Source organism: Allobosea sp. 10N428, from assembly GCF_056394545.1.
Genome location: NZ_JBFTIC010000009.1, coordinates 55,913 through 109,610, shown reverse-complemented (window position 1 = coordinate 109,610; position 53,698 = coordinate 55,913). Strand labels below are relative to the sequence as shown.

Below are 53,698 nucleotides of genomic sequence, written 5' to 3'. Positions count from 1 at the left end.
AACCTTGGCTTCGATATTTTCGTGCGTGACGAAAGGCTGGGCAGCAGGAGGCTTGCGACGATCGAACATGGAGCTTCAAGTATGAGTGACCGGGAGCACGCAACTTAGCTCATGCCGGACGCGCCGTCATCGGGGTACGTGCGAAATTATCGCACGACGATATCCGCGGTTGTAGTGCTTTTTTTCGTGGCATCCCCAGGCTGTGGAGAGCCTGTCATCATGCCTTTTCTGCATGATGTTTTGCGTTTCTGGCTTAAATCTTGATCAGACCCGGCAAAAATGCCGCAGGTCGGCGCCTTGCATTCGCCCGAATCCCGCACAATCTGGAGAACGCTTTAGGGAAGATACGCTCCTGGTCGGCAGTGCGCGCTTCGCGCTGTTCAGGAGATGATAATTGGCTCGTTCGAAACTCGCCGGCGTGAAGGCCGGCACCGGCATGATCCGGCGACTTTGGCCGACGGAACGCGATCTGTTGCGGGAGCATCTGCTACGGCTCGATCCCGTGACACGCCATCAGCGGTTCGGCACCGCGGTCAATGATGCCTTTCTCGAGAACTACGCGGCGACGACCTTCGGCGTGGGCGGACTCGTCTATGCCTATGTCGAAGACGGGATCGTGCGCGGTGCGGCCGAGCTGCGCGGTCTCGACGACATCGTCGCGCAGACCGGCGAGGCGGCTTTCAGCGTCGAGAGCGGCTGGCGCCGACGCGGTATCGGCACGGATCTTTTTCACCGACTGATCACCGCGGCGCGCAATCGCAGCATCCGCACGCTCTACATGACCTGCCTGCCCGGCAACGCGGCGATGCGCCGGCTCGCCGCCAAGTTCGAAGCGGATCTCGTCGGCGGCTACGCGGATGTGGAAGGCGTGATCATGACGGGAGGGCCGACACCCTTCACCATTCTCGACGAGGCGCTGGACAATGCGACCGGCTTTGCGACGCTCGCCCTGTCGATCCAGAAGAATTTCTGGCCGACGACCCTGCTTGCACGCGCGCTCAGACCTTAATTCCTCGTCGGTCGAATGCGGCGAGGGCGGATTGGCATCCTTCCGCCCGCGATCCCGATGCCGGACCGCCGATTACCGGCTGAGCGACAGCCCCGCACCGGACTTGGTCACTGCCCCATCGAGCGAGCTGGGGCCGCCGCGCAGACGGGCCGCAACGGTGCCGCCCTGCTGGTAGAGATAGACCTCGCCGTCGCGATAGTCCCACGCCGTGATCTTCTGGAGATCCCGATTCGCGCAGCCCGACGAGCTGGCGCGATAGAGATCGAGCGTCGGCGTGCTTGACAGCTGAATCCGGCAGGAGCCGCCGGTCGCCTCCCGTGCCGTCCAGCCGCCGACCATGCCGTCGCGGCTTCCGGCCGCGCGCGGCGCGGTGGCGCTTGAGCCGAGCCCCGCGACCTGGTTGCTGCTGCCGCGCAGGCCGGGCGACTGCTCCGGCTGGCCTGTCGGCGGCAAGGGCTGGCCGCCGGGCGGCAGCGGCTGGCCCTGCGGCGCGCCGGCGCCGGGATTGAAGAACGGGTCCTGCGGCGCGGGCAGGCCACCGCCTGCCGACGGGGAAGCGGAGGCCATCGGAGAGCCGGGGGGCGGCGGCAGCGGCTCCGACGTGATCGGTGCCGAGCTGACCGGAGGCGCGGAAGGCAGCACCGGCTGACCGTAGGATGGCGAATTCATCACCGGGCCGGTGAAGCGTTGAGAACCTGCGCAGGCGGTCAGAACCAGCAGAGGCAGAAGGGCGGCCGCGCGGGCGAGGGCGGCAGGCGTGGCAATCTTCGTCGTCGTCATGCGGCGCGGGTTCCGATCTCGGTCAGCCGAACTTTGCGTCATTAACACAGGAACGCAATGAACGCGGCATGAGCATGATCTAGCGCAGGCCGGGCGCGATGCGAACCCGTCACCGATGCTCTGGTTCCAACAGATGTGGGCAGGCATAGTCCGGGCGATTCCCGGAGACCTCGCGATATGAAGCCGCTCAACCCCGCCGCGATTGCGCCGCCCTTCGCCCGTTACAGCCATGGTATGGAATTGCCGGTGGGCAAGCGGCTCGTCTTCTGCTCCGGCCAGCTCGGGATCGCCGCCGATGGGAGCGTACCCGAGGATGTCCGGGCGCAGGCCGACCTGTGCTTTGCCAATATCGCAGCGATTCTGGCCGAGGCCGGGATGACGCTAGCTGACATCGTGCGGGTCAATGCCTATGTCACCGACCGCGCCTACATGAAGGGCTATATGGAATCCCGCGACGGCCATGTCGGCGCGCCGCCGCCGGCTTCGACCCTGATGATCGTCTCGGGCTTCACCCGGCCGGAATTCAAGGTCGAGATCGAAGTGGTGGCGGCTGCCCATTGAGCGCCGCCACCAAAGGCATCAGCCCGCTTTGCGCTTGTTCTGGCGGTTCTCGATAAGGTCGTCGACGACGGCGGGGTCGGCCAGCGTCGAGGTGTCGCCGAGCGCGCCGAATTCGTCCTCGGCGATCTTGCGCAGGATGCGGCGCATGATCTTGCCGGAGCGCGTCTTGGGCAGGCCGGGCGCGAACTGGATCAGGTCCGGCGAGGCGATCGGGCCGATCTCGTTGCGGACATAGGCGACGAGTTCCTTGCGCAGCGTGTCGCTGGGCTGTTCGCCGGCCATCAGGGTGACATAGGCATAGATGCCCTGGCCCTTGATGTCGTGCGGATAGCCGACGACCGCAGCCTCTGAGACCGAGGGATGCGCGACAAGGGCCGATTCGACCTCGGCCGTGCCCATGCGGTGACCGGAGACGTTGATGACGTCGTCGACGCGGCCGGTGATCCAGTAATAGCCGTCGGCGTCGCGCCGGCAGCCGTCGCCGGTGAAGTACTTGTTCGCGTAGGTCGCGAAATAGGTATCCATGAAGCGCTGATGGTCGCCATAGACCGTGCGCATCTGGCCGGGCCAGCTGTCCGCGATGACGAGGTTGCCCTCGCAAGCACCTTCCTGCACCAGGCCGGCAGCATCGACGATCTCGGGCTTGACGCCGAAGAAGGGCCGGGTGGCCGAGCCGGGCTTGAGCTTGGTGGCGCCCGGCAGCGGCGTGATCAGGATGCCGCCGGTCTCGGTCTGCCACCAGGTGTCGACGATCGGGCAGCGGCGGTCGCCGACGACACGGTGATACCACTCCCAGGCTTCCGGATTGATCGGCTCCCCGACCGAGCCGAGCAGGCGCAGCGAGGCGCGGCTGGTCTTCTTCACCGGCTCCTCGCCGGCGCCCATGAGCGAGCGGATCGCGGTCGGCGCGGTGTAGAAGGTGTTGACCTTGTGCTTGTCGATCACCTCCCAGAAGCGGGAGATCGACGGATAGGTCGGGATGCCCTCGAACATCAGCGTCGTCGCGCCATTCGCGAGCGGGCCATAGAGGATGTAGCTGTGGCCGGTCACCCAGCCGACGTCGGCGGTGCACCAATAGACGTCGCCGTCATGGTAGTCGAAGACGTATTGGTGGGTGATGGCGGCGTAGACCAGATAGCCGGCCGTGGTGTGCAGAACGCCCTTCGGCTTGCCGGTCGAGCCCGAGGTGTAGAGCAGGAAGAGCGGGTCCTCCGCATTCATCTCGGCCGCCGGGCAATCGCCGGAAACCTTGGCGGCTTCGTCGTGATACCAGACGTCGCGGCCGTCCTTCATCGCGACATTGCCGCCGGTGCGCTTGACGACGATGACGGTGCCGATGCCGCCCTTCACCTTGTCGTCGGCGAGGTCCACGTTCTTCTTGAGCGGGACCGAGCGGCCGCCGCGCAGGCCTTCATCGGCAGTAATGACGATCTTGGAATCGGAATCCTCGATGCGGCTCGCCAGCGAATCGGGCGAGAAGCCGCCGAAGACCACCGAATGGACAGCGCCGATGCGCGCGCAGGCGAGCATGGCATAGGCCGCCTCGGGGATCATCGGCAGGTAGATGGTGACGCGGTCTCCCTTCGCGACGCCATGTGCCTTGAGCACGTTCGCGAACTTGCAGACCTCGGCATGGAGCTGGCCGTAGGTGATCGTCTTCGACTCGGCAGGGTTGTCGCCTTCCCAGATGATCGCGGTCTGGTCGGCGCGCGTGGCGAGGTGCCGGTCGACGCAGTTATGGGCGACATTGGTGGTGCCGTCCTCGAACCATTTGATCGAGACCTTGCCCGGCTCGTAGCTGGTGTTCTTGACCTTGGTGTAGGGCTTGAACCAGTTGATCCGCTTGCCGTGCTCGCCCCAGAATTTCTCGGGATCCGCGACCGAGGCCGCATACATCTCCTGATAGCGAGCGTTGTCGACCCAGGCCTTCTCGGACCAGCCGGCGGGCACGTCGTAGATCGTATCGGACATTCGGGTGTCTCCCCAGACTTAGGCCGTCTGTGTTGCGTTGGTCCCTCGGCTCTCGCGAGCTGTCGGGGACATCGCTTCCTTTGAATTCCGCGCATCATAGGATGCGAGCACGGCGCGGCAACCCATTGTGCGTCGCACTTTCGTGGCAGGGGCAGGCGCTGGAAGCATGGTTCCGGGCCAAATTGTCCCCGGAGCGTCTCATCACATGGTAGGGTGCGGGGGCAGGAGGGGCTCCATGGCGCGCAATGTCTGCATCTTCTCGGATGGGACGGGGCAGGCCGGAGGCGCGAACCCGATCAACTGGACGAGCATCTATCGCCTGTTCATAGCGACGCGGGAGGTCGATCCCGCCCGCCAGATCTGCTTCTACGACCCCGGCCTTGGCTCCAATCCCGACGAGGGCGAGATTCGCGGGCCGTTTCGGCGCTTCAAGGACCTCCTCGCCCAGGCAACAGGATACGGCATCACCGACAACATCATCGACTGCTACGCCGCGCTGCTCTGCGCCTACAGGCCGGGCGACCGCATCTTCCTGTTCGGCTTCAGCCGCGGCGCCTACACGGTGCGCAGCCTCGGCGGGGTGCTTGCGCTCTGCGGTGTGCCGGGCGGCTTTATCAATGTCCTGCGCTGGGACGGCTTCACCGACGCGATTCAGGCGCGCGAGGTGCGGGCGCTTGCGGCCAGCGCGGTGAAGGATGTCTACATGATCCGCGACCGCGCAGCGCGGATCGAGGCCGCGGCGGCGTTCCGGCAACGCCATGCCACCCAGCCGGCGCCCCCCTTCTTCGTCGGCGTCTGGGATACGGTGCGCGCGCTCGGCCTGCCGGCTATTGGTAGCCTGCCGGGTCGCCACAAATTCCATGACGCGATCCTCAACCGGCAGGTCGCCCATGGCCGCCAGGCGCTCGCCATCGACGAGAACCGGCAGGTCTTCGCGCCCGAGCTCTGGGACGAGACGCAGGCGCCGCCGGGACAAATCAGACAGGTCTGGTTTGCCGGCGTGCATACCGACATCGGCGGCGGCTATGGCCTGCAGATGGGGCTGTCCGACCTGACGCTCGGCTGGATGATCGCGGAAGCGCGAGCGGCCATGCCTCCGCTCATGGTCGAGCCGGGGTTGGTCGCCGAGCTCAGACCGGATGCGCTCGGCCTGCAGCATGACGAGCGCAAGACATCGTGGCTGCCCTGGAGCGAGGGCACGCGGGAGAGTTTCGTGCTGCACGGGTTCCAGCCGCAGCCGGCACGGATGGCGCCGGCCGTCGAGACGCGCCTGCAGGCGCAGGCGGTGCCGATCCTCGATGAGAAGCTGCCCTATAGGCCACGGGCCCTGGCGACCTATCCGCCCTTTGCCGGATACTATCGCGGCTGAGCGGTCAGAGGCCGCCCATCTTGCAGACGATGGCCCATTCCTCGTCCGTCACCGGCTGGACCGAGAGGCGGAAGGAGGTGACAAGCGACATCTTGGCGAGCTTCGGCTCGGCCTTGACCGCTGCAAGCGAAACGGGCTTCGGCAGCGGCTTCACCGCCTTGAAATCGACGAGCACCCAGGGCGGCCCGGCGTCTTCCCAGGGATAGGCTTCACTGATGACCTCGACGATGCCGACGACCTCGAGCCCCTCATTGGAGTGGTAGAAGAAGACCTGATCGCCCTTCTTCATCGCCATCAGGTTGAGTTTGGCGGTGTGGTTCTTCACCCCGTCCCAATGCGTGCCCTTGGCGCCGGCCTTGACCTGGTCGTCCCAGGACCAGACCGAGGGTTCGGATTTGATCAGCCAGTGAGCCATCAGGCCTCGTCCTCCTTGAGCGGCACCGGCGGCTGCGACGCCGCCTCGCCCTGTTCATTCCAGAACCGCACCATCTCGCGCGTCAGTGCGGCGTAATCCTTGGGGTCGAGCTCGACCCGGACCTCGCCCTCGCCGAAGGGCAGGATCAGCACGAAGCGATGCGTGCCCTCGGCCTTGCGCCGGCGATGCTGGAGCACCGGGCCGGCGATCCGCCCGGCCAGCGGCACGGGCTGTCCCTCCGCGACGAGCTCCGAGCCCGTGGTCTTGCGGACTTCGGCGATGCCGCGCGCGACGCGCTTGGTGAGGTCGGACCAGTCGTTTGCCATGTCCCTCTCCCTATCGTTCCGCCCGAATTGGGCGGGCGAGCAGGGCGGCCACGGCCTCCCGCACGCCGATGCGCCCGGCGATGATCTCGGCGACGGCTTCGGCGATCGGCGTCTCGATGCTCCGGGAGCGCGCCATCTCGACCAGAACTGGGGCGGTGAAGGCGCCTTCGGCGAGCCTGCCGCCTGCCGCCTCGGCCGGGCTGCGACCCTGCCCGAGTGCCAGACCATAGGCGAAATTGCGCGATTGCGGGGAGGCGCAGCTCAACACGACGTCGCCGAGGCCCGACAGCCCCATCAGGGTTTCCGCTTCGCCGCCATAGGCCTCGCCGAAGCGACGCAGTTCCGCGAAGCCGCGCGCGACCAGCGCCGCGCGCGCGCTCTCGCCGTAGCCGAGGCCGATGGTGATGCCGGCGGCGATGGCGAGCACGTTCTTGGCAGCGCCGCCGATCTCGACGCCGAGCGGATCGTCGGAATGGTAGATGCGGAAGGCTGGCGAGCTGAGCGCCTCGGCCAGCGCCTGCGCCAGCTCCGGTTCTGCCGCCGCGAGCGTCACCGCCGTCGGCAGGCCGCGCCCGATATCGGCGGCAAAGCTCGGGCCGGACAGGATCGCGGTGCGGGCGCCGGGTAGCACGCTCTCGATGATCTCGGTCGGAAACAGGCCGCTCGCCTGCTCGATGCCCTTGGCGGCGGAGACGATCGGCACGCCCCCCGGCAGATGCCCAGCCAGATTCTGGCAGGCCGAACGCAAATTCTGGGTCGGTACGGCGATGATCAGCGCGGCGCAATCCGCGAGGTCGTCGAGAGAGGCCGTGGCGCGAATCGTTTCGGGCAGCACGACATCGGGCAGGCGCGGCGCCTGGCCGCTGCGCTCGATGGCCGCGACGGTCTCCGGGTCGCGCGCCCAAAGCCGGACCTTGCGCCCGGCGCGGGCTGCGGCGAGCGCCAGCGCCGCGCCGTAGGAGCCGGCGCCGATAACACCGATGGTCGCGTAGGCCGCCGCGCGTTTCATGCGGCGGTCGTAGGCTTGGCCGAGAGCTCGTCGAGCGGCCAGCGCGGGCGGGCGGCAACCGTCATGTCGTCGACAAGGCCGAGGCGGAGCCGCTCGAGCCCGGCCCATGCGATCATCGCGCCATTGTCGCCGCAGAGCGCCTGCGGCGGGGCGACCATCGGCAGGCCGGCTTCGGTGGCGAGGCGCGTCAGCCCGCTACGGATCGCCTGATTGGCTGCGACGCCGCCGGCGACGACGAGCGTCGAGGGCGTGATGCCTGCCTCGCGGCAGGCGCGCAGCCCGGCACGGGTGCGGTCCACCATGACGTCGACAATGGCAGCCTGGAAGGAGGCGCAGAGATCAGCGACGTCATTGTCGGAAAGCGGTGCGATCCGCTCGGCGACGAGGCGCACGGCGGTCTTGAGGCCGGAGAGCGAGAAATCCGGATTGGCGCGGCCTTGCATCGGGCGGGGGAAATCGAAGCGCTCGGGGTCGCCTTTCAACGCCTCGCGCTCGACCGAGGGGCCGCCGGGGTAGGGCAGGGCCAGCATCTTGGCGATCTTGTCGAAAGCCTCGCCGACTGCGTCGTCGATGGTTCCGCCGAGCTTGAGGTAGTCGCCGACGCCGCGCACCGCCAGCAACTGGGTGTGGCCGCCGGAAACCAGCAGAAGGAGATAGGGGAAGGCGAGGTTGTCGGTGAGGCGGGCGGTCAGCGCATGCGCCTCGAGATGGTTGATCGCGATGAAGGGCTTGCCGGTCGCGAGCGCGATCGCCTTGCCGGCGGTCAAGCCCACCATGACACCGCCGACCAGGCCGGGACCGGCCGCCGCCGCAACGGCATCGATCTCACCGGGCTTCATGTCCGCCGTCGCGAAGGCGCGCGCGATGATGCGGTCGATCGCCTCGACATGGGCGCGCGCCGCGATCTCCGGGACGACGCCGCCATAGGCCGCATGGGCGGCGATCTGGCTCAGCACCTCGTTCGACAGGATCTTGCTCTCGCCCGAGCGCTCGACGGAGACGATCGCGGCCGCTGTTTCGTCGCAGGTCGTCTCGATCCCAAGGACACGCATGATCGTTCGATTAACCTCACGGAACGGAAGAACGGGACGAGGGGGCATGTCCGGCAGTTCCTCGCCGGCCATTCCTTCGTATAGTGCGCGGTACGGTGCAAGGCCAAGGGGCGTGGGCCACGACCTTTGCTGCAGAGACAAAAACGGAGACGGCATGCACGGCATCATTGTTCCGCCTCAATGCGGATCGAACGCGGTTCGCTGCATCGTTTGCGCATCGTCCGGTGGTCGTTGCCCTTCTTGTCAGGAGCTGTGAATGCGCGTTTTCGTCTTCCGTCCCCGCCCCGATGCCGAACGGACCGCGCGCGCCATTGCCGATCATGGTTTCGAGCCTGTGCTCGCGCCGCTCTTCGATGTGGTCCGCCTGCCCGGAGCAGCACCGGAGGCTGCTTTCGACGCGATCGTGCTGACGAGCGGCAACGCCATCCCGGCACTCACCGAAGGGCCGGCCGGCTGGCGTGACCTGCCGGTCTTCACCGTCGGTGCGCGAACGGCGGCCAGGGTCCGCGAAGCCGGGCTCGACGATGCGCGCAGCGCGGATGGCGACCGCAACGACCTGATCGAATTGATCAAGCGGACGCTTCCGGCCCCGGCGAAACTGCTGATGATCGTCGGGCGCGATCGCAAGGAGGATGTGCCGGACCGGCTCAAGGAAGCCGGCTACACGGTGACGCTCTGGACCGCCTATGCGGCCGAGCCCGTCACCGTCCTGCCCGAGGATACCCAAGCCGCGCTGCGGCATGGTCAGCCGGGCGACGCGGCTCTCCACTATTCGGCGCGCGGGGCCCGCACCTTCATCGCACTGGCACAGGCCGCCGGTGTCTCGGACGCGGCGCTCGAACTCACCCATGTCGTGCTGTCGGCCGACGTCGCGGCACCGCTGATCGCGGCGGGGGCGAGCACGGTGCTTGTCGCCGAGCACCCGGAGGAGGCGGGGATGCTCGCCGCGCTGGAACAGGTCTCCGCGCGGGCCGGCGCATCCGACCCCGCCCGGCCGGAGCCGCGCGGCAGCCTCAAACGCACCCCGCCGACCATCGAGCTCAAGGCCGAGGCGGAAGCGCCTGCAGCGGCGCCCGATACCGCTCATGCAGACGCCCATCCCCCGGAAGCGATTGCGCCGACGGAGGCCCTGCCCGAAGAGTTCACGCCGCCGCCTGTCGCACCGCCCCGCGAGGCTGTCGAGCGTCCGGGTCCGGCGCGCACGCCGTGGCTCGCTCTTGGATTCGCTCTGATGGCGAGCGGGCTCGCCGGTGGCGTGATCGGCGCTGGCCTCATTTCCCTGGCTCACAACAAGTTAAGCGGCGAGGAGATTGCGGAACTGCGCAACCGGATCGATGCCGTGCAGACCAGCATCGCGCTGGCCGACCGCAAGGCGACCGCCGCGTCGGACGCGGTGACGAAAGCGGGCTCGGAGATGCAAGCGCTCGCCGGCAAGCTGGGGGCCCTCGGCAACGCATCTGCGCCCGATACGAGCGCCTTCGCGGCCCAGGCCCAGCGGGCAGAGGCGGCGACAGCGGCGCTCGGGCAGCGACTCGACCAGATCACGGGTCGCGTCGGCGCGGTCGAGGCGCAGGCGAAGAGCGCGGCCGCGATCGGCCCCGAAGCGACCGCCGCGGCGCGGGTCGTCTTGGCCGAGCGGGTGCAGCGTGCGCTCGCCGACGGACGTCCTTTCGTCGGCGACGTCGCGGCGCTGGCGAAGAGCGGCGTCGCGCAAGCCGATCTGACGGCTCTCGCCGCCGTCGCTTCTTCAGGTGCGCCGACACAACAGGCCATGCTTACGGGCTTCCGCAAGCATGGTGCGATGTTCCAGCGCGAGGTCACGCCGCAATCCGGCAGCTGGTCGGACAAGCTCCTCGGCCTCGCCAGCCGGATCGTCACGGTCCGCCCGGTCGGCGATAATGGTTCCACAGACCCGGCGACGCTGCCCATCCGGCTCGAGGCTGCCATTGCGGCCGGCGACATGCCGAAGGCTGCGGCACTGTGGGGACAGTTGCCCGAGCCGGCGCGCCGTGCCAGTGCGGATTTCGGCGCCGATCTACAGAAACGGGCTGCGGCGGATGCGGCGATCGCCAAGATCGCGCAGGATGCAGTCGCGGCGCTCGGCGCCGCCGGCTGACGGAGGATAGAGGGTCCATGGTTCGCGTTCTCATCTATCTCGCCGTCTTCGCCTGCCTTGCCTTCGGCGCGGTGTGGCTTGCGGATCGTCCGGGCGAGGTCTCGGTGCTCTGGCAGGGCTACCGGATCGAGACCAGCGTCGCGATTGCCGCGGTCGGCGTCGTGGCGCTTGCGTTCATCGTGCTGCTGGTCTGGGCGGTGCTGCGCTTCGTCTTCGGCCTGCCCTCGGCCTTCAGCCTGTCCTCGCGCGCCAGGCGCCGGGCGCGCGGCTTCGAGGCCGTCTCGCGCGGCATGGTCGCGATCGGCGCGGGCGATCCCGTCGCGGCCGGGCGCTATACCAGCGAAGCGCGCCGCTTCGTGCCGAACGAGCCATTGACGCTGCTGCTCGAAGCGCAGACGGCGCAGCTCTCGGGCGATCGCGGCCAAGCGGAGGCTGCCTTCAAGGCCATGCTCGACAAGCCGGAGACGCGCGTGCTCGGCCTGCGCGGCCTTTTCGTCGAGGCCAAGCGCCGCGGCGACATGGCGGCGGCCCGCGCCTTCGCCGATGACGCCGTGCGCCGCTCTCCTTCGCTCGCCTGGGCCAATGATGCGCTGCTCGATTTTCATACCAATGCCGGCGACTGGCAGGCGGCGCGCACGGCCGTCGAGCGCCGCGCCGCGCTGCGGCTTGCCGACAAGGCGGAGGCGCGGCGCCAGCGCGCCGTGCTGCTCGCGGCCGAAGCGCTGCAAGAGCGGGACCGTGAGCCCGAGAAGGCGCTCGCTGCGGCTCTCGAGGCGGTGAAGCTCGCGCCCTCGCTGACGCCCGCCGCGGCGCTTGCCGGACGGATGCTGTCGGAGCGCGGAGATGTCCGCAAGGCGTCCAGGCTGCTGGAAGCCGCCTGGCGCGAAGCACCGCATCCCGATATCGCGGCCGCCTATCTCGACGCGCGGCCGGGTGACAGTGCGCTCGACCGGCTCAACCGTGCGACCACCTTGTCGAAGCTGCGGCCGGCCGATCCGGAGAGCGTGTTGGCGCTGGCCGGCGCCGCGATCCAGGCGCGCGAATTCCAGAAGGCGCGCGAGACCCTGAAGCCGCTGCTAGCCGGCGGCGCCTCGGTGCGCGCCTGCCTGCTGATGGCGGAGCTTGAGGAAGCCGAGCATGGCGCCGCTGGCCGGGTTCGCGAATGGCTGGCGCGGGCGACGCGCGCACCGCATGATGCGGCCTGGGTCGCGGACGGACTGGTCTCCGACCATTGGATGCCGGTTTCACCGATCACCGGCCGCCTCGACGCTTTCGTCTGGACCGTGCCGCCGGCGACGCTGGGGAGCCCGCCTCAGCCACTCGACGACGTGCTGGTCGATCTCGACGATTCGACCAAGCTGATCGAGATCAAGCCGGTCTCGGCGACGACGATCGAGCCCGCGGCGGTTGCGGCCCCGGCTGCGCCCGCGCCGAAGGAAGAACCGAAGCCGGAGGCCGCCGCGGCGGTGGTGCAGCCCCCTCCCAAGGAGGAGCTGAAGCCGGCCGCAGCGGCGAAGCCGGTCGACGTGGTGGTGGAGGCCGCGAAGCCGGCCGAAGCCCGGGCTGCCGAAGTCACGTCGGCCGAGACCATCAAGCCGGCCGCGTCTGCGCGCGAAGCCGCGCCGCCCAAGCCGGTGATCTTCCCGGTCTCGCATGCGCCTGATGATCCGGGGCCGGACGACGAGCCGCCGCCGGAGCCGAAGAAGAGCGGCTTCCGCCTGTTCGGCTGAGCGCCGCCAATCGCACTGGACGAAAAGGCGTGCGGTCCCGCCGCATGCAACGTATAGCGGCGCGATGACATCCGTTCTCGATCCGAATGCCAGCGTGACCCTGCAGGTCGGCCCCGAACAGGCCGGCCAACGCCTCGACAAGGCGCTCGCGCTGCTCGCGGGCGAGATTTCACGTGCGCGGCTGCAGCACGTCATCAAGGAGGGCGGCGTCCGCCTCAACGGCGCCGTCGTCAGCGACGGGAGCCGCAAGGTTGTCGAAGGCGACGAGCTCGCCCTCGTCATGCCCGAGGCCAAGCCGGCCGAGCCGATCGGGCAGGATATCCCGCTCGATGTCGTCTATGAGGACGAACATCTCATCGTCATCGACAAGCCGGCGGGGCTGGTCGTCCATCCGGCGGGGGGCCATGAGGATGGTACGCTCGTCAACGCGCTGATCGCGCATTGCGGCGATAGCCTCTCCGGCATCGGCGGCGTCAGGCGGCCGGGCATCGTGCACCGGCTCGACAAGGATACCAGCGGACTGCTCGTCGTCGCCAAGAACGATCAGGCGCATCAGAAGCTCGCCAAGCAGTTCGCCGATCACGGCCGCACCGGCCCGCTGCAGCGGGCCTATCTCGCCATCGTGTGGGGCGTGCCGCGGTTGCACCAGGGCACGATCGATGCGCCGATCGAGCGATCGAACCGCAATCGCGAGAAGATGATGGTGGTCAAGGAGGGGCGTGGCCGCGAGGCGATCACGCACATAGAATTAATCGAGCGCTACCCGCCCCTGCTCAAGGGGCTCGACGAGACCGAGCCGCTGGCGAGCCTGATAGAGTGCCGGCTGGAGACCGGGCGCACGCATCAGATCCGCGTGCATATGAGCCATATCGGCCACCCGCTGCTCGGCGACCAGCTCTACGGCTCGGGATTCGTCACCAAGGCGGTGCGACTGCCCGCGGACGCGCAGGCGGCGCTCGCCGCGCTGGGGCGCCAGGCACTGCATGCCGCCATCCTGGGCTTTGCGCATCCCGCCACGGGCGAGGAAATGCTGTTCGAGTCCGAGCCGCCCAGGGATTTTGCGAATCTGCAAACCGCGCTCGCGACGCTGTGAGTCAATCTGGCTTCTCTGCCACCTTTCCGCCAGACTGAGTTCGCATATACTGGGGTTGTCGGATGCGGATGGCCAAGGGGGCGCCGCACGCGATCAGTCCAGCCGAACTCCACAGCAGTTGCTGCGTTGGATCTACTCGCATCATCCGAAACCTGCGCGAAGGTTGATCGCGCGGTGGGCCTGCCGCACAGCGGGAGCCTTGATGAGGAGACACGCGCATGGCGAGTGCTTCGCTGCCTGTCCTGTCCGCCGAAGGCGGGCTGTCACGTTATCTCGACGAAATCCGCAAGTTCCCGATGCTGGAACCGAGCGAGGAGTACATGCTGGCCAAGCGCTGGCGCGAGCATGGCGACCGCGACGCGGCGCACAAGCTCGTTACCTCGCATCTTCGCCTCGTCGCCAAGATCGCCATGGGCTATCGCGGCTACGGCCTGCCGATCGGCGAAGTCGTATCCGAAGGCAATGTCGGCCTGATGCAGGCGGTCAAGCGCTTCGAGCCTGACAAGGGGTTCCGCCTCGCCACCTATGCGATGTGGTGGATCAAAGCCTCGATTCAAGAGTACATCCTGCGCTCCTGGTCGCTGGTGAAGATGGGCACCACGGCCAACCAGAAGAAGCTGTTCTTCAACCTGCGCAAGGCCAAGAGCAAGATCTCGGCGCTGGGCGAGGGCGATCTGCGCCCCGATCAGGTCAAGCAGATCGCGACCAAGCTCGGCGTCAACGAGCAGGATGTGGTCGAGATGAACCGCCGCCTCGGCGGCGACGCTTCGCTCAACACACCATTGCGCGAGGATGGCGAGGGCGAATGGCAGGACTGGCTGGTCGATGATTCCGAGAGCCAGGAGCGCCGCCTCGCCGATTCGCAGGAGAGCAGCAACCGTCATACGGCTCTGCACGAGGCGCTCGCGGTGCTGAACCCGCGCGAGCGCCGGATCTTCGAGGCGCGTCGTCTCGCCGAGGATCCGATCACGCTGGAGCAGCTCTCCGAGGAGTTCGGCGTTTCGCGCGAGCGCGTCCGCCAGATCGAAGTGCGCGCCTTCGAGAAGGTGCAGGAGGCGGTCAAGAAGGCCATCACCCGCATCGAGGCGCCGCGCGCGGCCCTGCCGGCCGCCTGAGCCGGCGCCGCATCACAGAACGAGCAAGGGGCGCCTCGGCGCCCCTTTTTTGTGCTCAGTAGAGCGGCGGCAGCGGCTGGAGCGGCAGCCGGAAGGGCCCGATGAAGACCCGGCCCTCGCGCAGCGACACCGGCGGCAGCGGGGTGAGGCCGGGTGCCGCCGATTTCTCCGCGCCGCGGCCGCCGAGAAGGCCGCCGAGCCCGCCGAGCAGGTTGCCGATGCGCATCCCGCCGATCTGCTCGATGCCTGCTGCGGCCAGCCGGAGGTCGCCGGAGACGCGACGCATCGGATCGAGCTGCAACACGCCGCTGCCGTCGACGCGGGCCTTGCCCTTGGTCGAGACGAGGCGGGTCAGCTCTAAGGCCCCGTTGGCGCCGCGCCAGCTTTCCAGGGCATCGGGGTTGAAGCCTTTGCGGAAGGCCTCGGCCTGGGTCAGCGTCGCATCCAGGGCGATCTCGCCGGTATCGGTGTTGCCGAGCAGCGCGTCGATCGGCGGCAGGACCGTCCCCTTGGCCGTGAGGGCGATGTCAACGGCCTGGTCGGTAGCTGGCCGAGATGGATTGCGGCGCAGATGGGTCTCCAGGGATTTGCTGCTCCAGGTCTCCGGATTCAGGCCGGGCGCCGTCTGAACGGCCGTCAGGTCGCTGGCGACGAGAGCGAAGCGCTCGGGATTGCGCCAGGCGAGGCTGGCATCGAGATTGCTCCAGGTGAGCGCGAGCGAGCGGCCTTCCGGCAGGGTGACCTTGGCGGGGCTGGTGAGCTCGAAAATCACGAGGCTGGGCGAATAGATCTGGCCGACGGCGACGGCGGGACCGGTCTCGACGCGGACGGCGTCTCCCCAGCGCGTCGAGGTCAGCGCGAGCGCGTTGCAGCGCAGCTCGATTCTGAATGGATAGCCGCCGATCGTGCGATCGGTGCAGGTCCAGGTGCGGCCGCGCTCGGCCTCGCGCGCCAGGGCGGCATCGATCTCGGCCGTGGCGCGGCCCCGCGCGTAGAACCAGAAGGCGGACCAGGCGGCGGCCAGGATGACGAGCAGAAGCGTGGGACCGTAGAGCCAGAAGCGGCTGTGACGGCGCGTCGGAAGGGGATCGGTCATGCGGCAGGCGTTCCTTGCGCGGAGGCGGGCGGCGCGCGATATCGCCGGGGCGAAGACGGCCCTGGCGATATCGCTCTTCAATGTGGCATCGTTTTCGTCCGAAAACCGAGTTTCACTTTTCGGTCCGATGCCTTAGCTCGCCGCAGGAACCGGCGCCAGAGCGGGGAGGGCCTTGCTGGACGGCGGGGCCCAGCAAGCAGGCTGGCGCGGCTAAATTATGGGATGGCGATGACGACCGAATTCGGCGCGACCGATCTCTGGGTCTTCGGCTACGGCTCGCTGATCTGGCGGCCGGGCTTTCCCTTCGAGGAAAGCGTACAGGCGCGGCTGCACGGCTATCACCGCTCGCTCTGCGTCTTCTCGCATGTCCATCGTGGCACGCCCGAGCGGCCGGGCCTAGTGCTGGGGCTCGATCGCGGCGGTGTCTGCCGGGGGCTCGCCTTCCGGGTCGCTGCGGCGCAGGCGAAGGAGACCGTGGACTATCTGAGGGCGCGCGAGCAGGCGACTGCCGTCTATCTCGAGCGCCATGTTCCGCTCCGGCTAGAGGATGGCCGCCAGGCGCGGGGGCTGGTCTATGTGGCCGATCGCAAGCATCTGCAATATGCCGGTAAGCTGCCGCCCGCGCAGTTGCTCAAGCTCGTTCGGGAGGGAAAGGGCCAATCCGGCGAGAACCCGGACTATGTGCTGCGGACGCATGAGCATCTGCGCAAGATGGGGATCTACGACCCGGTCCTGGCCTGCCTCGCGCAGGAGCTGGCGCCCGGCCTGGGCGCCCCGCATCCGCCCTTGGCGCGCGGCTGATCAGCCCTCCGGGCTGGCTTCCGGCATCAGGTCGAGCAGCGCGGCGCGACGGCTCAAGCCATCCTCGGCGAGAAGATGCACATGGATCTCGGCGGCGCCCGCAGCCATGATCGCGCGCTGCCAGCGGCTCAGGGCCGCCTCGACGCCGAAGGGGCCGGAATCGCGCGCCGCGAGGATGCGCCGATCGGGCGAGACTGCGAGCAGCACGGCGTCGGTGAAGCCGAGCGCATGAACATCGTCGATGGAGAACACCGACGCGACATAGCGCCGGCCGGACCGGCCGCGCCAGGCGGTGAAGCGGCGCTCGCCGAGGCCGGCCGTGCTGCGCAGCGGCATCTCGCGCGCCACCAGATCGTCCTGCGTCTCCTCGGGCGCGAAGCGGCAATCCATCTCCTTGTTCGAGCGTCGGATCTCTCCGAAAAGACGATTCCGCTTCTCGGCCCGACGCTCCAGCGGCTCGTCGAAGAGATCGGGGGTGTAGCGATAGGCGAGAGCGGCCATGTCCGTTCCTCCGTGATTGGAACAAAATGGGAACGACATGGGGATAAGTCAAGCGTCGGACCCGGCAGCCTCCGGGACGGCGCCATCTCTGCTGTCAGGGCTTGTCAGGAGCCTGCGTCGCCAGCGGGTCGAGGCCGAGCGCGGCGAGCTCCGCCCGCCCCTGCGCCAGCAGCCTGTCGCAGGCCGTTTCGATCCGTTCCTGCAGCTCACGCTGAAAGGCGAGCTTGCCGAGGCCGGGCATGATCGGTGGCAGGATCTCGATGCGGATCGTGCCGGGGCGGCGCAGGAACTTTCGGCGCGGCCAATAGAGACCGGTGTTGAGTGCGACGGGGACGCAGGGAACGCCGAGTTCGGCGTAGAGATGAGCGGCGCCGAACTTGTAGGCCGGTGGCGCGCCGGGAGGGCGGCGCGTGCCTTCCGGGAAGATCAGCAGCTGACGGCCGTTCTGGCCGAGCTCGACCTTGGCGCGGCGGGTCACATCGGACAGGGCGCGGGCGCGGGCTCCGCGGTTGACCGGAATCATGCGCAGCCGGTTCAGAGCCCAGCCGAAGAGCGGGATCCAGGTCAGCTCGCGCTTCAGGATGAAAACGGGGTCCGGGAATAACGTGATGAGTGTGAAGGTCTCGACGAAGGACTGATGCTTCGCCGCCACCATCAGGCCGCCCTGCGGAATGTTCTCGATGCCGGTGACCTCGTAGCGCGTGCCGGCGACCACGCGCAGCAGCCAGAGCGAGGATCGCGACCAGGCGATCGCCGCGGCCAGCAGGATGCGCTTGGGCAGAAACAGCGCCGGCAGGATGATGAAGATCAGCCAGAGGACGAGATTGGCATAGAACAGCGTGTTGAAGGCGAGGGAGCGCAGAACGAGCATGCTGCGCAATGAGCCTGAGATGCGGCTCCGGTCAAGCGCCTGCGCGGTTTTCGGGGCTCAGCCCTCGTGGCGGAAATGGCCCGGCAGCCGCGACCGCTTCTCGGCCGCCGGCCCGAGAAGCTCCGCCGGCTTCGACGAGACAGGCTTGCGGCCGCCGGTGATCACCGAGAGCCGCGAATTCTCGGGATCGCGTTCGACGAGGCTGCGCAGACGCGCAACGAGATATTTCACATATTCCGGTGCGAGAACCTTGATCGTCGCCCAGCGATACCACCAGCCCGTCGTGTCGAGATGCTCGGTCACGACCGGGTGGGGGATCAGCGCCACGCCCGGCATGGCATGGGCGAATTCCGCGACTGTGCGCGGCATGTGGTAGTTCGAGGTCACGACCAGCAGCGAGCGGAAACCATGCTGACGGACCCAGCGCCGGGTCTCGATGGCGTTTCCGATGGTGTTGCGGGCGCGATAATCGAGGTCGACGCAGCAATTCAGCAGGTCGCGCGAGGCGGGGTTGAGCTTGGCGAGTTCCTCGCGGCTCGTCTTCTCGTTGACGCCGCTGATCAGGAGGCGGGCGCCGCGATCGGCCCCGAGCAGGCCGATGGCGTCGCCGATGCGCTGGGCGCCGCCGGTGACCACGACGATCGCGTCGGTGCGGGGCGTCGCCGTCGGCTCCTGCGCATCGATGCCCGAGGCGAAGCTGACATAGCCGAGGCCGAGCAGCAGCGTGCCGACAGCGGCGAGTGCAGCCACGGCCAGCGCCAAGATACGGCGCAGCGCCGGGCCTGCGGCCGGCGTCGAGCGCCGCGCCGCTGAATCCGGCGGCTCGATCGAGAGATCGCGCTTGGTGCTGCCGATCATGGCCATGATATTGCTGGCATAACCCGGCATTCGGGCATAACGGCGGCGGCAACATGCCGGTTCCCGCCGCAGGAGTGAAGGATCGGTTGACGACCGGCCGCCGCTCCGCGCTCGCTCATGACAGCATCCGCAGATAGTGACGGACGGTGAAGCGCGAGACGAGACCGGCAATCGCGGCGACCACAACCGCGACGAGAAGCACTGCGGCATAGCCGGCCCAGCCGATCTCGAAGGCACCGAACAGAGCCTGCAGCTGCTCGGCTTCCGGCGCCGTGCGCCAGCGCGAGACGACGAAGCCGATGAGGGCGATGGCGAGGATCGCGGCAAGGCCGCCGAATGCGCCACCCTTGAGTCCCAGCCTGATAAAGCGGCTCTGGAATTCGCGCGCGATGAAACCGTCATCGGCGCCGACGAAATGCAGCACTTCGACACTGTCGCGGCTGCCCGCCATCGCGCCGCGTGTGGCGAAGGCGACGGCGAGCGCGGCCGCCGTCAGCACCAGCAGCACGATCGCGAAGCCTGAGGCGACGATGGTACCGGCCATGGCCGAAAGGCGCCGGACCCAGAGCCGGTGATCGTCGAGGATCGCCGTGGGCACCTCGCGGCGCAGCGTCGCCCCGAAACTCGCAAGATCCGGGCTGGCGCCGCCCTTGAGCTTGAGCACGATCAGGCGCGGAATCGGCAGCTCGACGAGGTCGAGGCCCGTGCCGAGCCAGGGTTCGAGCAGCTTGTCCGATTCGGCCTTGGGAACGGCGCGCACGCTGTCGATGCCGTCGAGCGCCTGCGCCATCGCCACGGCGCGCGCGACATCGTCATCGATGCTGCGATGCGAATCAGGCCGGATCTGAATGGTCATCTCATTGGAAATGGCTCCCCGCCACTGATCGGAAGCGCGCGCGGCGAGCACGGCGGCGCCGGCGCTGAGCGCAGCGAGGAAGGTCAGGATCGCGATCACCGCCATCAGCGCGCGGCCGGCAACCGTGTCGACAGGCACGAGTGGCAGGTCGCGCCGCAGATTGGGCGGCAGCGCCCTTTCCACATGTTCCGGTTCGTGATGGCCGGGCTCAGGCATCGACATGCAGTTGCCCGTCGGCCAGCACGAGGCGCGGCGCGTCGTAGATTTCCATCAGGTTGAGATCATGCGTCGCGATGATCACGGCGGTGCCGAGCGATTGCAGCTCCATGAACAGCCGGAGCAGCCGCCGGCCGAGACCGGGATCGACATTGCCGGTGGGCTCGTCGGCGAGCAACAGTTCCGGACGGCCGATCAGGGCGCGGGCGATGGCGGCGCGCTGCTTCTCGCCGCCTGAGAGCACGGGCGGCACGGCATGCATGCGCTCGCCGAGCCCGACCCATCGCAGCAATTCGACGACCTCGGCGCGATAGCTCGCCTCCTCCTTGCCGAGCACGCGCAAGGGCAGCGCGACATTCTCGTAGACGGTGAGATGATCGAGCAGGCGGAAATCCTGGAAGACCACGCCCATGCGGCGGCGAAAGGCGGTGAGCGTGTCGGCATCGAGGCGCGAGACGTCCTGGCCGAACAGGTTCACCAGCCCGCGTGTCGGCTTCAACGCCATCAGGATAAGGCGCATCAACGTCGTCTTGCCGGCACCGGAAGGCCCGGTGAGATACTGGAACGAGCGCGGTGCGATGCTGAAGTTGATGTCCTTCAGCACCTCCGGTCCCATGCCATAACGCAGGCCGACATTTTCGAACCGAACCAAGCGGTCTTCCTCATTCAGCGAAACGCGTATCCGGGCCGATCCTACACCGCAAGCAAGCCGCCCCGGAACCGCACGAGGGCAGCAGTTTGCGCTACAGATTCTTCACGGGGCGTTAACCATAAATCGTGCCAATAGCAGCGGGCATTTCCGTTCGCCGTCATCCGTGCTTCAGCGCCTGTCGTTGCGCCAGGCCCCGAAGAGCGAATCCCGGACCGAAGCGTACCGGAGACACCCGGCCATCGTTGCGAAGAGATTGCCCGAAAGCCCATGCTGATCGTCTGCCCATCCTGCGCCAGCCAGTATGAACTCGACGCGGCCAAACTGGGGCCGGAAGGCCGAAAAGTGCGCTGCGCGAGCTGCAAGACCGCATGGCATGTCGCGCCAGTCGCCGTCTTTCCTGACGCACCCAGCGAGGAGGAGACGAAAGCCCTGCTGGCAGAGGAGATGGAGCGCGCCGCCGCCATCGACGCCGAGATCACGGCGCTTGCCGCCGAAACCAGTGAAAAGGCGGGTGCGGAAGCCGAAATAGCTGCCGCCGACAGCCAGCCTTCCGCGAGACGCGGCAAGCGTGGTTCGGCCAGGCGTGGTTCGGCCAGGGCATCGACGACGAAGGGCTTGCGGGAGCGAGCCGTCGCGTTGCCGGCGGCCGCCGCTGTCGCTGGTCTTGCCCTGCTCGGCTTCGCCGCGTGGCAGCGCAACGCAGTCGTCCGCGCTGCGCCGCAGCTCGCAAGCGTCTTCGAGACGGTCGGGCTGCCGGTGAATGTGCGAGGCCTGAGCCTGGGCGCCATCGAGAGCGGTTTGATCGAAGATGGCTCGAACCGTTTCCTGGTGGTCGAGGGCGATGTCACCAACGTCACCAAGAGCAAGGCGAGGGTGCCGCTGATCGAGGTCGCGGTGAAGGATGCGGCCGGCGCGACGCTCTACAGCTGGACGACGGAGCCACCGCGGGCCAGCCTGGAGCCCGCCGAACTGATCCGTTTCCGGGCCCGGCTGGCTTCTCCCCCGGAAAGCGGGCGGTCCGTGCAGGTGCGCTTCACTTCGGCCGCGACAACCGCCAATATCGCCAGCACGCACTGATGCTGCTAGGACGGGTGCCTGTCGATCGGGCCCATTCGGCCGGACGGCGTTCATGACTCATTGCTGCGGGGCCCGGCGCATCCAGCTTGCGCGGGGCCGGTTGCGGCCGGAAACGACGACGGAGAGACTATGCCCGAACGGCGGATCAGGGTTCTTTACGACGAGGCTGCGATCGCGCGGCGCAACCAGGAGATGGCCGAGGCCATCGCCGCCAGCAATCCCAAGGATCTGCTCGTCGTTGCCGTTCTCAAGGGCAGCTTCATGTTCGCGGCCGACCTGATCCGGGCGATGCATCGCATCGGGCTCGCGCCGCAGGTCGAGTTCATTCATCTGTCGAGCTATCGGACCGGAACGGTTTCTACGGGCCAGGTCGAGATCCTGCGCGATGTGCAGAGCGAGGTGCGCGGGCGCGACGTGCTTCTGGTCGACGACATCCTGGAATCCGGCCGCACGCTGGCTTTCGCCAAGGATCTGCTGGCCGCACGCGGCGCCGCGAAGGTGTCCACCGCGGTCCTGTTGGAAAAGCCGCACAAGCGCGCCGTCAACATCCAGGCTGATTATGTCGGCTTCGAATGCCCGGACTACTTCGTGGTCGGCTACGGCATGGATGTCGCGCATTCCTATCGGCAGCTGCCCTTCGTCGGCGTGATCGAGACGGAAGATCAAGCCGGGCTGCCGGGCATCTAGAATTTTTGTTTTGCCGCATTTTCTTCGCGCGAAGCAGTGTCCACTTCGCCGAAAAATGCTCTAGGGAACTGCGATGTCACGTATTCTGGTCGTCGACGATGAGGAGCCGCTGCGCGTGCTGGTGGCGCGCGGCCTCAGCCTGGACGGCCATAGCTGCCTCACTGCTGCCGATGGCGCCGAGGCGCTCGACATCCTCCTTGCGGAGGAAGGGCGCTTCGACCTGCTGCTGACGGATATCCGCATGCCGCTGATGGACGGGATCGCGCTGGCGCTCGCCGCCAAGCAGCGCTTCCCGGAGCTGACGATCATGCTGATGACCGGCTATGCCGAGCAGCGCGAACGGGCGAAGAGCCTGGAGACGATCGTCGCGGAGGTGATGTCGAAGCCCTTCACCATCGCAGAGCTGCGTGCGACCGTGATGAAGGTGATCGAGCGCTCGATCGGCGGATAATCCTCAGCGGTTGAGCCACCAGATCGAGGCATTGAGCAGGGTCGCGAAGCCGACCCATGCGAAATAGGGCCAGAGCAGATTGGCGGCGAGCCGGTCTAGCGGCCTGAAGGCGGCGATGGTCGCAAGGATCAGGACGAGCAGCGGCAGGATGACGATCAGCCCGGCAAGAGGGCTGTTGGCACCGAAGAAGGCGAAGGACCAGCCGATATTGATAAGCAGCTGCAGGTGATAGACCAGCAGCGCGCGTCGCCGCCCGGGCGCTCCGACAGGAATGCGCAGGATGCGGAAGGCGGCCAGCCCCATCAGCGCATAGAGCGCGGTCCAGACCGGTGCGAAGATCCAGTTCGGCGGATTGAAGGGCGGCTTTGCGAGGCCGGCATACCAGCCGGCAATCTGCGGAACCGTGGCCGCGCTGCCGAGCAGCGACGCCGCAACCACCGGCAGGATCGCGATGATCAGCGCCGCCCAGAGCGGGGAGCGGCGTTGTGAGGGGGACCCGGTAAGCGTGTTCATGCCTCGAAGATGAGGCCGGCGGGATCGGTCGGCAAGGCCGCCGTGCGGCCGCGGGCATGCATCCTGCCCCGCATGGCATGTCTTCCGGTCATGGAACTTTTCCGGAGGAGCCGAGGCTGGCCCGCTTGCAAAATCGGGCGCTAGACCGGTCGCTCAGGGCGGGCCGGCGAGGTGGCGCGCTTCGGCCGGCCGGTTTGCGCCGGCCCGACCACTTCGCGCATGGCGACATAGGTATAGAATGACGAGACGTTCGGGTCGTCGTGGAAAACCTCGCGCGCGAAAGCGGCATAGGCTTCCATGCTCTCGACCTGAAGGTGGAGGACGAAATCGGCGCCTCCCGTCACATAGGAGGCGTGCCGAACTTCCGGGCGCGCGCGCAGCTTGCGTGCGAAGGCATCGGCGAGTTGAGAGCCCCTGTCGATCGACACCAGCACGTGAATCGTGACGGGAACGCCGAGCACGGCCGGGTTCACGATGGAGATGTCGGCCGCGATGACCTTCTCCGCCCGGAGCCGGCGCAGGCGGCGTAGCACCGCGCTCTGAGACAGCCCGACTCGCTCTGCCAGGACGCGGGCCGGCGTCTGGTTGTCGCGCTGCATCTCTTCGAGCAGTGCATGATCGAAATGATCGAGATCGGCGATTTTCAGCATCATGAATTTCCTGGCGACGAAAATAGTCGCTCTGCGGTGAAAAACACCAACTGAAATTTTTGCCGATCGCTAGAGTGCTTCCGACCGATCATGCGAGATCGTGTCGATACAGGCAGCATGACGGTTGGAGAGAACATGAGCAGGAAGAGCTGGAGCCCGCGGAGCCTCGCAGCGCAAGCGATGGGCAAGGTCGACCCGCTGACCAGGGCGGTGGTGCCGCCGATCCACGTCTCGACGACCTTCATCCGCGACGAGGACAACGGGTATTCCTCCGGCTTCATCTATGGCCGGCCCGACAACGAAACCGTGCATGAGGCGCAGGCCGTGCTCGCCATGCTGGAAGAGGCGAAGGCCGGCGCGCTGCTGTTCGGTTCGGGCATGGCGGCGGCGACCTCCGTCTTCCAGGCGCTCTCGCCCGGCGACCATGTCGTCGCCTCCAAGGTGATGTACTGGGCGCTGCGGGCCTGGCTGCTCAACGAAGCCACGCGCTGGGGTCTGAAGGTCGACTTCGTCGAGACCGACGATCTCGCTGCCCTCAAGGCCGCTGTGAAGCCCGGTGCGACCAAGCTCGTCTGGGTCGAGACGCCCTCGAACCCGCTCTGGACCATCACCGACATCGCGGGGGCGGCCGAAATCGCGCACAAGGCCGGCGCCCGGCTCGCGGTCGATTCGACCTGCGCCTCGCCCGTGCATACGCGGCCGCTGACGCTGGGCGCCGACATCGTGATGCATGCGGCGACCAAGGTTCTCAATGGCCATTCCGACGTCGTCGCCGGCGCGCTCTGTGCCAATGCCGACGATGAGTTCTGGAACCGGATCAAGACGGTGCGCAAGGGGCAGGGCGGCATCCTCGGCCCGTTCGAGGCCTATCTGCTGATGCGCGGGATGCGCACGCTCCATCTGCGGCAGGAGCGCCAGTCCGCCTCGGCGATGGAGCTGGCGCAGCGCCTCTCCGCGCATCCGCTGGTCGCGCGCGTGCTCTATCCGGGTCTGCCGCAGCACCCCGGGCACGACATCGCCGCGCGGCAGATGGAGAACGGCTTCGGTTACATGCTGTCGGTCCAGGTTACCGGCGGCGAGGCCGCGGCAGTCAAGGCTGCGGCCCATGTCGGGCTCTACAAGCGTGCGACTTCGCTCGGCGGCGTCGAGAGCTTGATCGAACACCGCGCCTCGATCGAGGGGGCCGGCTCGCCCTGTCCGACCGACCTGCTGCGCCTCTCGACCGGTATCGAGGACGTCGAGGACCTCTATGCCGATCTCGATCAGGCGTTGAAGGCGGGACACGGCTGAGGTTGTTTGCCGTCAGGCTTTGCTTGATCCGACCATCTCATGACCAGAAGGGTGCTGGTTTCCGAGATGCGCGGGTCAAGCCCGGGCAAGACGGCTGGCGTCACACCCAAATCTCCTTCGCCTTCGCGAGATAGCGCGCCCGCTCGGCCAGGCCGTTGCGCCCGCCATTGATGAGCTTCGTTACGCGCTCGATGTCGTCGGCATCGGCGGCCGCGCCGATGCCGCGCTCGCGCCAGTAGGCGAAGGCGATGGAGAGAGCGATCGCGGGTTCCTTCGCGCGCTCGGGCTCGTCTTCGAGATCGACGCCGAGAATCTGGCCGAGGCGGCGATAATTCGCCCGGCCGGTGAGCTGGAAAATGCCGCGGCCATGGTAGCGAATGCCATCGCCCGGCAAGGTGTTGCCAAGATCGCGCCGGCTTTCGTAGCGGGCGAAATAGGCGGGGCCGCCATATTCCTCGAGCGTGCGGAAACCGTCGGTCTCATGCGCGGCCTGTGCGAGAAAATGGCAGATGCGCAGCGCAGTCGTCACGCCATAGCCGGGCGCCAGCCCGTCGAAGCCGCCGGCAATGCCGACGAGGATCGCGGCGTTACCATTGGGCGCGAGCCGACGAAGCTTTGGTTCGGTGACGGCCGAGGGCGCTGGCGCCACGATCGCGGGAGACGCACCCGTCCAGCCAAAAATCGACATCTGCGCGGCTCCCCAGAGGATCGAGCCGGCCAGTATGCCGCCGCCGTCAGAACCGGGGACATGGTTGCTGCTTTGTCCCCGCAGCGTGGCGCGCGAATGTCAGCCGCTGACAGCAGTGTATTCGGTCTCGATCGACGAGGCGTGGACCTCGTGGTCGAAGCCGTAGATGTGGATCGAGATCGCTTCGCCCGGTCCGAAATTGCGCATCCGGTGGATATTCGGGCCCGAGGGCAGCATGCAGGCGACATAGCCCGGCTTTCGCTCCTGCTCCTCGGTGGGCACGGCGCGGGCGGCGTCGATGGCGCGATACCACGTCTCGGTCACGGTGCCGGAGACGACGCCGAAGCAGCATGAGCAATGATGATCATGGATCGAGGTGGCCGAGCCTTCGCCCCAGACGATGGCCCAGACGCTGACATCCTCATTGCCGGCCAGCAGATTGCGGCTGTAGGCGCCCGTCTTGCGCTCCAGCGGCAGGCGCTGAACCAAATTGGGCATATCGACGAGCTCTCGCAGGACTTCGCGCGCCGCGGTGAGGTAGTCGCGCGACAGGGTGCCGGCATCGGTCCGCAGGCTCTGCAGCACGGCCCCGCGCCGCTCCTCGCTCAGAAATCCCTGCATGCCGTTCCCCTTTCGATTGCCGGAGAATCATACGGGAGGCGTGCTGGCATCAGTTTGCGGAGTTGGAGAATTTTCTTCCCTTATTGGAAGCGTGTACCCGATGTGAGATCATATGTGGAAAATATTCCCCATTTCGGTCTTCTGGAAAGAAGCTGATTTCGAACCAGCTGAGGTATCATGGCCAAGCTCGATGCTTTCGATCTGCGCATCCTGGCGCGGCTCCAGGAGGATGCGAGCCTGCCGCTCGCAGAGCTTGCGGAGGCGGTCGGGCTGTCGTCGTCGCCTTGCTGGCGGCGGGTCCAGAAGCTGGAGGAAGGCGGCTACATCAAGCGCCGCGTCGCTTTGCTCGACCGGGACAAGCTCAAGGCGGGTGTCACCGTCTTCATCGCGATCAAGACGGCCCGTCATTCGATGGAGTGGCTCGAACGCTTCCATCAGGCCGTGCACGACCTGCCGGAAATCGTCGATTTCTACCGGATGAGCGGCGAGATCGACTATCTGCTCAAGGCCTATGTCTCCGACATCGCCGCCTATGACGCGCTCTACAAGAAGCTGATCTCGCGCATCGATCTCAGTGACGTGACCTCGATGTTCGCGATGGAGGAACTCAAATCCACCTCGGCGATCCCGCTGGGCTTTGCCGAGGTTTGAGCCTTCCCGGCTTCTCTTGCCCGCAGGCTGCCCGCTGGCGTGGCCCGGACGTTATCGCTGGGTGGCCGGTCGGCGAAAAGCGCAGCCATCGCGGCGTCAGCCGTGGCCGGTCCTGCGAGCTGTTGCCTTCGCGTAACGGCAGAAATTTTTCCCGGGGCCGACGGTGATGGAGCTTGAGCGGCCCCGACGCATTTCCGAAGGATGCCGCAATTGGGCTAGGTCGTTATCTGATTCGCCGGACGGCGTGTGCCGGACGGGAGTTCCCGGCCGCTGCTGCCCTGTGTCGCCAGCCGTTGATGTCCGGTCGCTGCGGCGATGCCGGGCTTTGCGGGTTTGGCGGACGATATGGGCTTTCTCCGCAAATAGTGTCGACGAATTCGCTCGCCGCGTCGGTGGGCGGCCTCGGTCGCCGCATGACGAAAGATAAGCTGATGACTGCCGCCTCGAAGAACCGGGCTCATGGAAGCTTTGCCCGGCCAGCCGCGTCTTGCCGGGCGCGCCGTTCCCGCACCCTGCGCAGCCTGCTGCTCTGCGGCGTCGCGTTGGCCTGGAGACCAGCACCGCTATGGCCGATGGCGGTACAGGCACGGCCGGAGTGGCCATATGGGGAGGCGCGGGTGGCGCTGACTCCGTAACCGCGGCGGGGGCAAACGGCCGCAACGCACCGGCCGGCGGCGGCGGCGGTGGCGGTGGCGCAGGGATCAGCGGCGGTTCGGGTGGTTGGGGCGTCACCCAGTCGGTCGTTCCCGTCGGTTCCGGCGGGGCTGGCGGGGCGCTTCCGGGTCAAAACGGTGCCGATGGCGGTAGCCTGTCGACGGGTAGCGGCGGTGGCGGCGGCGGCGGTGGTGGCGCCGCTCACGCTTACGTTGCCGGCCTGCCGCCGCTATCCGCCGTCTCCGGCGGCAATGGCGGAGCCGGCGGCTATGGGTATGTAACGGAGGCGATGGCGGCGGCGGCGGCGCGGGTGGCCTTGGCGCACTCGTCGGCGGAAACGGCACCCTCACCAGCAACGTCCGTGGCGGACAGGGCGGAGCCGGCGGTGACACCGCAACCGGATACGGCGGCAATGGCGGTACCGGTGGCATCGGCGTCTACGCCACGTCGCCGATCCAAATCCGGAACGAGGCGATCATCCGCGGCGGCGACGGCGGCAGGGGCGGGAACGGCACACCGACCGGCGGCCTCGGCGCGGCAGGCGGCGCAGGCTTCGTTGGCAGCGGCTCGGTCATCAACATCGGGACGATCGCCGGGGGCAACGGCGGAGCACGCGGCGGCGGATCGACACCCGGGACGGCCGGCGTCGGCGGAGTCGGCGTCAGCGGCTCGAACCTGACCGTCTTCAACAGCGGTTCGATCATCGGGGGGCTGTCCGGCGACGGCGTCACCCGCGCCAACGCCATCACCTTCACGGGCGGCGTCAACACGCTCGAGCTCTGGAGCGGCTCCGCCATCACCGGCAATGTCAAGGCGTTCAGCGCGGCGGATGCGCTCCGCCTCGGCGGCTCGGCCAATGGCAGTTTCGACATGTCGCAGGTTGGCCCGGGTGCCCAGTACAGCGGTTTCGGACGCCTTGAGAAGAACGGCGCAAGCACCTGGACGCTGACCGGAACCAACACATCTGCGACCCCGATCACAATTCTGGACGGTCGGCTCGCAGTCAACGGCTCGCTCGCCAATTCGTCGGTGACGGTGGCCGGCGGCACGCTCGGCGGCAACGGCAGCGTGGGCACGACGACGGTCAAGGCAGGCGCGACGATCGCGCCGGGCAATTCGATCGGCACGCTCACCGTCAGCGGCAATCTCACGCTGGCCCCAGGCTCGACTTTCGCCGCCGAATTGGGTGACAGTGGCAGCTCCGACCGTATCGTCGTCTCCGGCACGGCGACTGTGACGGGCAGCAATGTTTCGATCACGGCGATCGACCCGCAGGCGAGTTATCGGCAGGGGCAGCGCTACACGCTGGTGACGGCGGCCGGCGGTATCGACGGCAGCTTCGCGGGGGTGACTAGTTTCTCGCCGTTCCTCGCTATCGGCCTCGATCCGCGGACGGGCGAGGCCGCCATCACAGTCAGTGCCAAATCGTTCGGCACGGCAGCGGAGACTCGCAACCAGCTTGCGACAACGCTGGCGCTCGATAGCCTACCGCAGGTCGGCGGGACGCTCGCGCTGTATAACAGCCTCCTGATCCTCGATGCCGCCTCGGCGCGCGCCGCCTTCTACCAGCTCTCCGGCGAGATCCACGCTTCGGCGCAGACGGTGCTGGTCGAAGAGAGCGCTGCGACGCGCTTGGCAGCGATCGATCGGCTGCGCTCGGCCTTCGGCACGGTCGGCTCGGCCCCGATGGCGACGATGAGCTACGGCTTCACCGCCGACCTCGCGCCAGCCGTGAAGGGGCCCATGCCTGTGCCGCGCACTGACCGCTTCGCCGTCTGGGGCCAGGGCTACGGTTCCTGGGGGCGGATCGACGGCGACCGCAACGCGGCGAGCCTGACGCGTTCGACCGGCGGCCTGATGCTCGGCGCCGACATGGCGGTGTTCGACAGCCTCCGCATCGGCGTGCTCGCGGGCTACAGCCATAGCGAATTCGACAGCAATGGGCGCCTTTCGTCTGGCGACAGCGACAACTACCATCTCGGTCTGTACGGCGGTGGCCAGTGGGGCGCGCTCGGCCTGCGGGCGGGCGCCAGCTACACCTGGCACGACGTTTCGACGCGACGCGCGGTCGCCTTCGCGGGCTTCAACGATAGCCTGCGCGCCGATTACGATGCCGGCACAGCGCAGGTCTTCGGCGAGATCGGCTACCGCTTCGACGTCGGCCGGATTGCGCTCGAGCCTTTTGCGGGGCTGGCCTATGTGAATCTGCAGACCGACGGGTTCCGTGAGATTGGCGGAGCGGCGGCGCTCTCCGGGCGCGGCGATCGCACCAGTGTCGGCTACTCGACGCTCGGCCTGCGTGCCTCGACCAGCTTCGCCTTGCAGGGGATGGACCTGACCTTGCGCGGCGCCCTGGCCTGGCGCCATGCCTTTGGCGATGTCGATCCCGCGGCGACCCTGGCCTTCTCGGGCGGCAATGCCTTCAGCATCTCCGGCCTGCCGATTGCCAAGAACGCCGCCCTCGTGGAGGCGGGCCTCGACCTCGCTATCAGCAAGAACACCACGCTGGGCATATCCTATAACGGCCAGCTTGCCAGCGACGCTCAGGACCATGCCTTCAAGGCGAACCTCGCCGTCAGGTTCTGACGGCGTATCTGCGCGAACGATGTCGTCAACGTCGTTCGCGATGACCTCTTCTCAATCGAGGCGACCCGGGCCGGTGTCGCCGTATCCGCAGTGCGTGTTCTGGCTCGCACGAGAGCTGCGAACCCGCTCCGCCGCGTGATGCAGGGTCATGGGCAACTGCTACCTCGCATCACATCGGAAGTCCCCATCGAGGGGCTTCGAGAACCTCCGGAGGTGGTTTTCCTCCCGACTGGGCGGGCGGCTGGGGGAAGGAGCGAAGCGCTCCTTCCCCCGACCGACCGAGGCCGTACCGGGCCTCAGAAGCGGTAGGTGACGCCGGCGCCGATCAGCCAGGGATCGATCTTGACCTTGCCGGCAATGAGCCCGTTGTTCACCTTCACCTTGGGCTCCAGGAAGATCTTCTTGACGTCGAAGTTGATGCCCCAGTGCTGGTCGATCATGTAGTCGAAGCCGGCCTGGAGGGCGAAGCCGAATGAATCTTTCAGATCGAAATCAGTGAAGCCGCCCTTAGCCTTCTCGTCGAAGAAGACGGTGTAGTTCACGCCGACGCCGAGATAGGGCTTGAAGGCGCCGAGATCGGTGAAATGGTATTGCAGCATCAAAGTCGGCGGCAGCAGCCAGGCCGAACCGATGCGCGCACCGGCCAGGCTGCCAGCGCCCTTCACATTATGCGGGGTGACGCCGAGGATGAGCTCGGCAGCGATGTTCTTCGTGAAGAAATAGGTGATGTCGAGCTCGGGCACGACCGAGTTGGAGATGTCGACCTTGCCGCCGGCGATCGGGGCGCCACCGAGCCTCAGGCTTGCATCTTCCTGCGGCATGACGAACAGGGCGCGGCCGCGGATCATCCACGGGCTCCAGGCGGACAGAACTGGCACAAGAGGCGGCGCCTTGGTCGTGGGCAGATCGGCTGCATGGGCACCGGTCAGAGCGGTTGCGCCGAGCAGTACAGCGGCGAGAGAAAGTCGGATCGAGCGAGACATTTAGGCAGCAGCCCCCGGAGTCGAGAGCCCACGACGCAGGGTGCGCCGCCAGGCTCATGTCTCCATCAGCGCCGGATTCGCGCGATGCGAATTGATGCGGATCAACCCCAAGGGAGCGCGCAGAGGCCTGTCTCTTTCAGGCCACAGCGTTGAATCAGGCCTTCGTGACCTTCTGATAGTCCTTCACGTCCGAGAAGGTGATGTCCGGCGCGCGCTCGGCATCGTATTTCAGCGTGAACTGGCTGGACGCCATGAAAACCGGGTCGCCGTCGAGATCATCGGCCATTGCGGAGGGCTTCAGGCCGACGAACTTCGCCAGCGCCGCCTTGTCGTCGGAGGAAACCCAGCGGGCGATCGAGAACTGGCAGGGCTCGAAATCGACGGGAAGCGAGTACTCGGCGTCCATGCGCTCCTTGAGCACGTCGAGCTGGAGGGCTCCGACGACGCCGACGATGGCCGGCGCTCCGTCATGCGGCAGGAAGAGCTGGACGACGCCTTCCTCTGCCATCTGCTGCAAGGCCTCGCGCAGCTTCTTGGCCTTCATCGCATCCTTGAGCTTGACGCGGCGCAGGATTTCCGGGGCGAAGCTCGGCACGCCCTTGAAGACGATGTCCTCGCCCTCCGTCAGCGTATCGCCGATGCGCAGCGTGCCGTGGTTGGGCAGACCGACGATGTCGCCGGCAAAAGCCTCCTCGGCGATCGAGCGGTCGCGGGCGAAGAAGAATTGCGGCGCGTTGAGCGGCATCGGCTTGCCGGTGCGGACGAGCTTGGCCTTCATGCCGCGGGTGAGCTTGCCCGAGCAGACGCGCATGAAGGCGATGCGGTCGCGATGGTTCGGGTCCATGTTCGCCTGGATCTTGAAGACGAAGCCGGTCATCTTCGGCTCGTCCRCCTCGATCGGGCGCTTGTCGGCAAGCTGGGCGCGCGGGCTCGGGGCGTAGGCACCGAGCGCGTCGATCAGATCGCGTACGCCGTAGTCGCGCAGCGCCGCGCCGAAATAGAGCGGCGTCAGGTGACCTTCGCGGAAGGCCTGCAGATCGAAGGGCTTCAGGCCCTCGCTGGCGAGGAAGACCTCCTCGCGCCAGGGCTCGGCAGCGCCATGCGGCAGGAGCTCATCGAAGAGCGGATCGTCCCAGCCGGAGACTTGTCTGTCCTCGGCACTCTCGTCGCCCTTCTGGTTGCGGCGGAAGGTGTTGGCCTTGAGATCGTAGGTGCCGGCGAACTCGCGGCCCCGGCCTACGGGCCAGGTCATCGGCGCGACGTCGAGCGCCAGCGTGGTCTCGATCTCGTTGATCAGGTCGAAGGGATCGCGCGTCTCGCGGTCGACCTTGTTGATGAAGGTCACGATCGGGATGTCGCGCAGACGGCAGACCTCGAACAGCTTCTTGGTGCGGTCCTCGATGCCCTTGGCGGCGTCGATCACCATCACGGCGGAGTCGACGGCGGTCAGCGTCCGGTAGGTGTCCTCGGAGAAGTCCTCGTGCCCGGGCGTGTCGAGCAGGTTGAAGACGTGGCCGCCATATTCGAAGGTCATCACCGAGGTCACCACCGAGATGCCGCGCTGGCGCTCGATCTTCATCCAGTCCGAGGAGGTCTGGCGACGGCCCTGCTTGGCGCGCACTTCGCCGGCGAGCTGAATGGCGCCGCCGAAATAGAGCAGCTTCTCGGTCAGCGTGGTCTTGCCCGCGTCCGGGTGCGATATGATGGCGAAGGTGCGTCGGCGCGCATGCGGCGCGCCACTGGCCGCAGCCGGAGCCTCAAATGTCGAAAGATCGGTCATGGCGCGCATGAAGACGGAAGGGGGACGGAAGTCAATCGGTTGGCGCTGCCCAGCTCGTCATTCCGGGCCTTGGCGTCAGCGAAGAACCCGGAACGCACGACCGGGTGAGCGGCCGTGGTTTTGGATCGATATGTCCGGCAGAGGAGAACCCTGATGTCTCACCCGGTCGTGGGTTCCGGGTTCGGCTCTTCGGGCCGCCCCGGAATGACAGGCCGGTTCAATTCTTCAGCCGGTAGCCCGTCTTGAAGATCCAGCCAACCACGGCGATGCAGGCTGTGAGGAACATCAGCGTCATGCCGAGGCTCACACCGAGGCTGACATCGGCGAGTCCGAAGAAGCTCCAGCGGAAGCCGCTGATCAGATAAACGACCGGATTGAACAGCGTCACCGTCTGCCAGAAGTGCGGGAGCATGCTGATCGAGTAGAAGGAGCCGCCGAGGAAGGCCAGCGGCGTCACGATCAGCAGCGGGATGACCTGCAGCTTCTCGAAGCCATCCGCCCAGATGCCGATGATGAAGCCGAACAGGCTGAAGGTGGTCGCGGTCAGCACCAGGAAGAGCAGCATCATGAAGGGATGTTCGATCCTGAGCGGCACGAAAAAGGTGGCCGTCAGCAGGATGATCAGGCCGAGCAGGATCGATTTCGACGCGGCGGCGCCGACATAGGCGATCACCGCCTCCCACCAGGCGACCGGCGCGGAGAGCAGTTCGTAGATTGTGCCGGTGAATTTCGGGAAATAGATCGCGAAGGAGGCGTTGGCGATGCTCTGCGTCAAGAGCGAGAGCATGATCAGGCCCGGCACGATGAAGGCGCCATAGGGCACGCCGTCGATCGACTGCATGCGCGAGCCGATCGCCCCGCCGAAGACGATGAAATAGAGCGAGGTCGAGAGCACGGGCGAGACGATGCTCTGCAGCGGCGTACGCCAGGTACGGGCCATCTCGAAGCGATAGATCGCGGCGATGGCGCGCGGGTTGAAGCTCGCGGCGCTCATGCCCGCTCCCTCACCAGATTGACGAAGATTTCTTCCAGCGAGCTCTGGCTCGTGCTGAGGTCACGGAAGCGAATGCCGGCTTCCGACAGGCCCTGGAGCAGCGTGGTGATGCCGGTACGCTCGGCATGCGTGTCGTAGGTGTAGACGATCTCGTCGCCGGCGGCGGAGAGCGTGAGATCGAAATCCGCGAGCGCAACCGGAACGGCACTGATCGGCTGCTGGAGCTGCAGGGTGAGCTGCTTCTTGCCGAGCTTGCGCATCAGCTCGGCCTTCTCCTCGACCAGGATGATCTCGCCCTTGGAGATGACGCCGACGCGGTCGGCCATCTCCTCGGCTTCCTCGATGTAGTGCGTGGTCAGGATGATGGTGACGCCCTCTTCCCTGAGCCGGCGAACCATCTGCCACATATCCTGCCTGAGCTCGACATCGACGCCGGCCGTCGGCTCGTCGAGGAAGAGGATGCGCGGTTCGTGTGAGAGCGCCTTGGCGATCATCACGCGCCGCTTCATGCCGCCGGAAAGGCGGCGGATCTGCGTGTCCTTCTTGTCCCAGAGCGAGAGGTCCTTGAGGATTCGCTCGATCAGGGCCGGATCCCTGGGCTTGCCGAAGAGGCCGCGGCTGAAGTTGACCGTAGCCCAGACTGTCTCGAAGGCATCGGTCGTCAGTTCCTGCGGGACGAGGCCGATGGCGGCGCGGGCGGCGCGATAGTCGCGCTGGATGTCATGGCCATCGGCGAGGACCGTGCCGGTGCTCGGGCGCACCAACCCGCAGATGATGCTGATCAGGGTCGTCTTGCCCGCGCCATTGGGGCCGAGCAGGGCGAAGATCTCACCGCGCCGGATGGCGAGGTCGACGGTCTTCAGCGCGGTGAAACCGGTGGCATAGGTCTTTGATAGACCCGAAACCGAGATGATCGGCGGTGTCGATGGCGAATGCATGGACGGCATATAGGCGAGATTGCTCGGGGTTGCGACGGGAGCGGCATGATGGGGAAGCATGATTGTCCGTCAGCTTGTGGCGGTAACCCTGCCCAAACGCAGCGAGGCCGGGCATGCGCCCGGCCTCGCTCATGAAGGAGGCTTCGACCTATTTCATGAAAAACCACAACAGGATGATGATGGGGATCGGAACGCCCACAAGCCACAGGATGATCGAACGCATTTTGCAGCCCCTCATTGAATGGATGATGCTGCGGCAACGCCTGCGGAGGGAGGAAGGTTCCTATTCGCCCGCAAGCGGGCAGGAAGCCAGGGCCGCGGCGCTTGGGTGCCAGACCGGGCTAAAGCCTTCCCTTAGGGCCGCCAGCGTGGCGGGTGGCGTGAGGACCGTCGCAAGCCCCCGCGGGCGAGGTCGAGGCGAAAGGTAGCCCGCCGGCGACCAGAGCAAAGCGGTGTCTCCGCGTAGTGCCAGAAACGCTCCTTCGCTTTCGGACCGCAGCATCGCGCCGTCCGGCAGCTCTTCCGCCGGAAGCCGGTGCATCCGCTTGACCCAACCGATCCGGCGATCGGCATCGAGGATGCGGTCGATCTCCGGGAAGAGCGGCGTCTCTGTCAGCCCGAGCCCTTTCACCAACGCGTCGCGATAGGCGAGGGCATCGCGGCGGCGGCACTCCATGCAGGGGCGGTGGCCGGCGGCGAGGGCTGTCACCTCGTCGCAGAAGAAGAGCTCGGTGTAGCCGCGGCCCCAGACCTTCCGGCGCCGCTCCTTGAATGAGAGGACGCAGCACAGCCAATGCTGCGTCGCCTGAATGCGCGCGGGTGCCTCGCGCCGGTCGGGATCGTGGAAGCGGCCGCCGCGATTGCCGAAGAACAGCCCACGCGCCGGATCGGCGAAGAGCGTGCCGTCAGGCCTGACGCGATTGGGCAGCGGCATGGCCGATCTCCGTTGCGAGCGTGCGGGCATGCTTAAGCCTCAGCGCGTCAGATCGTGTCAGCGACGTCGATCGTAATAGCTTCCCCTAAATCCGCCGCAGGAGACAGAGCCTCCGCGAAGGGCCGAGCGGCGACCCCGCAGGAAAGAAAAGGAACCGGCGGTCTATGTCGACCTCCGGTCCCACTGCATTCCGTCCTGGTCCGCCTGCTTTCGCTCCGGCGGCCCCTCACGCGGCTCCGACTGTCCGGCTGGCATCCGCATTGACGCGCTCGACGTCGCTGCGCGACAGGCCGAGATCGGAGAGGGCCCGGTCGTCCATGGCATAGAGCGTGCGGGCGCTGCTCCTGGCATCGAGCCAGGCCTCGACCTGCAACAACAGCGCCAGGGCGCGACTGCTCGGCCTGCGGGGGGCGGAGAAGGAAAGTCCTGCTATGGCTGGGCTGGCGAACATGGCGCGCCTCACGAGTGATCTGATTGCCCGCAAATCTGCGCCTTGCCCGGGAAGCAAGCAAATGCGAAGTTCTTCGCCTTGCCCAAGCTGGACTTGGCCAGACATGAGCCGCCGACACCTTCCGCCACTGGCTTCCCTGCGCGCCTTCGAAGCTGCCGCCCGGCATCGCAACTTCGAGAAGGCAGGAGACGAGCTCGCGGTCACGGCCAGCGCCGTCGGCCAGCATGTGCGGTCGCTCGAGACCTGGCTGCGGCGCCCGCTCTTCACCCGGCTGCCGAGCAAGGGTGTCGCCTTGACCGAGGTCGGCGAACGCTATGCGGCGACGATTTCGCAGGTGCTCGACCAACTGAACGAAGCCACGGCCAGAGCCCTGAGGCCGGAAGCACCGAATGCGCTCACGGTCAGCACCCTGCCGAGTTTCGCCCTGAACTGGCTGATCCCAAGGCTCGGCTCGCTGAAGGAGCGCGAACCCAATCTGGAGGTGCGGGTCGAGATCTCGGTGGGGCTGACGGATTTCGCCCGCGAGAATGTCGATGTCGCCATCCGCCTCGGCCGCGGCGGCTATCCGGGGCTGCAGACGGATCTCCTGATGGAGGAGAATTTCTTTCCCGTCTGCAGCGCCGCGCTGCTCGGCGATCCCGAGCGGCCGCTGCGCGAGCCCGCGGATTTGCGCCATCATACCTTGCTGCACGAGATTCCGGAGGGCATCCCCGATTTCGTGACATGGCCGCTTTGGCTTGCGGCCGTCGGCGCGACGGAGGTCGATGCGACCCGGGGCCCACGCTTCTCGCACACCTTCCTGGCCTTGCAGGCCGCCGCGTCAGGGCAGGGGGTGGCGCTCGCGACCAATGTCCTGATCGGTGATTATCTCGATGCCGGCCGCCTGGTCCGGCCGTTCCCGCATCAGGTCAAGGGGCCGCACCAATACTATCTGGTCTGCCCGGAGGCCTCGGCGCAGCGGCCGGCGATCGCTGCTTTCCGCAGGTGGATCCGCGACGAAGCTGCGGCACATGTGGCGCTCGGCACCGGGCCATGAGCATGGGCGCCGTGTCGGCGTCACGGACGGCGCCTGATGCCGGTCAAGCGGAAGCAAAAAAGCCCCTCGGTGAGGGGCTTCAGTCTGGTCTCGAGAACTCAGGGGTGCCGCAGCCTCAGTAGTAGCCGCAGACCCGGCGGTAGCCGATGACGTTGCCCCAGCGGTCGAAACGCTCGACCAGGTCACAGGAGCGGACGGGAGCGGCGTAGTAGCCGTAGCCATAAGCCGGGCGAGTGGCCGAGGCGATGATGGCGCCCGCGGCGAGCGCGCCAACCACACCGGCTCCGACGCCCCAGCCACCGTAGCCATAGCCCCAGCGCGGGCGCGCCTCGGCGCCGGAGGCCATGAAAGTGGCGGCCAGCGTCGCGGCCGCGAGGGTAGCGGTCAGCGTCTTGCGGAACGTCGTCATGCTCGTCTCTCCCGACTGGTGCGAGAGCGAACTGCTCGCCCTCCATGCCGATTGGTCGCGGAACGGAGCGGGGAGGTTCAATGGAGGAGGCGATATTTTTTCGGGTTGGATCCGCGGGAATGCGGGAGACCTGTCTTCATTGGCAAGTCAGCCCGCCGCTCTCGCGTAGAAGCGCAGCAATTTCAGCCCCTCTGGGCTGTCCCAGTCCGCTTCACCGACGAGATAGCCGACGCTGCGCGCTTCATGATCAAGCACGTAGGTCATCGGCATGCCGTAGAGGGCGAATGGAGTTGGCTGGGGCGATTTAGGCCCGGAAGCCAACGTGCCGGCGGCATCGATGAAGGTCGAGAGGTCGGCAAGCCCAAGGCGCTTGAGATAGGCGGTGACGGTCGCCGCCGATTTATCCAACGATACGGGGAGGACGACGAAGGGCTCATGCGCCGCTCTTGCCTGCAGGCGCCGCAGGATTGGCAGCTCGCGCCGGCAAGGCGGGCACCAGCTTGCCCAGAAATTCAGGAGAATGGCTTTGCCGCGATAAGCCGAGAGAGGTTTGCTCTTGCCGGCGAGGTCAGTGAGCGCGAGGGCGCCGGCATCCTCCGGCGGATCGAGCTGCACGAATTGCGAGGCGGGGCCGGCAAAGAGCGGGGGCTGCGCAAGGGCGGGCAGGGAGACAATCGGCGAGAGCAGCGTCAGGGCGAGGGCTTGGCGGCGCGTCGGCGAGGGGGCGGCGTCCGGCTTCGGGGCCGGTCCGCCGTTCTTGGTATCAGACATGGCCCCGCACCTAGCAGCAGGGGACGCGGAAGTGGAGCTGCCGCGGCCTCCAGCTCGCGAGGGTGTGATGCCATCAGCCGACTTGCGCGATGGGCGCGAGAGCCGGCTGTGGTGCCTGTGGTCTGCTTTGCCCGGTTCAGACCTTGGCGGCGCTGGCGGCAGCGTCGATATTGGCGACGAGTTCCGCGTCCAGCCCCAGCGAGCCGGCGAGGCCGGCCAGAAAGTCCTTCTCGGGCGCAGTGTCCGGATTGATGGCGACACGCGCAGCCGTATAGATCTGCGCGGCCAATTCCGGGCTTTCGGCGGCTTCGACGAGCTCGTCGATCGTGGCAGGCTTGGCGAGTTCCCGCGCCAGCCAGGCATGCGTGTCCTGATCGAGGCTGGCTTCCTTGAGGCCGCCGAGAATCGCATCGCGTTCTTCGGTGTCGATATGGCCATCAGTCGCCGCTGCCGCGATCATGGCGCGGACGAGGACGAGGGCGGTCGCTTCGCTCGCCGCCTGCGGCTCGAAGCCGGTTCCGGCGGGGGCGGGCAGCAACTCCTGCTCGCGGCTGTCGAGCACGGGCTTGCCGGCCTGATAGTTCTGGTAGGCCTTGTAGGCGAGGCCGCCGATCAGAGCGAGGCCGCCGAGCTTGGCTGCCGAGCCGGCGACGGAGCGACCGGTGCTGGTGCCGAAGACGAGCGCACCGAGACCGCCGAGCACGGCCGTTGCGAGGGCAGGGTTGCTGTTGAACAGGCCCTTCGCCTGCTCGATGAGCTGGTCGGGTGTCTTGCCGCCGGTGATCCGGCCGAGCGCATCATTCGCGCCCTGCTGCACGCCGGTCTGGCGGGCGGCGTCACCGACGCCCTGGCTTGCCTGGGTCAGGATCTGCCCGGCGAGCCCGCCGAGCCCGCCCGAGCGCTGCACCTGCTCCGCGAGGCCGCCGAGCATGCCGCCGAGACCGCCCTGCTGGCCCGCCTGCTGTCCTGCCTGTGCGCCTGCCTGGCTGCCCGCGCTGATCAGGGCATCAAGCAGCGATTTGGCATTGAACATCGAAGTCCTCCTGTCGTGGCCGCAGGGGAATGCCGTGCGGTCGGGATCGATCAGCCGCATGAAAGCGGCGTGACGAAGGCGCAGTTTGCACAAGCGCCGCGCTATGTCATCGGCAGCGGCAAGAGCCCGGGTTCCTTCAGCGTTTCGAGCGCGATCTCCGAGCGGACACGCGCCACGCTCTCATGCGGCATCAGGATTTCGTTGACGAGCCGAGCGAGCGCCTTGAGGTCGCCGACCGCCACTTTCAGCAGGTAATCGGCCTCGCCGGTGAGGGCATGCGCTTCGAGGATCGCCGGAGTGAGCCTGACGAGATCGCGGAAGCGGCGCGCATTGTCGCGCGAATGGGTGTCGAGCGCGACATGGATGAAGACGATGACGCCGAGCCCGACGGCAGCCGGCTCCAGGGCGGCGCGGTAGCCGCGGATCACCCCGTCCTGCTCGAGGCGCTGGCGGCGGCGCGAAATCTGGCTGGCGGACAGGCCGATCTGTTCCGCGAGCGTGGCATTGGTCAGGGAGGCATCGCGCTGCAGGGCATCGAGAAGCCGCCAGTCGAGGGTGTCGAGCGTGGTCATATCATGCGCCATTTCGCCGGTGGCGCATGGATGATGCATCTTTTAGTCGGCGGCGTACAGATTTGCACGCCCCTTGCCTCCCTTCTGCGTGACCATGTGCTCATAACAGAACAGGAGGAATGCCATGGGTCCCTTTCCGCACGATGCGGCTCCGCCGGAAATTTCCGATGCGAATCCGATGGGCACGGACGGCTTCGAGTTCGTCGAGTTCGCGCATCCCGAGCCTGAGAAGCTCGGCGCCCTGTTCGAGACGATGGGCTTCCGCCCGGTCGCCCGCCATCGCTCGAAGCAGGTGACACTCTATCGTCAGGGCGACGTCAATTTCGTCGTCAATGCCGAGCCCGATTCCTTCGCCCAGGCCTTCGCCGCCGAGCACGGCCCCTGCGCCTGCGCAATGGCCTTCCGGGTGGTCGATGCCAAGCATGCCTTCGAGCGGGCCGTCTCGCTCGGCGCTGAGCCCTATGAGAGCGCGATCGGGCCGGGCGAACTCGCGATCCCTGCCGTGCGCGGCATCGGCGGCTCTCTGCTCTATTTCGTCGATCGCTATGGCGAGAAGGGTTCGATCTGGGACGTCGATTTCGAGTGGATCGGAGAACAGGACCCGCATCCCGAGCAGGCTGGGCTCTATTATCTCGATCATCTCACCCATAACGTCCATCGCGGGCGCATGGATCATTGGGCCGGCTGGTACGGCAAGCTGTTCAATTTCCGCGAGATTCGCTTCTTCAACATCGAGGGCAAGCTGACCGGCCTGATCTCGCGGGCGCTGACCTCGCCTTGCGGCAAGATCCGCATTCCGATCAACGAGTCGCTCGACGACAAGAGCCAGATCGAGGAGTATCTGCGCCAGTACAAAGGTGAGGGCATCCAGCATGTCGCGATGGGCGCGCGCGATATCTACGCCAGCGTCGAGCAATTGCGCCGCAACGGCCTGCCTTTCATGCCGTCGCCACCGGACACCTATTACGAGAAGGTCAATGCGCGCGTGCCGAACCATGGCGAGCCGGTCGAGCGGCTGAAGGCCGACGGCATTCTGATCGACGGCGAAGGAGCTGTCGCGCTTGGCGAGAAAGCCGGCCGGATGAGCAAGGTGTTGCTGCAGATCTTCTCGGGCACCGTGCTCGGGCCGATCTTCTTCGAATTCATCCAGCGCAAGGGCGATGACGGCTTCGGGGAGGGCAATTTCCGCGCCCTGTTCGAGTCGATCGAAGAGGACCAGATTCGCCGCGGCGTGCTCAAGCCCGCGGACGCGGCAGCTTAGCCTGCCTGCGCCGCGCGAGCTTTCGCCGCGCGGCATGTCTCATGGGGCGAGCTTGCGCATCAGGAGGGGCGCGCCGACTGGGGGATCCTTACGCCATTGGCCATTCTCGAAAATCAGATCGGTGCCGTGGCCGCGGCGGGCGACGAGCGTGAGCCTGCCGCCGGCATAGCGCCAGCCGGCGGGGTCGAAGATCGTGAGTCCCGTATCCTGGCAGGCGCCCTCCAGCGCTGCGGGGGCCTGTCCGCCGGCTGATGGCGGCGACAGGACGAGCCGACAAGCCTCCCGGTTCTGCTGGCGCATCAGGACGTAGCGCCCCGGCAATGTTTCTATCGCAGGGGCTTTTGCGGGATCGACGATGGTCGGCCGCTGGGCCGCTGACGCAAGGGCGGAGGGGGAATTGGCGGGCGCGGCGGCTGCTACGCGCGGATGGTCCTTGGAGAGCAGCCGATAGGCCTTGCCGTCGCTGCCCTTCCCGTCGAGTCCTGCTTCGGGGGAGCCCTTCTGGAAACCGACGAGTTCCTTGCCGCCGGCGTCGAGCAGCTGTGGCTGGCCGTTCGCCGCCAATGCCCATCCCCTTGCATCGTCTAGAATCGGCAGAGCGCGCCGGCAGGTGGCCGGGAAGCGCAGCTGGCGCGCGTTGCTGGAGGCGTCCGCACCGAGCGTGATCGTGCAGCTACGGGTCGCGCCGGCCAGTTCAAGGTCCCAGGCCCCGAGCCAGCGGCGGATCGCGTCCGGGGCTTTGCTGGCGCCGCGCGGAAGCGGCGCCGTCTGGGCGGCGGCCGGCAGGGCGCCGGCGCCAAGGAGGAATAGCGGCAGAAGCCGGCGAATCAGGCCTTTTTCCATGGGGTCTCCGGCACAGGCGTCAGCGGACCCTTGCCATCGAACCATGAAACGAGATTGTCGACCAGAAGCTGGCCCATGGCCTCACGGGTATGAACCGAGGCCGAGCCGACATGGGGCAGCAGCACGGCATGCTCGATCGCGATCAGCTCGGCCGGCACGCGGGGCTCGTCCTCGAAGACGTCGAGGCCGGCGGAGAGGATGGTCTTGTCCTGCAGCGCCTTGATCAGGGCCTGCTCGTCGATGACGGTCCCGCGGCCGACATTGACGACGATGCCGTTCGGCCCCAGCGCCTTCAGTACCTCGGCATTGATGATGTGATGCGTCGAGGCGCCCCCCGGCGCGACCGAGATCAGCGTGTCGACGTCAGCTGCCATCTCCACCAGCGAAGGATAGTAGCGATAGAGCACATCCTCCTGGCGCGAGCGGCCGTGATAGACGACCGGCAGGCCGAAGGCTTCGAGTCGATGCGCCACGGCCTTGCCAATACGGCCGAGGCCGACGATGCCGACCTTGCGTCCGCGCAGCGACGTCGTGAGCGGATAGTTGCCCTTCAGCCATTTGCCCTCGCGCAGATAGCGATCGACCTGCGGGAGCTGACGCACGGTCGAGAGCAGGAGGCCGAGCGCGAGATCGGCAACCTCGTCGGTCAGCACGTCGGGCGTGTTGGTGACGACAAGGCCGCGGCGGCCGGCCTCGGCTGCGTCGACATGGTCGTAGCCGACGCCGAAGCTCGAGGCGATCTCGAGCTTGGGAAGCGCGTCGAACAGCGCGCCATCGACGCGGTTATGGCCGCCGCCGGCCGCGACGCCGCGTACGCGGCCGGAAACCTCGCGGAGCAGAGCGGCGCGATCAGACGCATTCCACAGCTCATGGACGGTGAAGCGGGCCTTCAGCTGATCGGCAGCATAGGCCATCAGCGGGCCCGTCTGGATGATTTCGGGCTTGGAGGAGACTGTCATCGTCACATTGTCCGTAGGGCTGGAAGGAATGTTGATTCGCTGCTTCTGAATCGATTAAAACGAGACTACGCTGCCTGACGTTGCATTGTAGCGACGCCTTTGCATGAGCGGTACCCGATGACGCCTCGCGCCGGAGCGCGAGGCGCTTATTTAGTATGCTTTATTCGCATGATTTTTCCCATCTCGGTAGCGTAGTGCGTGCCGAGCGAGGCGAGAGTCGTGTTCAGGCTATCGATCACGAGCCCGGCCATCCGGGCGGAGGCGAGGTCGCCGTCGCGGTCGATGATGGCGAGCAGGACATGTTCGTGGTCGGGGAGCGACTCGATATAGGCTTGCTCGTCGCCCGTCTTGAGCAGCATCGACCATTGCAGCGTCGCGATGACGGCGCTGGCGAGGCATTGCAGCGGGGCATTCTGTGCGGCTGCAAAGATCGCTTCGTGGAAGGCCAGGTCGGCGCGGATGGTCGCGTCGGCATAGGGCCGGCCGTCGACCATGCCGCGATAGGCGGCCTCGATCCGGGCGATGTCGGCGGAGGTCCGGCGCTGGGCGGCGAGGCGGGCCGCGCTGGGCTCGACGAAGCGGCGCAACTCAAAGAGATCGCGAATGAAACGCTCGTTCGGGTCCGCTTCGAAATGCCAGGAGAGGACATCGGGGTCGAGCAGATTCCAGCGCTCGCGCGGCGCGGCGCGGGTGCCGCTCTTGGGGCGCGCCTCGACCAGCCCCTTGGCGGTCAGGATCTTGACCGCCTCGCGATAGGCGGTGCGGGAAACCGAGATGTCCGAGCGCAGGTCATCCTCGTTGGGCAGGACCTCGCCAGCCTTGATGCGGCCGGTGATGACAGCGACCGCGAGCTTCTGCGCGACCTGGCCGAAGAGCCGGTCCGGATTAAGCGTCGTCGGACGCGAGAAGTCGCGCACGCGCATGTCAGGGCCTCCCTTTGCAGTCTCGCCGCAGCCTCGCTTCCGAGGCACGGCGCTGACCATGGCGGCGCTTGACACGCCCGCTTCTATCGTATGACTTTATCGCAGACTGGAGCGGACACAATCGCCCGAAGCAGGCGAGGTCCGCTTTCATCATTCGGTCATCAGAAGCCGATTGTGGTCGTGACGCCTGGACGACGGGCTGTGCGACGAGGGAACGGAAAGCAGGGAAGGACGGCATGGCTTCAGTCCAGATCGCCGATGTACGCAAGGCCTACGGGTCGACGCAGGTCATCCACGGCGTCGACATCGACATCAACGACGGCGAATTCGTCATCCTTGTCGGCCCCTCGGGCTGCGGAAAGTCGACGCTGCTGCGCATGATCGCGGGACTCGAGAATATTTCGGGCGGCGAAATCCGGATCGGACCGCGCGTGGTGAACGACGTGCCCCCGAAGGAGCGCGACATCGCCATGGTGTTCCAGAACTATGCGCTCTATCCGCATATGACGGTCGCCGACAACATGGCCTTCTCGATGAAGCTCCGGAAGGCGCCGAAGAGCGAGATCGACGAGCGCGTCAACAAGGCTGCCCAGATCCTTGGCCTGAACAAGTTGCTGGACCGTTATCCGCGCCAGCTCTCGGGCGGTCAGCGCCAGCGCGTCGCCATGGGCCGCGCCATCGTCCGCGATCCGCAGGTCTTCCTGTTCGACGAGCCGCTCTCGAACCTCGACGCCAAGCTTCGCGTTCAGATGCGCACCGAGATCAAGGAGCTGCACCAGCGCCTCAAGACCACGACGGTCTACGTCACGCACGACCAGATCGAGGCCATGACCATGGCCGACAAGATCGTGGTGATGCATGACGGTATCGTCGAGCAGATGGGCGCGCCGCTCGATCTCTACGACAATCCGGCGAACCTGTTCGTCGCGGCTTTCATCGGCTCGCCGTCGATGAACCTGCTCAGGGGCAAGATCACGGGCAATGGCTTCGAGACCGAAGGCGGAGTCGTCTGGCCGATCGGCCAGCATCCGGCGAATTCCGACGGGCGCGCGGCTGTTCTGGGCATCCGCCCGGAGCACTTCCAGCTCGACCCGAATGGCCTGAAGGCCGAGGTCGCGGTTGTCGAACCGATGGGGTCGGAGACGCAGGTCGTCGTCCGCTGCGGCGGGCAGGATCTGACCTGCATCTTCCGTGAGCGCATCACAGCCAAGCCGGGCGAGACCATCGGGATCACGCCCGATACCAGCGTGACGCATCTCTTCGACGCTGCGACCGGCAAGCGCCTCTAGAGTTCGCGCCATTCGGGCCGCGCAACGGCCCCGGCGGACCACGCGTCCTCTGGCACGCGTTTAGAGCCGGCGCCGGCAGGCTGACGCGCTCCGGCCGGTGCGCCTCTCAGAAATTCGCCGCCCATTGGATCGGGCGGTGGATAATGGCTGTTCAGTGCCCATAATCGATGCAGGACGGAGGTCCCATGTAGGCCTCCGCCGCACCCACGGAGGAGACGGTTTCATGAGCATTTCCAGAAGAGACGTATTGATCGGCGGCGCCGGGCTTGCAGCCGGGGCAACGCTGCCGCTCGCGCCGGCCATCGCGCAGGCCAATATCGAGAAGGGTGCGACGCTGCGCGTGCTGCGCCCGACGAAGTTCGTCGATCCCGACCAGGCCATCTTCAACGAGAACACCGAGGCCTTCACCAAGGCGACGGGCGTGCCGGTCCGCGTCGACTATGCCGGCTGGGAGGATTTGCGCCCGCAGACGGCGGTGACCGCCAATACCGGCGCCGGCCCCGACGTCGTGGTCGGCTGGGCCGACGACCCGCACATCTTCTCGGACAAGCTGATCGACCTCACTGGCATCGCCGAGGATCTCGGCAAGAAATATGGCGGCTGGTACCCGATCGCCGAGAAATACGGCAAGAAGGACAAGACCAACCAGTGGATCTCGATCCCGATGGGTGCTTCCGGCGCGCCGGCGGTCTATCGTGAATCCTGGGTCAAGGAAGCGGGCTTCGACACCTTCCCGAAGGATCTCGACGGCTTCCTCAACCTCTGCCGCAAGCTCAAGGCGAACGGCCATCCCGCCGGCTTCGCGCTCGGCAACGCGGTGGGTGACGGCAACGCCTTCTGCAACTGGCTCGTCTGGACCCATGGCGGCTACATGGTCGACGAGAACAACAAGGTCGCGATCAATTCGAAGGAGACGATCGCGGCGCTGAAATACGCCAAGGCGCTCTACGAGACCTTCATCCCCGGCACGCTCTCCTGGCTCGACATCAGCAACAACAAGGCGCTGACGGCAGGCGAGATCGGCGTCACCCAGAACGGCGTCTCGCTCTATTTCTCGATCAAGAACTCGAAGGACGAGAAGACCGCCGCGATCGCCAAGGATCTGAACCACGCGACCATGCCGGTCGGCCCGTTCGGGCGCCCGTCTGAGCCGGCGCTGGTGATCAACGCCATGGCGTTCAAGCACACCAAATTCCCGAACGCGGCCAAGGAATATCTCCGCTTCATGATGGAGAAGGAGCAGTACGACAAGTGGCTGACCGGCTGCTACGGCTACTGGACGCAGCCGCTGAAGGCTTATGCCGAGAGCAAGGTCTGGTCGGCCGATCCCAAGATCCTGGTCTATCGCGACACCTGGGAACGGGCGCTGTGGAGCGGATACAAGGGCTCGATCAACGAGGCGGCTGGCACGGTCAATGCCGAATATGTCGTCGTTCAGATGGTCGCCTCCGTCTGCGCCGGCCAGGCGACGCCTGAGGAAGCCGCCGCGGAAGCCGAGCGCCGCGCCAAACGGTACTACCGGAGCTGATCCGGCCCGCTCAAGGCCGCCGGCTCGTCCGGCGGCCGACGGGATCGTCGCGCGTCCGATCGGCGACAGCGACGGCCTTTTGAGTTCTTAGCGCATCGGATTGTCCGAAGAGTGGATTCCCCTTTTCGGTCCGATGCCACAGCCGACCCGAACGCGAGGGCGCCATGGCCATAGCTGCCGCCGAATCGCGAACCGTCCACAGCCTGCAGCAAAACTGGCTGGTGCGTCTGTTCGACTACAAACCGTTCCTGATCTTCCTCTGCCTGCTGCCCGCGGCCGGGTTCCTGCTCGTCTTCCTGAGCTACCCGCTGGGGCTGGGCATCTGGCTCGCCTTCACCGATACGCGCATCGGCCGCGCCGGCCATTTCATCGGCTTCGAGAATTTCCAATCGCTCTGGTACGACCGGGTGTTCATCACCGCGGTCTGGAACACACTGCTCTATACGGGGGTGGCGACGATCGGGAAATTCGCGCTCGGCCTGTGGCTGGCGCTGCTGCTCAACAACCATCTGCCGATGAAGTCGCTGCTGCGGGCGATCATCCTGATTCCGTGGATCGTGCCGACGGTGCTCTCGGCCATCGCCTTCTGGTGGATCTACGATCCGCAGTTCTCGATCATCTCCTATGTGCTGGTCGACGTGCTCGGCTGGCGCGACACCTATATCGACTTCCTCGGCCAGCCCTGGCCGGCGCGGTTCTCGCTGATCGCGGCGAATATCTGGCGCGGGATCCCCTTCGTCGCGATCTCGCTTCTCGCCGGCCTGCAGACCATCTCGCCGGCGCTGTACGAGGCGGCGATGCTCGACGGCGCCAATGCCTGGCAGCGCTTCCGGCACGTGACCTTCCCGATGCTGATGCCGATCCTGGCGATCGTGCTGACGTTCTCGGTGCTGTTCACCTTCACCGATTTCCAGCTCGTCTACGCCATCACCCGCGGCGGGCCGGTGAACGCCACGCATCTGATGGCGACGCTCGCCTTCCAGCGCGGCATCCCCGGCGGCCAGCTCGGCGAGGGCGCGGCGATCGCGGTGGCGATGATCCCGTTCCTCGTGATGGCGACGCTGTTCAGCTATTTCGGCCTTGCCCGGCGCAAGTGGCAGCAGGGGGAAGACAATGACTGATCAAGCCCTCGGCGCGCGTCCGCAGCTCAAGGACAAGGAGCGTGAAGGCGTCATCGACTGGTCGTCCGGCCCGCGGCGCTTCATCATGCTCTATTTGCCGCTGTCGCTCTTCCTGCTGGTGTTGCTGTTCCCGTTCTACTGGATGGCGATCACCGCGATCAAACCGAACGCGGAGCTCCTCGACTACAAGAACAACAACCCGTTCTGGGTGAAGTCGCCGACGCTCGAGAACATCAACAGGCTGCTGTTCCAGACCGATTATCCGCAGTGGCTCTGGACCACGATGATGGTCGCGGCGGTGGCGACGGCGCTCTCGCTGTTCTCCAGCGTCCTTGCCGCCTATGCGATCCAGCGGCTGCGATTCAAGGGTTCGCAATATGTGGGCTTGGCGATCTATCTCGCCTATCTCGTGCCGCCCTCGATCCTGTTCATCCCGCTCGCGACGTTGATCTTCCAGTTCGGCCTGTTCGACTCGCCCTTGGCGCTGATCCTGACCTATCCGACCTTCCTGATCCCGTTCTGCACCTGGCTCCTGATCGGTTATTTCAAGTCGATCCCCTACGAGCTCGAGGAATGCGCGATGATCGACGGGGCGACGCGATTGCAGACCTTGTGGCGCATCACCTTGCCGCTCGCGATGCCCGGTTTGATCTCGGCCGGCATCTTCGCCTTCACCCTGTCCTGGAACGAGTTCATCTATGCGCTCGCCTTCATCCAGTCGGCGGAGAAGAAGACGGTGCCCGTCGCGGTGCTGACCCAGCTCGTCGAGGGCGACGTCTACCATTGGGGCTCGCTGATGGCGGGCGCGCTGCTCGGCTCGATTCCCGTGGCGATCCTCTATTCCTTCTTCGTCGATTACTACGTGGCGTCGATGACGGGTGCGGTGAAGGAATAGGCTCCTTAGAACCGAGATCGGGGGCACGCGATGGCTATCCGTCATGGTCGGGCTTGTCCCGACCATCCGCGTCGCTCTTCGGCAACGCCGGTGTTCAAGACGTGGATGCTCGCCACAAGAGCGAGCATGATGGTGGAGCCCATCAGAGGATGGTTATGACGATTTCCAACATCGCCTTCATCGGGCTCGGCGCGATGGGCGCACCGATGGCCGAGAACCTGGTCAAGCGGCAGTTCCGCGTGACCGGCTTCGACATGCGGGACGCGGCCCGGGAGGCGCTTGCCGCGGCTGGGGGGCAGGCCGCGGAGAGTGCAGCCGACGCAGCCAAAGGTGCCGATGCGCTCGTGCTCATGGTGGTCAATGCCGCTCAGGCGCGTGCCGTGCTGTTCGAGGTCGGGGCGCTCGCGGCGCTGGCGCCGGATGCGACGGTGATCCTGATGGCGACCTGCCCGCCGGGCGAGGCCGAGGCGATCGCGGCGGAGGTCACGAAGACCGGCCGGCACTTCATCGACGCGCCGGTCTCGGGCGGCGTCAAAGGCGCACAGGGCGGGACGCTGACCATCATGGTCGGCGCGGCGCCCGAAAGCTTCGCGCGGGCCAAGCCGGTGCTCGATGCGCTCGGCGACAAGGTCTTCCATGTGGGCGAGAAGCCGGGGCAGGGCGCGACGGTGAAGACCGTCAACCAACTCCTCTGCGGTGTCCATATCGCGGTGGCGGCCGAGGCGCTCTCGCTGGCGGAGAAGGCCGGCATCGACGGGCGGCTGCTGTTCGAGATCATGGGTGGCTCGGCCGCCTCCTCCTGGATGCTCCGGGATCGCGGGCCGCGCATGCATGAGCCCGACCCGGCGGTGGCGAGCGCCGTCGATATCTTCGTCAAGGATCTCGGCATCGTGCTCGATGCCGGGCGCGCGGCCAAGACGGCGCTCCCGCTCGCGGCCGCCGCGCATCAGATGTTCCTCGCGGCTTCGGGCCTCGGCCATGGCGGGCGCGACGATTCGCAGGTGGTCCGAGCCTATCGCGCGCTCAACGCCAAACCTGCCAACGATGCCTGAACGGTGTTGATCCGGTGGTCGAAGACTTCTGCCCTCATCCTGAGGAGCCGCGCAGCGGCGTCTCGAAGGATGCTCCGGGAGGCTCTGGAGACATCTCGCCCATCCTTCGAGACGCGCTTCTGCGAAGCGCTCCTCGGAATGAGGGCTCGAGGGGTGAGGACCTAGGGCGGCGGGCAGGTCGTACCGCGAACGATCAGCGCCGGGGTCAGCAGCAGGCGCTGCGTCGGCGCGGCGGGATCGGCGATGCGGTTCAGCAGGAACTCCGCCGATTTGGCGCCCATGTCGTTCTGGAAATTGAAGACGGTTGTGAGAGCGGGGAACCACTGCGCCGCCTCCTTCACATCGTCGCAGCCGACGATCGAGAAATCCCTGCCAGCTTCGAGCCCTCGATGACGCAGGCCGAGCATGGCGCCGAAGGCGGCGAGATCGTTCATACAGACCGCCGCGGTCGGCGGGCCGGCGGCGTCGAGCACCTTGAGGATGCCCTGATGGCCGGTTTCGCGGGTCCCGAAGTCGAAATGGACCAGCGCCGGATCAAGCGGCAGGCCGGCACGGGCCAATGCCTCGCGATAGCCAGCATAGCGGTTGCGCCCGGTCGAGATGCTCTCATTCGCGCAGAGGAAGGCGATGCGGCGATGGCCGAGGCCGATGAGATGTTCCATCGCCAGGGTGGTGCCGTGCCGGTCGTCGGATCCGACGAAATCGAGATCGATCCCGGCGATCTCGCGCGAGAGCTGCACGATCGGGACGCCGGCATCGATCAGCGGCGCCAGACTCTCGGCCGTGCTGCCGCCGGCCGAGCAGAGGATCATGCCGTCGGGGCGATATTCGGCGAGGCTGCCGAGCACGCGCGCCTGTTTCTCGATATCTTCCGCATAGGTGCCGAGCAGAATCGAGCGGCCATGGCGGCCTGCCGTTTCCTCGATCGCGGCCAGCAGTTCGGCGAAATAGGGGTTGGTGATGTCGTGAAAGACGACGCCGATGATGTTGGTCCGGTCGGTGCGCAGCGAGGCGGCGCTGCGGTTGTAGCTGTAGCCCATCGAGCGGGCGATCTCGCGTACGCGTTCGCGCGTTGCCTCTGCGACAAGCGGCGAGCCGCGCAGGGCCAGCGAGACCGTCGCGGTCGAGACCGAGAGGTGGTCGGCGATGCTCTGCAGGGTGACACGGCTGCGACCGGCCATGCCCGCCGGGTTGGGGCTTCTGGTCCGGCTGGTCTCGGGCGGGCCGTCGGCAGTCATGTCTCGTCCACTGTGAGTGCTGACCTCGCGATCGCCGGCGAGTCGGGCCGTTTTCTTCACGTTCCGTTTCATCTCAACCATATCAGCGGGAGAATTTGAAGATGACTGCAACCAAAGAGTCGGTGGGCTTCATCGGCGTCGGCCTGATGGGGCAGGGCATGGCCCGCAATCTGGTCGACAAGGGCTTTCCGCTCACCGTGATCGGGCACCGCAACCGCAAGCCGGTCGAGGAACTGGTCGCGGCCGGTGCAGTTGAGGCGAAGACGCCGAAGGAGCTCGCCGCGCGCTCCTCCATCATCTTCCTGTGCGTTACCGGCTCGGCCCAGGTCGAGGCCGTGGTGAAGGGCGATAACGGCATCATGGCGGGGGCCAAGCCCGGCACCGTGATCGTCGATTGCTCGACGTCTGACCCGACGGTGACGGTGCGGCTTGCCGCTGAGCTGGAGGCGAAGGGCTTGCATCTGGCCGATGCGCCCCTCGGCGGCACCCCGGCTCAGGCGGCACAGGGACAGCTTTCTGCGATGGTCGGCGCCGCGCCGGAGATCTTCGCCCGGATCAAGCCCGCCTGCGAGGCCTGGGCGCAGAAAATCGTGCATCTCGGGCCTGTCGGCGACGGGCACAAGATGAAGCTGATCAACAACTTCCTCTCGCTGGGCTATGCGGCGATCTACGCGGAGGCGCTGACGCTCGGCCAGAAAATCGGGATCACGCCGCAGACCTTCGACAGCGTGCTGCGCGGCAGCCGCATGGATTGCGGCTTCTACCAGACCTTCATGAAATACGTGCTGGAGCGCGACCGCGACGCCCACAAGTTCACACTCAGCAACGCCCTGAAGGATGTGCGCTATCTGGAGAGCGTAGCCAACGATGCAGGCGTCGCCAACCCGATCGGCAACGCCGTCAAGAACAGCTATGCGGCGGCGGTGGCGAGCGGGCACGGGGAGGACTATGTGCCGATGCTCTCCGACTGGATCGCCGGGCTCAACGGCGTCTCGCTTGCCGTCAAGGGTTGAGCGAGGACAACGGGGCGTCCGGGGATCGTGCGGGCGCCTCGATCGGGTGTCAGGGCTGCGCCAGCAGGCGGGCCAGGCCGTCCGACAGGCCAGTGCTGGCGACGGGGGCGGGCAAGGCGAGGTCGCCGCTCCCGGGCTTGCGCAAGGGCTGCTCCAGCGCGTCCAATAGCATCCGGACGCCCGCTTCGGCCGAGCAGATCACGGGGATGTCGACATGCGGCTGCACCCGTGCGGCAAGACCGGCGAGGCCGGCGCCGCCGAGGATGACCGCGCCGGCGCCATCACGCCGCGCCACGAGGCGGCAGGCCTCGGCCAGCATGGCGATGGAGCCGTCCGGGTCGCGGGCGATGTCGGCTCCGGTGGGCGCGACGGTCTCGACGGCGGCAAGGCGCCCGCCGAGGCCGATCGAGCCGACGAACTCCCGCAGCATCGGTCCCCAGCGCTCCCCGCCGGTGACGATGGCGAAGCGCTCGGCCTTCTGCGCCGCGAGGCGGCTGCTGGCTTCGGCCATGCCGATGACGGGAACGCGCGCCATCTCCTTGAGCGCGAGTAGGCCGGGATCGCCGAAGCAGGCGAGGTAGACACCATCGCAGCCATGGCCGTGCTCGGCGAAGGCCTCGAGCGCCGCATGGGCCGCCACGACGCTGGCGCTGCGGCTGGCGATGTAATGCGCGCCGAAGCGTCCGGTCACCGGCACCATCGTCGTATCCGGCGGCAGATAGGGTTCGATGACCCGCGCGACCAGGGCCGTCATTTCCGGCATCGTGTTGGGATTGATCACGAGAATGCGCAAAGCGACTGGTTCCCGATTTGCGAAGTGACAGAGCGCGCTCCGGCGAGAGGGCAAGTCTCATCGGCAACGCCTCATCCATGCCATGAAGGAGCGCGGTTTCCCGCGCAAGAGCCGTCTGTTGTCGTGCGAGGCGGAAGCCGCTCGAACGAAGGCCCGTCGGCGCTGCGAACGCTACGCCAGGCAGGAAGCTCGCCCGACGCTCGCACTGCGCGGCATTGTCCGGGCAAAGGGGCGCGTGCGAATGGTGACGACGATTCGATTGGCCGGCCCCTGCGGTCCTCCGTGCGAGGCGCAATGACCGGTCCTGCATTCTCTCGACAGCGACAAGCCCAAACTTACTTCAGCTTGGTCTTCGTGGCCGGGAATTCGCGCCAGAAATGGCCGGTACCCTGCCGGAGGACTACATCCTGCGGCAGGATTTCGAAAGGCGTATGGGCCGGCAGGGCGCGCAGCTCCTCGAAACGGGTGGTGAAATCCTCGCTCCTGAGCAGCTCGAACAGATCCTCGAAGCGGTCGATGACGAAATAGGTCGCCTGGAAATCGTCGATGTAATAGCCGGTGCGCAGCACGCGCTCGAGATCGAAGGCCAGCTGGTGGGCGGAAGGGTCGTCCACCAC

At 66.7% G+C, this 53,698-nt stretch carries 56 protein-coding genes and 1 pseudogene (2 of these 57 cut by a window edge); 23 read left to right on the top strand and 34 right to left on the bottom strand.

What is annotated here, in order from left to right; genetic code table 11:
• Positions 1-69 carry the 5' portion of a cold-shock protein gene (locus tag AC1DDA_RS22820; RefSeq protein ID WP_441513953.1) on the bottom strand. 624 nt of this gene lie to the left of the window's left edge, so only the first 69 of its 693 coding nucleotides appear in the window; its start codon is at positions 67-69; its stop codon lies off the left edge, out of view.
• 325 nt (positions 70-394) lie between these two features.
• Between AC1DDA_RS22820 and AC1DDA_RS22815 the strand changes: the two genes are divergently transcribed.
• Entirely contained in the window at positions 395-1,009 is a 615-nt protein-coding gene (locus AC1DDA_RS22815) for an N-acetyltransferase family protein (RefSeq protein WP_476797501.1), read from the top strand.
• 72 nt (positions 1,010-1,081) lie between these two features.
• Here AC1DDA_RS22815 and AC1DDA_RS22810 read toward each other — a convergent pair whose 3' ends face one another.
• Positions 1,082-1,789: an AprI/Inh family metalloprotease inhibitor gene (locus AC1DDA_RS22810; RefSeq protein WP_476797500.1), complete on the bottom strand. Its 708-nt coding sequence runs from the start codon at positions 1,787-1,789 to the stop codon at positions 1,082-1,084.
• Positions 1,790-1,966: 177 nt separating this feature from the next.
• Between AC1DDA_RS22810 and AC1DDA_RS22805 the strand changes: the two genes are divergently transcribed.
• Positions 1,967-2,350 (top strand): RidA family protein, encoded by a 384-nt coding sequence (locus tag AC1DDA_RS22805; RefSeq protein WP_476780446.1) that lies wholly within the window; start codon positions 1,967-1,969, stop codon positions 2,348-2,350.
• Between the two features lie 18 nt (positions 2,351-2,368).
• Here AC1DDA_RS22805 and acs read toward each other — a convergent pair whose 3' ends face one another.
• Positions 2,369-4,321, bottom strand: a complete 1,953-nt coding sequence (acs, locus tag AC1DDA_RS22800; RefSeq protein WP_476797499.1) for an acetate--CoA ligase — start codon at positions 4,319-4,321, stop codon at positions 2,369-2,371.
• Between the two features lie 235 nt (positions 4,322-4,556).
• On the opposite strand from acs, the gene AC1DDA_RS22795 reads away from it, so the two are divergent.
• The gene (locus AC1DDA_RS22795; protein WP_476797498.1) at positions 4,557-5,690 is read left to right on the top strand and encodes a DUF2235 domain-containing protein; all 1,134 of its coding nucleotides are present in this window, start codon (positions 4,557-4,559) and stop codon (positions 5,688-5,690) included.
• Positions 5,691-5,694: 4 nt separating this feature from the next.
• Here the strand turns inward: AC1DDA_RS22795 and AC1DDA_RS22790 are convergent, their stop codons facing one another.
• Genes AC1DDA_RS22790 through tsaD form a run of 4 tightly spaced genes read right to left on the bottom strand, consistent with a single transcriptional unit; the run spans position 5,695 to position 8,492 of the window.
• On the bottom strand, positions 5,695-6,105 hold the full coding sequence (locus tag AC1DDA_RS22790; protein WP_476797497.1) for an EVE domain-containing protein: 411 nt from the start codon (positions 6,103-6,105) through the stop codon (positions 5,695-5,697).
• Positions 6,105-6,431, bottom strand: a complete 327-nt coding sequence (locus tag AC1DDA_RS22785) for a hypothetical protein (RefSeq protein WP_149132544.1) — start codon at positions 6,429-6,431, stop codon at positions 6,105-6,107. Before AC1DDA_RS22785 ends, AC1DDA_RS22790 begins: the two co-directional genes overlap by 1 nt.
• Positions 6,432-6,441: 10 nt before the next feature.
• A complete protein-coding gene (locus AC1DDA_RS22780) occupies positions 6,442-7,440 on the bottom strand; it encodes an NAD(P)H-dependent glycerol-3-phosphate dehydrogenase (RefSeq protein ID WP_476797496.1) in 999 nt (332 codons plus the stop codon).
• Complete coding sequence (gene tsaD / locus AC1DDA_RS22775; RefSeq protein WP_476797495.1) at positions 7,437-8,492, bottom strand: tRNA (adenosine(37)-N6)-threonylcarbamoyltransferase complex transferase subunit TsaD; 1,056 nt, start codon at positions 8,490-8,492, stop codon at positions 7,437-7,439. The genes AC1DDA_RS22780 and tsaD overlap by 4 nt, the downstream gene beginning before the upstream one ends.
• Before the next feature lie 256 nt (positions 8,493-8,748).
• Between tsaD and AC1DDA_RS22770 the strand changes: the two genes are divergently transcribed.
• The 4 genes from AC1DDA_RS22770 (at position 8,749) to rpoH (ending at position 14,546) form a co-directional block, all read left to right on the top strand.
• Entirely contained in the window at positions 8,749-10,608 is a 1,860-nt protein-coding gene (locus AC1DDA_RS22770) for a uroporphyrinogen-III synthase (protein WP_476797494.1), read from the top strand.
• A 17-nt stretch (positions 10,609-10,625) separates the two neighbouring features.
• On the top strand, positions 10,626-12,338 hold the full coding sequence (locus AC1DDA_RS22765; RefSeq protein ID WP_476797493.1) for a heme biosynthesis HemY N-terminal domain-containing protein: 1,713 nt from the start codon (positions 10,626-10,628) through the stop codon (positions 12,336-12,338).
• A 64-nt stretch (positions 12,339-12,402) separates the two neighbouring features.
• Positions 12,403-13,431 (top strand): RluA family pseudouridine synthase, encoded by a 1,029-nt coding sequence (locus AC1DDA_RS22760; protein WP_476797492.1) that lies wholly within the window; start codon positions 12,403-12,405, stop codon positions 13,429-13,431.
• A gap of 218 nt (positions 13,432-13,649) precedes the next feature.
• A complete protein-coding gene (gene rpoH / locus AC1DDA_RS22755) occupies positions 13,650-14,546 on the top strand; it encodes an RNA polymerase sigma factor RpoH (protein WP_441513966.1) in 897 nt (298 codons plus the stop codon).
• A 55-nt stretch (positions 14,547-14,601) separates the two neighbouring features.
• Here the strand turns inward: rpoH and AC1DDA_RS22750 are convergent, their stop codons facing one another.
• Positions 14,602-15,642, bottom strand: coding sequence for a DUF2125 domain-containing protein (locus AC1DDA_RS22750; protein ID WP_476797491.1), 1,041 nt, complete (start codon positions 15,640-15,642; stop codon positions 14,602-14,604).
• Positions 15,643-15,870: 228 nt separating this feature from the next.
• Here AC1DDA_RS22750 and AC1DDA_RS22745 point away from each other — a divergent pair, with 228 nt between their 5' ends.
• Entirely contained in the window at positions 15,871-16,443 is a 573-nt protein-coding gene (locus tag AC1DDA_RS22745; RefSeq protein WP_441513968.1) for a gamma-glutamylcyclotransferase, read from the top strand.
• Here the strand turns inward: AC1DDA_RS22745 and AC1DDA_RS22740 are convergent, their stop codons facing one another.
• The 5 genes from AC1DDA_RS22740 to ftsE all read right to left on the bottom strand — a co-directional run bounded on the left by AC1DDA_RS22740 (position 16,444) and on the right by ftsE (position 20,361).
• Positions 16,444-16,944: a hypothetical protein gene (locus AC1DDA_RS22740; protein ID WP_476797490.1), complete on the bottom strand. Its 501-nt coding sequence runs from the start codon at positions 16,942-16,944 to the stop codon at positions 16,444-16,446. It abuts the gene before it with no gap.
• 94 nt (positions 16,945-17,038) lie between these two features.
• Positions 17,039-17,815 carry a lysophospholipid acyltransferase family protein gene (locus tag AC1DDA_RS22735; protein WP_441513970.1) on the bottom strand — a complete coding sequence of 259 codons (777 nt, stop codon included), beginning with the start codon at positions 17,813-17,815 and terminating at the stop codon, positions 17,039-17,041.
• A 57-nt stretch (positions 17,816-17,872) separates the two neighbouring features.
• Entirely contained in the window at positions 17,873-18,673 is an 801-nt protein-coding gene (locus tag AC1DDA_RS22730; RefSeq protein WP_476797489.1) for a YdcF family protein, read from the bottom strand.
• Between the two features lie 115 nt (positions 18,674-18,788).
• Positions 18,789-19,751 carry a cell division protein FtsX gene (locus tag AC1DDA_RS22725; RefSeq protein ID WP_476797488.1) on the bottom strand — a complete coding sequence of 321 codons (963 nt, stop codon included), beginning with the start codon at positions 19,749-19,751 and terminating at the stop codon, positions 18,789-18,791.
• On the bottom strand, positions 19,738-20,361 hold the full coding sequence (ftsE, locus tag AC1DDA_RS22720; protein ID WP_441514015.1) for a cell division ATP-binding protein FtsE: 624 nt from the start codon (positions 20,359-20,361) through the stop codon (positions 19,738-19,740). The genes AC1DDA_RS22725 and ftsE overlap by 14 nt, the downstream gene beginning before the upstream one ends.
• Before the next feature lie 303 nt (positions 20,362-20,664).
• Here ftsE and AC1DDA_RS22715 point away from each other — a divergent pair, with 303 nt between their 5' ends.
• The 3 genes from AC1DDA_RS22715 (at position 20,665) to AC1DDA_RS22705 (ending at position 22,612) form a co-directional block, all read left to right on the top strand.
• Positions 20,665-21,474 (top strand): zinc-ribbon domain-containing protein, encoded by an 810-nt coding sequence (locus tag AC1DDA_RS22715; RefSeq protein ID WP_476797487.1) that lies wholly within the window; start codon positions 20,665-20,667, stop codon positions 21,472-21,474.
• Positions 21,475-21,603: 129 nt separating this feature from the next.
• A complete protein-coding gene (gene hpt, locus AC1DDA_RS22710; RefSeq protein WP_441513974.1) occupies positions 21,604-22,161 on the top strand; it encodes a hypoxanthine phosphoribosyltransferase in 558 nt (185 codons plus the stop codon).
• Positions 22,162-22,234: 73 nt separating this feature from the next.
• Positions 22,235-22,612 (top strand): response regulator, encoded by a 378-nt coding sequence (locus AC1DDA_RS22705; RefSeq protein ID WP_476780460.1) that lies wholly within the window; start codon positions 22,235-22,237, stop codon positions 22,610-22,612.
• A gap of 3 nt (positions 22,613-22,615) precedes the next feature.
• Here AC1DDA_RS22705 and AC1DDA_RS22700 read toward each other — a convergent pair whose 3' ends face one another.
• Together AC1DDA_RS22700 and AC1DDA_RS22695 are read right to left on the bottom strand one after the other, a co-directional pair.
• Complete coding sequence (locus tag AC1DDA_RS22700) at positions 22,616-23,125, bottom strand: TspO/MBR family protein (protein WP_476797486.1); 510 nt, start codon at positions 23,123-23,125, stop codon at positions 22,616-22,618.
• A gap of 140 nt (positions 23,126-23,265) precedes the next feature.
• The gene (locus tag AC1DDA_RS22695; RefSeq protein ID WP_476797485.1) at positions 23,266-23,775 is read right to left on the bottom strand and encodes an Lrp/AsnC family transcriptional regulator; all 510 of its coding nucleotides are present in this window, start codon (positions 23,773-23,775) and stop codon (positions 23,266-23,268) included.
• Positions 23,776-23,910: 135 nt separating this feature from the next.
• Between AC1DDA_RS22695 and AC1DDA_RS22690 the strand changes: the two genes are divergently transcribed.
• Positions 23,911-25,065, top strand: a complete 1,155-nt coding sequence (locus AC1DDA_RS22690) for a trans-sulfuration enzyme family protein (RefSeq protein ID WP_476797484.1) — start codon at positions 23,911-23,913, stop codon at positions 25,063-25,065.
• Positions 25,066-25,165: 100 nt separating this feature from the next.
• On the opposite strand, the gene AC1DDA_RS22685 is transcribed toward AC1DDA_RS22690, so the two are convergent.
• Together AC1DDA_RS22685 and AC1DDA_RS22680 are read right to left on the bottom strand one after the other, a co-directional pair.
• Complete coding sequence (locus AC1DDA_RS22685; protein WP_476797483.1) at positions 25,166-25,753, bottom strand: glycoside hydrolase family 19 protein; 588 nt, start codon at positions 25,751-25,753, stop codon at positions 25,166-25,168.
• 99 nt (positions 25,754-25,852) lie between these two features.
• Entirely contained in the window at positions 25,853-26,374 is a 522-nt protein-coding gene (locus AC1DDA_RS22680; protein ID WP_476797482.1) for a cysteine dioxygenase, read from the bottom strand.
• A gap of 177 nt (positions 26,375-26,551) precedes the next feature.
• On the opposite strand from AC1DDA_RS22680, the gene AC1DDA_RS22675 reads away from it, so the two are divergent.
• Positions 26,552-27,025 carry an Lrp/AsnC family transcriptional regulator gene (locus AC1DDA_RS22675; RefSeq protein WP_476780466.1) on the top strand — a complete coding sequence of 158 codons (474 nt, stop codon included), beginning with the start codon at positions 26,552-26,554 and terminating at the stop codon, positions 27,023-27,025.
• Between the two features lie 1,091 nt (positions 27,026-28,116).
• On the opposite strand, the gene AC1DDA_RS22670 is transcribed toward AC1DDA_RS22675, so the two are convergent.
• Positions 28,117-28,551 (bottom strand): hypothetical protein, encoded by a 435-nt coding sequence (locus AC1DDA_RS22670; RefSeq protein WP_476797481.1) that lies wholly within the window; start codon positions 28,549-28,551, stop codon positions 28,117-28,119.
• On the opposite strand from AC1DDA_RS22670, the gene AC1DDA_RS22665 reads away from it, so the two are divergent.
• On the top strand, positions 28,550-30,265 hold the full coding sequence (locus AC1DDA_RS22665; RefSeq protein WP_476797480.1) for an autotransporter family protein: 1,716 nt from the start codon (positions 28,550-28,552) through the stop codon (positions 30,263-30,265). The two genes, AC1DDA_RS22670 and AC1DDA_RS22665, sit on opposite strands and share 2 nt — an antisense overlap.
• A gap of 296 nt (positions 30,266-30,561) precedes the next feature.
• Here the strand turns inward: AC1DDA_RS22665 and AC1DDA_RS22660 are convergent, their stop codons facing one another.
• From AC1DDA_RS22660 to AC1DDA_RS22645, 4 genes are all read right to left on the bottom strand, one after another.
• Positions 30,562-31,248, bottom strand: a complete 687-nt coding sequence (locus tag AC1DDA_RS22660) for an OmpW/AlkL family protein (RefSeq protein WP_476797479.1) — start codon at positions 31,246-31,248, stop codon at positions 30,562-30,564.
• Positions 31,249-31,402: 154 nt separating this feature from the next.
• The gene (locus AC1DDA_RS22655; protein WP_476797478.1) at positions 31,403-33,028 is read right to left on the bottom strand and encodes a peptide chain release factor 3; all 1,626 of its coding nucleotides are present in this window, start codon (positions 33,026-33,028) and stop codon (positions 31,403-31,405) included.
• A gap of 217 nt (positions 33,029-33,245) precedes the next feature.
• The gene (locus AC1DDA_RS22650) at positions 33,246-34,022 is read right to left on the bottom strand and encodes an ABC transporter permease (protein WP_441513984.1); all 777 of its coding nucleotides are present in this window, start codon (positions 34,020-34,022) and stop codon (positions 33,246-33,248) included.
• A complete protein-coding gene (locus AC1DDA_RS22645) occupies positions 34,019-34,960 on the bottom strand; it encodes an ABC transporter ATP-binding protein (RefSeq protein ID WP_441514016.1) in 942 nt (313 codons plus the stop codon). Before AC1DDA_RS22645 ends, AC1DDA_RS22650 begins: the two co-directional genes overlap by 4 nt.
• 58 nt (positions 34,961-35,018) lie before the next feature.
• On the opposite strand from AC1DDA_RS22645, the gene AC1DDA_RS22640 reads away from it, so the two are divergent.
• Positions 35,019-35,201, top strand: a complete 183-nt coding sequence (locus tag AC1DDA_RS22640) for a hypothetical protein (protein WP_476797477.1) — start codon at positions 35,019-35,021, stop codon at positions 35,199-35,201.
• Between the two features lie 42 nt (positions 35,202-35,243).
• Here AC1DDA_RS22640 and AC1DDA_RS22635 read toward each other — a convergent pair whose 3' ends face one another.
• Complete coding sequence (locus AC1DDA_RS22635; RefSeq protein WP_476797476.1) at positions 35,244-35,894, bottom strand: hypothetical protein; 651 nt, start codon at positions 35,892-35,894, stop codon at positions 35,244-35,246.
• A 226-nt stretch (positions 35,895-36,120) separates the two neighbouring features.
• Complete coding sequence (locus AC1DDA_RS22630) at positions 36,121-36,345, bottom strand: DUF1127 domain-containing protein (RefSeq protein ID WP_441513986.1); 225 nt, start codon at positions 36,343-36,345, stop codon at positions 36,121-36,123.
• A gap of 103 nt (positions 36,346-36,448) precedes the next feature.
• Between AC1DDA_RS22630 and gcvA the strand changes: the two genes are divergently transcribed.
• Complete coding sequence (gcvA, locus tag AC1DDA_RS22625) at positions 36,449-37,381, top strand: transcriptional regulator GcvA (RefSeq protein WP_476797475.1); 933 nt, start codon at positions 36,449-36,451, stop codon at positions 37,379-37,381.
• Between the two features lie 115 nt (positions 37,382-37,496).
• Here gcvA and AC1DDA_RS22620 read toward each other — a convergent pair whose 3' ends face one another.
• From AC1DDA_RS22620 to AC1DDA_RS22605, 4 genes are all read right to left on the bottom strand, one after another.
• Positions 37,497-37,790, bottom strand: a complete 294-nt coding sequence (locus AC1DDA_RS22620; RefSeq protein WP_476797474.1) for a hypothetical protein — start codon at positions 37,788-37,790, stop codon at positions 37,497-37,499.
• Positions 37,791-37,937: 147 nt separating this feature from the next.
• Positions 37,938-38,561 carry a TlpA family protein disulfide reductase gene (locus tag AC1DDA_RS22615; protein ID WP_476797473.1) on the bottom strand — a complete coding sequence of 208 codons (624 nt, stop codon included), beginning with the start codon at positions 38,559-38,561 and terminating at the stop codon, positions 37,938-37,940.
• A 136-nt stretch (positions 38,562-38,697) separates the two neighbouring features.
• Positions 38,698-39,594, bottom strand: a complete 897-nt coding sequence (locus AC1DDA_RS22610; RefSeq protein ID WP_476780474.1) for a tellurite resistance TerB family protein — start codon at positions 39,592-39,594, stop codon at positions 38,698-38,700.
• Positions 39,595-39,695: 101 nt separating this feature from the next.
• Complete coding sequence (locus AC1DDA_RS22605; protein ID WP_476780475.1) at positions 39,696-40,166, bottom strand: Lrp/AsnC family transcriptional regulator; 471 nt, start codon at positions 40,164-40,166, stop codon at positions 39,696-39,698.
• 124 nt (positions 40,167-40,290) lie between these two features.
• Between AC1DDA_RS22605 and hppD the strand changes: the two genes are divergently transcribed.
• Positions 40,291-41,427, top strand: coding sequence for a 4-hydroxyphenylpyruvate dioxygenase (gene hppD / locus AC1DDA_RS22600; protein WP_476797472.1), 1,137 nt, complete (start codon positions 40,291-40,293; stop codon positions 41,425-41,427).
• A 39-nt stretch (positions 41,428-41,466) separates the two neighbouring features.
• On the opposite strand, the gene AC1DDA_RS22595 is transcribed toward hppD, so the two are convergent.
• From AC1DDA_RS22595 to AC1DDA_RS22585, 3 genes are all read right to left on the bottom strand, one after another.
• On the bottom strand, positions 41,467-42,270 hold the full coding sequence (locus AC1DDA_RS22595) for an AprI/Inh family metalloprotease inhibitor (protein WP_476797471.1): 804 nt from the start codon (positions 42,268-42,270) through the stop codon (positions 41,467-41,469).
• Complete coding sequence (locus tag AC1DDA_RS22590) at positions 42,255-43,229, bottom strand: 2-hydroxyacid dehydrogenase (protein ID WP_476797470.1); 975 nt, start codon at positions 43,227-43,229, stop codon at positions 42,255-42,257. The genes AC1DDA_RS22595 and AC1DDA_RS22590 overlap by 16 nt, the downstream gene beginning before the upstream one ends.
• Before the next feature lie 146 nt (positions 43,230-43,375).
• Positions 43,376-44,152, bottom strand: a complete 777-nt coding sequence (locus tag AC1DDA_RS22585) for a FadR/GntR family transcriptional regulator (protein WP_476797469.1) — start codon at positions 44,150-44,152, stop codon at positions 43,376-43,378.
• A 236-nt stretch (positions 44,153-44,388) separates the two neighbouring features.
• Here AC1DDA_RS22585 and AC1DDA_RS22580 point away from each other — a divergent pair, with 236 nt between their 5' ends.
• From AC1DDA_RS22580 to AC1DDA_RS22560, 5 genes are all read left to right on the top strand, one after another.
• Complete coding sequence (locus AC1DDA_RS22580; protein ID WP_476797468.1) at positions 44,389-45,441, top strand: ABC transporter ATP-binding protein; 1,053 nt, start codon at positions 44,389-44,391, stop codon at positions 45,439-45,441.
• Positions 45,442-45,664: 223 nt separating this feature from the next.
• Positions 45,665-46,969 carry an ABC transporter substrate-binding protein gene (locus AC1DDA_RS22575; protein ID WP_476797467.1) on the top strand — a complete coding sequence of 435 codons (1,305 nt, stop codon included), beginning with the start codon at positions 45,665-45,667 and terminating at the stop codon, positions 46,967-46,969.
• A 164-nt stretch (positions 46,970-47,133) separates the two neighbouring features.
• Positions 47,134-48,090, top strand: a complete 957-nt coding sequence (locus AC1DDA_RS22570) for a carbohydrate ABC transporter permease (protein ID WP_441513998.1) — start codon at positions 47,134-47,136, stop codon at positions 48,088-48,090.
• Positions 48,083-48,985, top strand: a complete 903-nt coding sequence (locus AC1DDA_RS22565; RefSeq protein WP_476797466.1) for a carbohydrate ABC transporter permease — start codon at positions 48,083-48,085, stop codon at positions 48,983-48,985. Before AC1DDA_RS22570 ends, AC1DDA_RS22565 begins: the two co-directional genes overlap by 8 nt.
• Positions 48,986-49,140: 155 nt before the next feature.
• Positions 49,141-50,037, top strand: coding sequence for an NAD(P)-dependent oxidoreductase (locus tag AC1DDA_RS22560; protein ID WP_476797465.1), 897 nt, complete (start codon positions 49,141-49,143; stop codon positions 50,035-50,037).
• A gap of 161 nt (positions 50,038-50,198) precedes the next feature.
• Here the strand turns inward: AC1DDA_RS22560 and AC1DDA_RS22555 are convergent, their stop codons facing one another.
• Positions 50,199-51,275 (bottom strand): LacI family DNA-binding transcriptional regulator, encoded by a 1,077-nt coding sequence (locus AC1DDA_RS22555; protein ID WP_476797464.1) that lies wholly within the window; start codon positions 51,273-51,275, stop codon positions 50,199-50,201.
• A 74-nt stretch (positions 51,276-51,349) separates the two neighbouring features.
• Between AC1DDA_RS22555 and AC1DDA_RS22550 the strand changes: the two are divergent.
• Positions 51,350-52,288 (top strand): annotated as a pseudogene (locus tag AC1DDA_RS22550) (NAD(P)-dependent oxidoreductase); the annotation flags it as partial.
• A gap of 49 nt (positions 52,289-52,337) precedes the next feature.
• On the opposite strand, the gene AC1DDA_RS22545 reads toward AC1DDA_RS22550, so the two are convergent.
• Both AC1DDA_RS22545 and phhA read right to left on the bottom strand, forming a co-directional pair.
• Entirely contained in the window at positions 52,338-53,081 is a 744-nt protein-coding gene (locus AC1DDA_RS22545; RefSeq protein ID WP_476797463.1) for an aspartate/glutamate racemase family protein, read from the bottom strand.
• Between the two features lie 335 nt (positions 53,082-53,416).
• On the bottom strand, positions 53,417-53,698 hold the final stretch of the coding sequence (gene phhA, locus AC1DDA_RS22540; RefSeq protein WP_476797462.1) for a phenylalanine 4-monooxygenase. Its footprint extends 594 nt past the window's final position; 282 of the gene's 876 nt are visible here — the last part of the coding sequence; its start codon lies off the right edge, out of view; it ends in the stop codon at positions 53,417-53,419.

Excerpts from the sequence above, each read along its gene's own strand:
- AC1DDA_RS22670 (WP_476797481.1), bottom strand. The coding sequence starts at position 28,551 with ATGTCGAAACTGCCATTGGCCGAGCCGCCGAGGCGGAGCGCATCCGCC.
- AC1DDA_RS22685 (WP_476797483.1), bottom strand. The coding sequence starts at position 25,753 with ATGTCGATTTTTGGCTGGACGGGTGCGTCTCCCGCGATCGTGGCGCCA.
- AC1DDA_RS22575 (WP_476797467.1), top strand. The coding sequence starts at position 45,665 with ATGAGCATTTCCAGAAGAGACGTATTGATCGGCGGCGCCGGGCTTGCA.
- AC1DDA_RS22565 (WP_476797466.1), top strand. The coding sequence starts at position 48,083 with ATGACTGATCAAGCCCTCGGCGCGCGTCCGCAGCTCAAGGACAAGGAG.
- AC1DDA_RS22695 (WP_476797485.1), bottom strand. The coding sequence starts at position 23,775 with ATGCTGAAAATCGCCGATCTCGATCATTTCGATCATGCACTGCTCGAA.
- AC1DDA_RS22635 (WP_476797476.1), bottom strand. The coding sequence starts at position 35,894 with ATGCCGCTGCCCAATCGCGTCAGGCCTGACGGCACGCTCTTCGCCGAT.
- AC1DDA_RS22790 (WP_476797497.1), bottom strand. The coding sequence starts at position 6,105 with ATGGCTCACTGGCTGATCAAATCCGAACCCTCGGTCTGGTCCTGGGAC.
- acs (WP_476797499.1), bottom strand. The coding sequence starts at position 4,321 with ATGTCCGATACGATCTACGACGTGCCCGCCGGCTGGTCCGAGAAGGCC.
- AC1DDA_RS22610 (WP_476780474.1), bottom strand. The coding sequence starts at position 39,594 with ATGTTCAATGCCAAATCGCTGCTTGATGCCCTGATCAGCGCGGGCAGC.
- AC1DDA_RS22555 (WP_476797464.1), bottom strand. The coding sequence starts at position 51,275 with ATGACTGCCGACGGCCCGCCCGAGACCAGCCGGACCAGAAGCCCCAAC.
- AC1DDA_RS22770 (WP_476797494.1), top strand. The coding sequence starts at position 8,749 with ATGCGCGTTTTCGTCTTCCGTCCCCGCCCCGATGCCGAACGGACCGCG.
- AC1DDA_RS22645 (WP_441514016.1), bottom strand. The coding sequence starts at position 34,960 with ATGCATTCGCCATCGACACCGCCGATCATCTCGGTTTCGGGTCTATCA.
- AC1DDA_RS22730 (WP_476797489.1), bottom strand. The coding sequence starts at position 18,673 with ATGATCGGCAGCACCAAGCGCGATCTCTCGATCGAGCCGCCGGATTCA.
- AC1DDA_RS22735 (WP_441513970.1), bottom strand. The coding sequence starts at position 17,815 with ATGCTCGTTCTGCGCTCCCTCGCCTTCAACACGCTGTTCTATGCCAAT.
- AC1DDA_RS22810 (WP_476797500.1), bottom strand. The coding sequence starts at position 1,789 with ATGACGACGACGAAGATTGCCACGCCTGCCGCCCTCGCCCGCGCGGCC.
- AC1DDA_RS22700 (WP_476797486.1), bottom strand. The coding sequence starts at position 23,125 with ATGAACACGCTTACCGGGTCCCCCTCACAACGCCGCTCCCCGCTCTGG.
- AC1DDA_RS22665 (WP_476797480.1), top strand. The coding sequence starts at position 28,550 with ATGTCGCAGGTTGGCCCGGGTGCCCAGTACAGCGGTTTCGGACGCCTT.
- AC1DDA_RS22620 (WP_476797474.1), bottom strand. The coding sequence starts at position 37,790 with ATGACGACGTTCCGCAAGACGCTGACCGCTACCCTCGCGGCCGCGACG.
- AC1DDA_RS22590 (WP_476797470.1), bottom strand. The coding sequence starts at position 43,229 with ATGACAGTCTCCTCCAAGCCCGAAATCATCCAGACGGGCCCGCTGATG.
- AC1DDA_RS22740 (WP_476797490.1), bottom strand. The coding sequence starts at position 16,944 with ATGGCCGCTCTCGCCTATCGCTACACCCCCGATCTCTTCGACGAGCCG.
- AC1DDA_RS22675 (WP_476780466.1), top strand. The coding sequence starts at position 26,552 with ATGGCCAAGCTCGATGCTTTCGATCTGCGCATCCTGGCGCGGCTCCAG.
- AC1DDA_RS22795 (WP_476797498.1), top strand. The coding sequence starts at position 4,557 with ATGGCGCGCAATGTCTGCATCTTCTCGGATGGGACGGGGCAGGCCGGA.
- AC1DDA_RS22640 (WP_476797477.1), top strand. The coding sequence starts at position 35,019 with ATGATTGTCCGTCAGCTTGTGGCGGTAACCCTGCCCAAACGCAGCGAG.
- AC1DDA_RS22605 (WP_476780475.1), bottom strand. The coding sequence starts at position 40,166 with ATGACCACGCTCGACACCCTCGACTGGCGGCTTCTCGATGCCCTGCAG.
- AC1DDA_RS22785 (WP_149132544.1), bottom strand. The coding sequence starts at position 6,431 with ATGGCAAACGACTGGTCCGACCTCACCAAGCGCGTCGCGCGCGGCATC.
- AC1DDA_RS22680 (WP_476797482.1), bottom strand. The coding sequence starts at position 26,374 with ATGCAGGGATTTCTGAGCGAGGAGCGGCGCGGGGCCGTGCTGCAGAGC.
- AC1DDA_RS22745 (WP_441513968.1), top strand. The coding sequence starts at position 15,871 with ATGACGACCGAATTCGGCGCGACCGATCTCTGGGTCTTCGGCTACGGC.
- AC1DDA_RS22660 (WP_476797479.1), bottom strand. The coding sequence starts at position 31,248 with ATGTCTCGCTCGATCCGACTTTCTCTCGCCGCTGTACTGCTCGGCGCA.
- AC1DDA_RS22580 (WP_476797468.1), top strand. The coding sequence starts at position 44,389 with ATGGCTTCAGTCCAGATCGCCGATGTACGCAAGGCCTACGGGTCGACG.
- hppD (WP_476797472.1), top strand. The coding sequence starts at position 40,291 with ATGGGTCCCTTTCCGCACGATGCGGCTCCGCCGGAAATTTCCGATGCG.
- AC1DDA_RS22760 (WP_476797492.1), top strand. The coding sequence starts at position 12,403 with ATGACATCCGTTCTCGATCCGAATGCCAGCGTGACCCTGCAGGTCGGC.
- AC1DDA_RS22765 (WP_476797493.1), top strand. The coding sequence starts at position 10,626 with ATGGTTCGCGTTCTCATCTATCTCGCCGTCTTCGCCTGCCTTGCCTTC.
- AC1DDA_RS22650 (WP_441513984.1), bottom strand. The coding sequence starts at position 34,022 with ATGAGCGCCGCGAGCTTCAACCCGCGCGCCATCGCCGCGATCTATCGC.
- AC1DDA_RS22595 (WP_476797471.1), bottom strand. The coding sequence starts at position 42,270 with ATGGAAAAAGGCCTGATTCGCCGGCTTCTGCCGCTATTCCTCCTTGGC.
- AC1DDA_RS22615 (WP_476797473.1), bottom strand. The coding sequence starts at position 38,561 with ATGTCTGATACCAAGAACGGCGGACCGGCCCCGAAGCCGGACGCCGCC.
- AC1DDA_RS22585 (WP_476797469.1), bottom strand. The coding sequence starts at position 44,152 with ATGCGCGTGCGCGACTTCTCGCGTCCGACGACGCTTAATCCGGACCGG.
- gcvA (WP_476797475.1), top strand. The coding sequence starts at position 36,449 with ATGAGCCGCCGACACCTTCCGCCACTGGCTTCCCTGCGCGCCTTCGAA.
- AC1DDA_RS22570 (WP_441513998.1), top strand. The coding sequence starts at position 47,134 with ATGGCCATAGCTGCCGCCGAATCGCGAACCGTCCACAGCCTGCAGCAA.
- AC1DDA_RS22690 (WP_476797484.1), top strand. The coding sequence starts at position 23,911 with ATGAGCAGGAAGAGCTGGAGCCCGCGGAGCCTCGCAGCGCAAGCGATG.
- tsaD (WP_476797495.1), bottom strand. The coding sequence starts at position 8,492 with ATGCGTGTCCTTGGGATCGAGACGACCTGCGACGAAACAGCGGCCGCG.
- AC1DDA_RS22750 (WP_476797491.1), bottom strand. The coding sequence starts at position 15,642 with ATGACCGATCCCCTTCCGACGCGCCGTCACAGCCGCTTCTGGCTCTAC.
- AC1DDA_RS22705 (WP_476780460.1), top strand. The coding sequence starts at position 22,235 with ATGTCACGTATTCTGGTCGTCGACGATGAGGAGCCGCTGCGCGTGCTG.
- AC1DDA_RS22560 (WP_476797465.1), top strand. The coding sequence starts at position 49,141 with ATGACGATTTCCAACATCGCCTTCATCGGGCTCGGCGCGATGGGCGCA.
- AC1DDA_RS22715 (WP_476797487.1), top strand. The coding sequence starts at position 20,665 with ATGCTGATCGTCTGCCCATCCTGCGCCAGCCAGTATGAACTCGACGCG.
- AC1DDA_RS22780 (WP_476797496.1), bottom strand. The coding sequence starts at position 7,440 with ATGAAACGCGCGGCGGCCTACGCGACCATCGGTGTTATCGGCGCCGGC.
- rpoH (WP_441513966.1), top strand. The coding sequence starts at position 13,650 with ATGGCGAGTGCTTCGCTGCCTGTCCTGTCCGCCGAAGGCGGGCTGTCA.
- AC1DDA_RS22805 (WP_476780446.1), top strand. The coding sequence starts at position 1,967 with ATGAAGCCGCTCAACCCCGCCGCGATTGCGCCGCCCTTCGCCCGTTAC.
- AC1DDA_RS22630 (WP_441513986.1), bottom strand. The coding sequence starts at position 36,345 with ATGTTCGCCAGCCCAGCCATAGCAGGACTTTCCTTCTCCGCCCCCCGC.
- AC1DDA_RS22725 (WP_476797488.1), bottom strand. The coding sequence starts at position 19,751 with ATGTCGATGCCTGAGCCCGGCCATCACGAACCGGAACATGTGGAAAGG.
- hpt (WP_441513974.1), top strand. The coding sequence starts at position 21,604 with ATGCCCGAACGGCGGATCAGGGTTCTTTACGACGAGGCTGCGATCGCG.
- ftsE (WP_441514015.1), bottom strand. The coding sequence starts at position 20,361 with ATGGGACCGGAGGTGCTGAAGGACATCAACTTCAGCATCGCACCGCGC.